The organism is Mycobacterium angelicum (genome assembly GCF_002086155.1).
GTDB classification, from domain to species: Bacteria; Actinomycetota; Actinomycetes; order Mycobacteriales; family Mycobacteriaceae; genus Mycobacterium; species Mycobacterium angelicum.
The window spans coordinates 229936-287606 of record NZ_MVHE01000001.1 but is presented as its reverse complement, the minus strand read 5'-3'; the positions used below and the strand labels follow the sequence as shown (position 1 = coordinate 287606).

46 protein-coding genes and 2 pseudogenes (1 of these 48 running past the window's edge) are annotated in these 57671 nt (G+C 67.0%); 28 read left to right on the top strand and 20 right to left on the bottom strand.

All coding sequences use genetic code 11. The annotated features are described in order from the left end of the window. From BST12_RS01275 to BST12_RS01255, 5 genes and pseudogenes are all read right to left on the bottom strand, one after another. On the bottom strand, positions 1–8223 hold the 5' portion of the coding sequence (locus BST12_RS01275) for a non-ribosomal peptide synthetase (RefSeq protein WP_139801429.1). The gene continues 510 nt to the left of window position 1, outside the view; 8223 of the gene's 8733 nt are visible here — the first part of the coding sequence; it begins with the start codon at positions 8221–8223; the stop codon falls past the left edge of the window. Between the two features lie 341 nt (positions 8224–8564). Further along, positions 8565–9053 carry a pyridoxamine 5'-phosphate oxidase family protein gene (locus tag BST12_RS01270; RefSeq protein WP_083111161.1) on the bottom strand — a complete coding sequence of 163 codons (489 nt, stop codon included), beginning with the start codon at positions 9051–9053 and terminating at the stop codon, positions 8565–8567. Positions 9054–9062: 9 nt separating this feature from the next. After that, entirely contained in the window at positions 9063–9722 is a 660-nt protein-coding gene (locus BST12_RS01265) for a Maf family protein (RefSeq protein WP_083111160.1), read from the bottom strand. Continuing rightward, a pseudogene (locus BST12_RS01260) lies at positions 9719–9940 on the bottom strand (acyl-CoA carboxylase subunit epsilon); the annotation flags it as partial. The gene BST12_RS01265 and the pseudogene BST12_RS01260, both read right to left, overlap by 4 nt. Before the next feature lie 26 nt (positions 9941–9966). Continuing rightward, a complete protein-coding gene (locus BST12_RS01255; RefSeq protein WP_083111158.1) occupies positions 9967–11607 on the bottom strand; it encodes an acyl-CoA carboxylase subunit beta in 1641 nt (546 codons plus the stop codon). Between the two features lie 279 nt (positions 11608–11886). On the opposite strand from BST12_RS01255, the gene BST12_RS01250 reads away from it, so the two are divergent. Both BST12_RS01250 and BST12_RS01245 read left to right on the top strand, forming a co-directional pair. Further along, complete coding sequence (locus tag BST12_RS01250; RefSeq protein ID WP_083111157.1) at positions 11887–12693, top strand: biotin--[acetyl-CoA-carboxylase] ligase; 807 nt, start codon at positions 11887–11889, stop codon at positions 12691–12693. Between the two features lie 10 nt (positions 12694–12703). Next, complete coding sequence (locus BST12_RS01245) at positions 12704–13222, top strand: PH domain-containing protein (protein WP_083111156.1); 519 nt, start codon at positions 12704–12706, stop codon at positions 13220–13222. Here BST12_RS01245 and BST12_RS01240 read toward each other — a convergent pair. Then, the gene (locus BST12_RS01240; protein ID WP_083111155.1) at positions 13177–13836 is read right to left on the bottom strand and encodes a GtrA family protein; all 660 of its coding nucleotides are present in this window, start codon (positions 13834–13836) and stop codon (positions 13177–13179) included. The two genes, BST12_RS01245 and BST12_RS01240, sit on opposite strands and share 46 nt — an antisense overlap. A gap of 99 nt (positions 13837–13935) precedes the next feature. Between BST12_RS01240 and BST12_RS01235 the strand changes: the two genes are divergently transcribed. The 6 genes from BST12_RS01235 to BST12_RS01210 all read left to right on the top strand — a co-directional run bounded on the left by BST12_RS01235 (position 13936) and on the right by BST12_RS01210 (position 20248). Further along, positions 13936–15132: a 5-(carboxyamino)imidazole ribonucleotide synthase gene (locus tag BST12_RS01235; RefSeq protein WP_083111154.1), complete on the top strand. Its 1197-nt coding sequence runs from the start codon at positions 13936–13938 to the stop codon at positions 15130–15132. Then, a complete protein-coding gene (gene purE / locus BST12_RS01230) occupies positions 15125–15640 on the top strand; it encodes a 5-(carboxyamino)imidazole ribonucleotide mutase (RefSeq protein WP_083111153.1) in 516 nt (171 codons plus the stop codon). Before BST12_RS01235 ends, purE begins: the two co-directional genes overlap by 8 nt. A gap of 23 nt (positions 15641–15663) precedes the next feature. Then, positions 15664–16833, top strand: coding sequence for an acyl-CoA dehydrogenase (locus tag BST12_RS01225; RefSeq protein ID WP_083111152.1), 1170 nt, complete (start codon positions 15664–15666; stop codon positions 16831–16833). 223 nt (positions 16834–17056) lie between these two features. Further along, the gene (locus tag BST12_RS01220) at positions 17057–18232 is read left to right on the top strand and encodes a PP2C family protein-serine/threonine phosphatase (protein ID WP_083111151.1); all 1176 of its coding nucleotides are present in this window, start codon (positions 17057–17059) and stop codon (positions 18230–18232) included. A 71-nt stretch (positions 18233–18303) separates the two neighbouring features. Beyond that, positions 18304–19827, top strand: a complete 1524-nt coding sequence (locus BST12_RS01215; RefSeq protein ID WP_083111234.1) for a sensor histidine kinase — start codon at positions 18304–18306, stop codon at positions 19825–19827. Further along, positions 19802–20248, top strand: a complete 447-nt coding sequence (locus BST12_RS01210) for a response regulator (RefSeq protein WP_083111150.1) — start codon at positions 19802–19804, stop codon at positions 20246–20248. The genes BST12_RS01215 and BST12_RS01210 overlap by 26 nt, the downstream gene beginning before the upstream one ends. On the opposite strand, the gene BST12_RS01205 is transcribed toward BST12_RS01210, so the two are convergent. The 3 genes from BST12_RS01205 to BST12_RS01195 all read right to left on the bottom strand — a co-directional run bounded on the left by BST12_RS01205 (position 20215) and on the right by BST12_RS01195 (position 24749). Then, a complete protein-coding gene (locus BST12_RS01205) occupies positions 20215–22392 on the bottom strand; it encodes a SulP family inorganic anion transporter (protein WP_083111149.1) in 2178 nt (725 codons plus the stop codon). The two genes, BST12_RS01210 and BST12_RS01205, sit on opposite strands and share 34 nt — an antisense overlap. Positions 22393–22624: 232 nt before the next feature. Then, positions 22625–23809 (bottom strand): CoA transferase, encoded by a 1185-nt coding sequence (locus BST12_RS01200; RefSeq protein WP_083111148.1) that lies wholly within the window; start codon positions 23807–23809, stop codon positions 22625–22627. Beyond that, positions 23778–24749: a class I SAM-dependent methyltransferase gene (locus tag BST12_RS01195; RefSeq protein ID WP_083111147.1), complete on the bottom strand. Its 972-nt coding sequence runs from the start codon at positions 24747–24749 to the stop codon at positions 23778–23780. The genes BST12_RS01200 and BST12_RS01195 overlap by 32 nt, the downstream gene beginning before the upstream one ends. Positions 24750–24880: 131 nt before the next feature. On the opposite strand from BST12_RS01195, the gene BST12_RS01190 reads away from it, so the two are divergent. Then, entirely contained in the window at positions 24881–25570 is a 690-nt protein-coding gene (locus BST12_RS01190) for a cation efflux transmembrane domain-containing protein (RefSeq protein ID WP_083111146.1), read from the top strand. 10 nt (positions 25571–25580) lie between these two features. On the opposite strand, the gene ctpC is transcribed toward BST12_RS01190, so the two are convergent. From ctpC to BST12_RS01170, 4 genes are all read right to left on the bottom strand, one after another. Continuing rightward, positions 25581–27755 carry a manganese-exporting P-type ATPase CtpC gene (ctpC, locus tag BST12_RS01185; protein ID WP_083111145.1) on the bottom strand — a complete coding sequence of 725 codons (2175 nt, stop codon included), beginning with the start codon at positions 27753–27755 and terminating at the stop codon, positions 25581–25583. Between the two features lie 9 nt (positions 27756–27764). Next, entirely contained in the window at positions 27765–28046 is a 282-nt protein-coding gene (locus tag BST12_RS01180; protein ID WP_083111144.1) for a DUF1490 family protein, read from the bottom strand. 120 nt (positions 28047–28166) lie between these two features. Next, a complete protein-coding gene (locus BST12_RS01175; protein ID WP_211281182.1) occupies positions 28167–28886 on the bottom strand; it encodes a TIGR03089 family protein in 720 nt (239 codons plus the stop codon). Next, positions 28874–30358 carry an LCP family protein gene (locus BST12_RS01170; protein ID WP_372510939.1) on the bottom strand — a complete coding sequence of 495 codons (1485 nt, stop codon included), beginning with the start codon at positions 30356–30358 and terminating at the stop codon, positions 28874–28876. The genes BST12_RS01175 and BST12_RS01170 overlap by 13 nt, the downstream gene beginning before the upstream one ends. Positions 30359–30422: 64 nt before the next feature. Between BST12_RS01170 and rfbD the strand changes: the two genes are divergently transcribed. From rfbD to manB, 3 genes are read left to right on the top strand one after another with little or no spacing between them, the layout of a single operon-like run. Beyond that, positions 30423–31328, top strand: a complete 906-nt coding sequence (rfbD, locus tag BST12_RS01165) for a dTDP-4-dehydrorhamnose reductase (protein WP_083111142.1) — start codon at positions 30423–30425, stop codon at positions 31326–31328. Then, the gene (locus BST12_RS01160; RefSeq protein ID WP_083111141.1) at positions 31321–32241 is read left to right on the top strand and encodes a glycosyltransferase family 2 protein; all 921 of its coding nucleotides are present in this window, start codon (positions 31321–31323) and stop codon (positions 32239–32241) included. Before rfbD ends, BST12_RS01160 begins: the two co-directional genes overlap by 8 nt. A 1-nt stretch (position 32242) precedes the next feature. After that, the gene (manB, locus tag BST12_RS01155) at positions 32243–33322 is read left to right on the top strand and encodes a mannose-1-phosphate guanylyltransferase (RefSeq protein WP_083111140.1); all 1080 of its coding nucleotides are present in this window, start codon (positions 32243–32245) and stop codon (positions 33320–33322) included. Positions 33323–33389: 67 nt separating this feature from the next. Here the strand turns inward: manB and BST12_RS01150 are convergent, their stop codons facing one another. Genes BST12_RS01150 through cofD form a run of 4 tightly spaced genes read right to left on the bottom strand, consistent with a single transcriptional unit; the run spans position 33390 to position 37832 of the window. Beyond that, positions 33390–33929: an NUDIX hydrolase gene (locus BST12_RS01150; RefSeq protein ID WP_083111232.1), complete on the bottom strand. Its 540-nt coding sequence runs from the start codon at positions 33927–33929 to the stop codon at positions 33390–33392. Beyond that, positions 33926–35497: an Eco57I restriction-modification methylase domain-containing protein gene (locus BST12_RS01145; protein ID WP_083111139.1), complete on the bottom strand. Its 1572-nt coding sequence runs from the start codon at positions 35495–35497 to the stop codon at positions 33926–33928. The genes BST12_RS01150 and BST12_RS01145 overlap by 4 nt, the downstream gene beginning before the upstream one ends. Next, entirely contained in the window at positions 35494–36834 is a 1341-nt protein-coding gene (locus tag BST12_RS01140) for a coenzyme F420-0:L-glutamate ligase (protein ID WP_083111138.1), read from the bottom strand. Before BST12_RS01140 ends, BST12_RS01145 begins: the two co-directional genes overlap by 4 nt. Further along, positions 36831–37832, bottom strand: coding sequence for a 2-phospho-L-lactate transferase (gene cofD, locus BST12_RS01135; protein WP_083111137.1), 1002 nt, complete (start codon positions 37830–37832; stop codon positions 36831–36833). Before cofD ends, BST12_RS01140 begins: the two co-directional genes overlap by 4 nt. Positions 37833–38183: 351 nt before the next feature. Here cofD and BST12_RS01125 point away from each other — a divergent pair, with 351 nt between their 5' ends. Beyond that, positions 38184–38546 (top strand): WhiB family transcriptional regulator, encoded by a 363-nt coding sequence (locus tag BST12_RS01125; protein ID WP_083111136.1) that lies wholly within the window; start codon positions 38184–38186, stop codon positions 38544–38546. 30 nt (positions 38547–38576) lie between these two features. On the opposite strand, the gene BST12_RS01120 is transcribed toward BST12_RS01125, so the two are convergent. After that, complete coding sequence (locus tag BST12_RS01120; RefSeq protein ID WP_083111231.1) at positions 38577–38999, bottom strand: metallopeptidase family protein; 423 nt, start codon at positions 38997–38999, stop codon at positions 38577–38579. 182 nt (positions 39000–39181) lie between these two features. Between BST12_RS01120 and BST12_RS01115 the strand changes: the two genes are divergently transcribed. The 4 genes from BST12_RS01115 to manA all read left to right on the top strand — a co-directional run bounded on the left by BST12_RS01115 (position 39182) and on the right by manA (position 43465). Continuing rightward, positions 39182–39682: a DUF3499 domain-containing protein gene (locus BST12_RS01115; RefSeq protein ID WP_211281181.1), complete on the top strand. Its 501-nt coding sequence runs from the start codon at positions 39182–39184 to the stop codon at positions 39680–39682. A gap of 65 nt (positions 39683–39747) precedes the next feature. Next, positions 39748–41145 carry a phosphomannomutase/phosphoglucomutase gene (locus BST12_RS01110; RefSeq protein ID WP_083111134.1) on the top strand — a complete coding sequence of 466 codons (1398 nt, stop codon included), beginning with the start codon at positions 39748–39750 and terminating at the stop codon, positions 41143–41145. Then, positions 41142–42230 carry a TobH protein gene (locus BST12_RS01105; RefSeq protein ID WP_083111133.1) on the top strand — a complete coding sequence of 363 codons (1089 nt, stop codon included), beginning with the start codon at positions 41142–41144 and terminating at the stop codon, positions 42228–42230. Before BST12_RS01110 ends, BST12_RS01105 begins: the two co-directional genes overlap by 4 nt. 8 nt (positions 42231–42238) lie before the next feature. After that, positions 42239–43465, top strand: a complete 1227-nt coding sequence (gene manA / locus BST12_RS01100; RefSeq protein WP_083111132.1) for a mannose-6-phosphate isomerase, class I — start codon at positions 42239–42241, stop codon at positions 43463–43465. Here the strand turns inward: manA and BST12_RS01095 are convergent. Beyond that, the gene (locus tag BST12_RS01095) at positions 43449–44852 is read right to left on the bottom strand and encodes an FAD-dependent oxidoreductase (RefSeq protein WP_083111131.1); all 1404 of its coding nucleotides are present in this window, start codon (positions 44850–44852) and stop codon (positions 43449–43451) included. The genes manA and BST12_RS01095 overlap by 17 nt on opposite strands. Then, positions 44836–46248, bottom strand: a complete 1413-nt coding sequence (locus tag BST12_RS01090) for an FAD-dependent oxidoreductase (RefSeq protein WP_083111130.1) — start codon at positions 46246–46248, stop codon at positions 44836–44838. The genes BST12_RS01095 and BST12_RS01090 overlap by 17 nt, the downstream gene beginning before the upstream one ends. 52 nt (positions 46249–46300) lie before the next feature. Here BST12_RS01090 and BST12_RS01085 point away from each other — a divergent pair, with 52 nt between their 5' ends. From BST12_RS01085 to BST12_RS01035, 11 genes and pseudogenes are all read left to right on the top strand, one after another. Then, positions 46301–47779 carry an APC family permease gene (locus tag BST12_RS01085; RefSeq protein WP_083111129.1) on the top strand — a complete coding sequence of 493 codons (1479 nt, stop codon included), beginning with the start codon at positions 46301–46303 and terminating at the stop codon, positions 47777–47779. A 105-nt stretch (positions 47780–47884) separates the two neighbouring features. Then, on the top strand, positions 47885–49135 hold the full coding sequence (locus BST12_RS01080; RefSeq protein WP_083111128.1) for an alkane 1-monooxygenase: 1251 nt from the start codon (positions 47885–47887) through the stop codon (positions 49133–49135). After that, positions 49132–49299, top strand: a pseudogene (locus tag BST12_RS01075) (rubredoxin); the annotation flags it as partial. The gene BST12_RS01080 and the pseudogene BST12_RS01075, both read left to right, overlap by 4 nt. A gap of 68 nt (positions 49300–49367) precedes the next feature. Further along, positions 49368–49550, top strand: coding sequence for a rubredoxin (locus BST12_RS01070; RefSeq protein ID WP_083111126.1), 183 nt, complete (start codon positions 49368–49370; stop codon positions 49548–49550). Then, positions 49547–50182 (top strand): TetR family transcriptional regulator AlkX, encoded by a 636-nt coding sequence (gene alkX / locus BST12_RS01065; RefSeq protein ID WP_083111125.1) that lies wholly within the window; start codon positions 49547–49549, stop codon positions 50180–50182. Before BST12_RS01070 ends, alkX begins: the two co-directional genes overlap by 4 nt. A 146-nt stretch (positions 50183–50328) precedes the next feature. Further along, positions 50329–51807: an adenosylhomocysteinase gene (ahcY, locus tag BST12_RS01060; RefSeq protein WP_083111230.1), complete on the top strand. Its 1479-nt coding sequence runs from the start codon at positions 50329–50331 to the stop codon at positions 51805–51807. A gap of 95 nt (positions 51808–51902) precedes the next feature. After that, positions 51903–52535, top strand: a complete 633-nt coding sequence (locus BST12_RS01055; protein ID WP_083111124.1) for a dTMP kinase — start codon at positions 51903–51905, stop codon at positions 52533–52535. An 80-nt stretch (positions 52536–52615) separates the two neighbouring features. Next, complete coding sequence (mtrA, locus tag BST12_RS01050) at positions 52616–53302, top strand: two-component system response regulator MtrA (RefSeq protein WP_055576516.1); 687 nt, start codon at positions 52616–52618, stop codon at positions 53300–53302. Between the two features lie 25 nt (positions 53303–53327). Next, complete coding sequence (mtrB, locus tag BST12_RS01045; protein WP_083111123.1) at positions 53328–54995, top strand: MtrAB system histidine kinase MtrB; 1668 nt, start codon at positions 53328–53330, stop codon at positions 54993–54995. Continuing rightward, positions 54992–56749, top strand: coding sequence for an MtrAB system accessory lipoprotein LpqB (lpqB, locus tag BST12_RS01040; RefSeq protein WP_083111229.1), 1758 nt, complete (start codon positions 54992–54994; stop codon positions 56747–56749). The genes mtrB and lpqB overlap by 4 nt, the downstream gene beginning before the upstream one ends. Before the next feature lie 62 nt (positions 56750–56811). Next, positions 56812–57636, top strand: a complete 825-nt coding sequence (locus tag BST12_RS01035) for a hypothetical protein (RefSeq protein ID WP_083111122.1) — start codon at positions 56812–56814, stop codon at positions 57634–57636. Positions 57637–57671: the final 35 nt, after the last annotated feature.

The following is a 57671-nucleotide window of genomic DNA, read 5'->3' as shown; positions in this document are numbered from 1 at the left end:
CGGAATGTCGCTGCTACCACTGACTTCCGACAAGACGGTGGCTAGGGCCGCATGGACAACCATGAATCCGGTTGCCCGATGCCCGCGTGCCGTCCGCGCGATCTGGGCGTGCAGCTCCGCGGACCAGTGCACGGCGACGGTGTCGCCGCGGTAGTCGGCGACAGCCGGGTAGGGCCGATCGGTGGGCAGCCGCAGCCGGTCGGGGAGACCGGCGAGCGTCCTTTCCCAATACCGCAGTTGCGTCCCGACCCTGCTCTGGGGATCGTCTGGATCACCCAAGTACTCGCGTTGCCATACCGCGTAGTCGGCGTACTGGACCGGCAGCGCGGCCCAGCTCGGCGCACCTCCGGCGCGTCGGCTGCGGTAGGCGGTGTTCAGATCGAAGGCCAGCGGCGCGAGCGACCAGCCGTCGGCCGCGATGTGGTGCATAGTGATGGCCAATATGTGTTCCTCGTCGTTCACACGAAACAGCTTGGTGCGCAACGGGATCTGGGTAGACAAGTCGAAGGTTACGCTGGCGGCCGCGGTGAGCGATTCGTGCAGTCGCTCGGCGGACCAGCCTGTGGCGTCAACGATCTGCCAGCCGATGTCCGCACCCGCAGCTCTCAGGACGACTTGTCGTAGGTCGCCGTCGGCGTCGGCGAATACGGTGCGTAGCGGCTCATGCCGGTTCAGCACGTCCGTCAGGGCATGGGCCAGGGCTTCGACATCCAGCTTGCCGCCCAACCGCAGGGCCAATGGCATATGGAACACCGGCATCTCCGGGGCCAGATGGTGCATGTCCCACATTCGTCGCTGTGCGTAAGAGGCAGGTATCTGCGCAGGGCGGGGGCGGGTGACGAGTTCGGTTGCTGCGTAAGTGGGTTGGGTCGTGATCCATTCGGCCAGTGCGGCTGGGGTGGGGGATTCGAAGATGACCCGGATGGGGACTTCGGCATTGAGTTCGGTGCGGATGCGCACGACGAGCCGGGTCGCCGACAGCGAGTGGCCACCGAGGTCGAAGAAGTTGTCATTGATGCCGATTCGCGCGGTGCCGAGTATCTCGCTGAAGAGCTCGGTCAGGGTGTGTTCATCGCGGGTGCGTGGGGCTTGATACGCGGTCGTACTGAAGTATTCAGGGGTTGGAAGGGCGTGCCGGTCGAGTTTGCCATTGACAGTCAATGGCACGGAATCGATGAGCATGATCTTGGCCGGAACCATGTAGTCAGGCAGTCGGGTCATGCTGTATTCGCGCAATTGATTGGCCAGGTCGGCGGTGCCGGGGTCGTTGACATAGTCGGTCAGCGGTCCGGCTGGGTCGGCCGGCAGGTAGACGTCGGTGAGCACGGAAGCCTCGGCGCGCATGTAGATGACATCGATGAGACCAGGGGTAGGTGAGTAGGTGACCGCGGTGGCGTATCCGAGTTGCCGGCCGAGTCGGCGGCAGCTGGCGGGCGAAACGGCGTTGGGAGGCGGTTGGGTGTTCAGCCGGCCCAGCGGGGTGTGGTCTGCGGCGCGCTGCAGTGCGTCGGCGATGGCCAGCTCGGCAACAATGCCGGCGTGCGGAATTGCGGTGACGCGTAACTCGTCGGGGCGCTGGGTGTCCAAATAGTCGCGCAGCGCGTCGAGATTGCCCCACTGCTGCCACGGCTGAGTGGGTACCTGCGCAACGGAGCGCGCCGCCGCTGGGGTTCTGCGCAGGACCACGTCGTATCGGTAGTTGCTGAGTTCGTTGACCGATTCCATCTCTTTGAGCTGGATATCGACGGGCCCGATGTCGGGGAGGTGACCGGTGAGTGTGGTGAAGAATTCGGGTGCCAACAGCAGTTCGTGTTCGGTGAGCAGGTCGCGACGCACTTGTTCGCGGATCGCCGCGGCGGGGTCGGCGTCGGTGGCGTTAGCGCACGCGACGGCGGTGGTGAACGCGGATAGCAGGGTCAGGTTGCGGATGTCGCCAATGAACAGCGCCCCGCCGGGAGCCAGCAGTTGCAACGCCGCGCGCAGAACGTCGAGCAGGTAGGCCGCGCTGGGGAAGTATTGGACGACGGAGTTTAGGACGACGACATCGAAGTGCCCGGTAGGGAGTCCGTCGGTGACGTCTGCGGCTTGGGCTTGCAGGCGGACCCGGTCGGCCCAGGGTTGGGCGGCCACGGCATGGCGAAGCGCGTCGATGGTGGGGGTCGAGAAGTCGGTGGCCCAGTACTGGTCGTAATGCGGGGCCAGTTGGCTCAGCAGCAGTCCGGATCCGACACCGACTTCCAGGAGGCGCCGGCCACCCAGGGATCTGATGCGCTGCACGGCGGCGTCGCGCCATTGCCGCATCTGGTCCAGCGGGATGGCCTTGCCGGTGCAACTGCTGTTCCAGCCGCTGAAGTCGTCGACTCCAGTGGGGCCGGCGTGCAATTGGCCGGAGTACAGCCGGTCATACACGCCCTGCCATTGTCGGACCAGACCCGATTCCTGTTCGGGTGTGCGGGTAAGCGTGGCTTGCCGGTCGCGCACCACGTAGGCCACCAACTGCGGGTCGGCCGCGCTGGTGTGGACAACCACCACCGCCTGGGTGACCTGTGGATGTCTGCGCAGGACCGCCTCGATCTCGGCGGGCTCGATCCGGTAGCCACGGATCTTGACTTGTTCGTCGGCGCGGCCGACGAACTGTAACTGTCCCGCGGTGGTCCAGCGCACCACATCCCCAGTGCGGTACATACGTTTTCCGGATAGTCCCGCCGCGCCGAACGGGCAGGCCACAAACCGCGCAGCGGTCAATCCGGCCCGGCCCAGATAGCCATAGCCCACCCCGGTGCCGGCCACGTACAGTTCGCCGGGCACCCCTACCGGCACCACCCGCAGCCCGGCATCCAACACGAACAACGCAGCGCCCGGCACAGGCGATCCGATCGGCGCCGCACCCGGGCCCGGCCGCAATGGCGTACTCGCCACATACATCGTCGTCTCCGACGGGCCGTATTGATTGATCATCACCCGGCCGCCCGCCCAGCGATCCATTACCTTGGCCGGACATGCCTCACCGCCAACGACAAGAGTCACCGAATCCAAACCCTGCGGGTCCAAAACCGCAGCGGCTGAGGGGGTTTGAATCATCACGTCGACGCGTTCAGCTATCAGCAAGCGGTGTAATTCAGCCGGCGCGCGGGTGATCTGCTCGGGCACCACGACCAGCCGCGCGCCGTGCAGCAGCGCGCCCCAGACCTCCCATACCGAAATATCGAAGCCATATGAGTGGCACTGGGTAGCCGTCTGTCCGCTCGATGGAGTGAATAACCCCGGAGCGGTGAGCAACTGGGTGATGTTGTGGTGGCTGATGGCCACGCCTTTGGGCGTCCCAGTCGTGCCTGAGGTGTAGATCAGGTAGGCGATGTCCTCGGCGCGCGGCGGCCGACCGTTTGGTGCCGCGCCGTCGCTCTCGGTACCCCGGGCCGAGATGTCGACAACCGGCACGTGGTAAGCAGCCAGCCGGGGAGCGAGTCCGGCGGTCGTCAGCGCGAGCACCGGGGCAGCATCGGCCACCATGAACGCAATGCGCGCATCGGGAAGTGCCGGGTCGATCGGCAGATACGCCGCACCCGTTTTAAGCACCGCCAGGATTGCGATCACCGCGTCGGCGCAGCGCCCGAACAAGAGCGCAACCACCTCGCCGCGGCCAATCCCGCGTCCGGCTAGCGTGTGCGCAAGCCGGTCGGTGGCGATCTCAAGCTCGCGATAGCTCAACGTGACGCCGTCACACGTCAACGCCGGCGCGTCCGGGGTGCGGGCCACCTGCGCGGTAAATAGCTCTGGGACAGTCGTTTTCGGTACCGCGATGAGATCGGTATTCGACCGAGTCAGCATCTGTTCGCGCTCGGCCTCGTTGAGTACGTCGATGAGATCGATCTGTCGGTGCGGGTTGTCGGTGATGTCGCGCAGCACCCGCAGGAAGTAATCGGCGAATCTCTTGACAGTGGCGCGGTCGAACAGGTCAGTGGCGTATTCGATGGTGCCCGGCAGTGGTTGTGGGTGTCTCGAGCCAGTAGGCGGATCCATCAGGTTGATGAACAGGTCGAACTTAGCGGTGCCGGTGGGGGCGGGCAGAAACTCGATATCCAGGCCGGGCAGCTCGACTTCGGGTAGCGGGTTGTTCTGCAGCGCGAAGGCCACTTGGAACAACGGGTGATAGGCCGTCGACCGTCGCGGGTTGATCAGCTCGACGAGTCGTTCGAAAGGTGCGTCCTGGTTTTCGTAGGCGGCCAACGCTTTTTCCCGCACGTGCTCGAGTAGCTCGGTGAAACCCCGATTGCCCGAGACGTTGAAGCGCAACACCCAGGAGTTGACGAAAAACCCGATCAGGTCGGCCAGTGCCTGATCGGTACGTCCGGCGATCGGGCCACCGATCGTCACGTCGTCCCCGGCGCCGAGTTTGCGTAGTAGCACCGCGAGCGCCGCCTGCAGCACCATTGACATGGTGGCCCCGCGGTCGTGGGCCAGCTGCTGAATCTGTTCCCGCAGCCTCGAATCGATTCTGAAGCTCACCACCCCGCCGCGGAATGACTGCCGGGCCGGACGCGGGCGGTCGCTGGCCAGCATGATTTGCTCGGGCGCTCCGGCTAGCTCGCCGCGCCAGTACGCGACCTGTGCCGACATCACGCTGTCCGGATCGTCATCGCCGCCCAAGATTTCGTGTTGCCACAGGGTGTAGTCGGCGTACTGGATGGCAAGCGGTGACCAATCCGGTGGCCGGTGCGCGCACCGCGCGGTGTAAGCGACCGACAAATCCCGCGCCAAGGGCACGAACGATGCCCCGTCCGCGGCAATGTGATGCACCACCAGGACCAACACGTGCTCGGTGTCGCAGATCTGCAACAAGTCAGCCCGGATCGGAATCTCGGTGTTCAGGTTGAAGTGGTATTGAGCCGCGCTGGCGACTGCGGCGGCCGCTTCCGATCCGTCCGAAACCTTCTGCACCGCCACGGGCACCCGCACGGCTTCAGCGGACAGAATCTGTTGCCAGGCAACGCCTTCTGCTTCAGCGAAGACAGTGCGCAGGCTTTCATGGCGAGCCACGACATCGCCGATGGCTGCCACCAGCGCCGCTGAATTCAGGCGCCCGATCAAGCGCGCCGCCAGCGCGACGTTGTAGGTCGCCGAGGGACCTTCGTATTTATAGATGAACCACAACCGTGATTGCGCGTACGACAGCGGAATCCGTGGTGGTCTGGGTCTCGGCGTGAGTGGGATTTGTGCCGGCTGGGCGGGCTGGGCGGTGATCCAGTCGGCCAAGGCCGCGGGAGTAGGGGTTTCGAAGATGACCCGGATGGGGACTTCAGCGTCGAGTTCGGTGCGAATGCGCATGATGAGCCGGGTTGCTGACAGGGAGTGGCCGCCGAGGTCGAAAAAGCTGTCGTTGATGCCGATCCGGGCGATGCCGAGGATTTCACTGAATAGCTGGGCCAGCTTGTGTTCGCACGGGTTGCGCGGGGCTTGGTAGGCGCTGCTGCTGAGGTATTGAGGGACGGGCAAGGCGCGCCGGTCGAGTTTGCCATTGACTGTCAGGGGTAGCGACTCGATTAGCATGATCGCCCGGGGCAGCATGTATTCGGGCAGCCTGGTGGCGGCGTGCTGGCGTAGCTGGGTGGTCAGTTCGGCGGTTACCGGATGGTTTATGTAGTCGGTGAGGACGCCCAGCGGGCCGGCGGGCAGGTAGACGTCGGTGAGGGCGCCGGCGCCGTCGCGCGTGTAGACGACGTCGATATGGCCGGGGGTGGCTGAGTAGGTGACGGCGGTGGTGTAGCCGAGTTCCCGGCCGAGGTGGTGGCACTGGTGGGGCGAGACCGCATCGGCGGGTACCGGTGGGCGCAGCTGGTTGGCCGGAGTGTCGCCGGGGGCGTGCTGCACCGCTTGAGCAGCGGCCACATCGCTCCAGATGCCGGCGTGCGGTATGCCCGTAATACGCAGCGCGCCCGGTTGGTTGGTACGTATGTGTCGGCCGACAGCGGCCAGGTCGTTCCATTGCCGCCAGGGGTACTCGGGCACCAGCGCGACGGAGTTCGTGGCGATCGGGGCTTTTCGCAGCACGACGTCGTAGCGGTAGTTGCTGAGTTCGTTGCTTGACTCCATATCCTTGAGCTGGATGTCGACCGCGGCGATGTCGGCGATGCGGCCGGGCAGCGCGGTGAAAAATTCGGGTGCCGCCAATAGTTCGGGTTGACTGAGGATGTCGCGGCGAACGCGCTCCCGCAGCGTGGCCGTGGGCGCGTCCTGGCTGTCGGTGCAGGCGATGGCCGTGGTCATGGCGGACAGCAAGGCCAGGTTGCGAACGTCTCCGATGAACAGTGCCCCGGCGGGGGCCAACAGTTTCATTGCCGTGGTCAACACGTCGAGCAGGTAAGCCCCGCTCGGGAAGTATTGGATGACCGAGTTGAGCACCACGACATCGAAATGTTGACGGGGGAGGCCGTCGGTGCTGTCGGCGGGTTGGGTCAGCAGACGGACGCGTGGGCCCCAAGGTTGGGTGGCCACCGCGTGCCGCAGTTTCTTTATGGTCGGCGCGGAAAAATCGGTGGCCCAATACTCGGCGCAGTGCGGGGCGACATGAGCGAGTAGCAGTCCCGAGCCCACGCCGATTTCCAGGAGGCGTTGGCCGGACAGCGCCATAATGCGTTGCACGGCGGTTTGGCGCCATTGGCGCATCTGGCCGAGCGGGATTGGCTCGCCGGTGTGGCTGCTGTTCCAACCGCCGAAGTCCTCACCGAATTCGGTTGGGGCACTGGACTGTAACGCTCCCGAGTACAGCTGGTCGTAGATGCCTTGCCATTGTTGGACTCGGTGGGCTTCGTCGTCGGTGTGGCGGGTGCGGTCTGGCTGGTGATCGGGAACCACGTAGGCGACCAATTGCGTGTCGGCGGCGCGGGTGTGGGCGACTACGACTGCTTGCGCAACTTCGGGATGGGTGGTGAGGACGGCTTCGATTTCCGCGGGTTCGATTCGGTAGCCGCGGATCTTGACCTGTTCGTCGGCGCGCCCGACGAACTGCAGCTGCCCGTCGGCGTCCCAGCGCACCACGTCTCCGGTGCGATACATGCGCCTGCCCGGCGCTCCGAACGGGCACGCGACGAAACCCGCTGCGGTCAGTCCCGCGCGGCGCAGGTATCCATAGCCGACGCCGGCGCCGGCCACATACAGTTCCCCGGCCACGCCGGTGGGCACCGGGCGCAATTCCGCGTCCAACACGAATAGCGCCGCGCCCGGTACCGGGGACCCGATGGGCGGTGTTCCCGAACCCGGCCGCAGCGGCGCGCTGGCCGCCACGCATAGCATCGTCTCCGACGGACCGTAGGCGTTGATCATCACCCGACCGGGGGCCCACCGGTCGACCACTTCGGCCGGACACGCTTCACCGCCGACGACCAGTGTCACCGACGCTAAACCCTCTGTTGCTAGAAGTGCTGCGGCAGAAGGTGTTTGACTCACCACATCGACTTGCTCGGCGACCAGTAGGCGGTGCAGATCGGTCGCAGAGCGGGTGATGTGCTCGGGCACCACCAGCAGCCGGCCACCGTGCAGCAGCGCGCCCCAGATTTCCCAGACGGAGAAATCAAAACCATACGAATGGCACTGGCTCCAGGTTTGGCCTGCGGTACGGGTGAACAGCGCCGGCGCTGCCATCAGCTGGGTGACGTTGTGGTGGCTGATGGCGACGCCTTTGGGTGTCCCGGTCGTGCCCGAGGTGTAGATGAAGTACGCGATGTCATCGGCGCGCGGCGGCGTCAGAGCGTGACTGCCGTCGGCAATGGTGGCCGCGTCGGCAACGTCAATCACCGCGACGGCGTGGCCGGCGAGCCGGCCGCCCAACCCGCCGATGGTCAGAGCTGCTGCTGGGGCAGCATCGTCGAGCATGAACCCGATGCGGGCATCCGGCAGAGCCGGGTCGATTGGCAGGTAGGCTGCCCCGGCTTTAAGGATGGCCACGATCGCGATCACCGCATCGGCGCAGCGCTTGGACAACAGCGCCACGACGTCGCCGCGACCGATCCCGCGGTCGGCCAGCGCGTGCGCATGCCGATCGGCCGCCGCATCAAGCTCGCGGTAGCTCAGCGTGATGCCGTCACACGTCAGCGCCGCCGCGTCCGGAGTGCGAGCTACCTGGGCGGCGAACAACTCCGGTAACGGCGGCGGGGCTGGTTCGCGCTCTCCGGGTGCTGTCTCTAGCCGAGGACGGGTCATCGACATTGCCGGTTCCGCCGTCGACACACCATCAACAGTCGATTTTCCTCATTGGTTGCGAGTTGTTCACGCGCCAAAGATATTCCGTGGCGGGCACTCGAGTAATGCTGCACGCCAAAGTTGCAATGTGCAATGGCTACGATCGGTGCTGGCGGCTCGTCCCCCGATTGGGGGATGCGAACTCGGCGCGATATCGGCTGTTCGGCGGATAGTTTCGCAGCGCGTGTCGCGGCATAGTCGCCATTGATGACACACCCGCTCTCGGCTGAAGCCGGGGGTCTATCGATGTCGCACGAAATGCTGTACAGCGAGCAAGAATTCAGCGTAGCTCGAAGTCTCCGGCCTGCCGATCGGAGTCGGTATCCGGGTCAGTGCTTGCGGATTACTCTTTCCGGATTGCCCGGTTTCCACACGGTGATGTCGAGATGGTCGCCGCGGAGTTCGACCGCCGATGCCCCGGTGAGCTCGGTGCCGAAGAGGGCGAATTCTTGTTCGCGCAAATCGAATCCGGTCTCCTCGAACAAGTTGTCGGCGAATCTTTGACGCAGCGCGACGTCGGTAACGCTGTGCGCGAGTCCCCACAGCTTGGCGTCGCCGTCGGTCACCTTTGGGTCCGCGGTCGCGGTGTGCAGACAAAAGCGCGGGTCGCGCTCGAGGTCGCCGAACTTGGTGGTGGACGGCATCCCGGGTAGCCACAACCGCTCCTCGAAGACCAGCGGCTCCATCGGGCTGATCCGCGGAAATCCGTCACTGCGCAGGGTGGCCAGCAGGCACAGGTTTCCGGTGGCGCGATGACGGCGCGCGAAAAGTGTGGCGATGTTGGGGGCTTCAGCGATGAACTCGGTCCAGGCGGCCATGGCCTCAGATTAAGTCGGTTGTCCGACGGGGTTGGCCGCCCACAGCGCGGCCAGCGACAGTCCCATCCGCTGCAGCAACGACCGGACCAGCGGCAGGCTCAGTCCGATCACATTGGACGGGTCGCCATCGATCTTGTCGATGAACCAGCCGCCCAAGCCGTCGAGGGTGAATCCGCCCGCGACGTGCAGCGGTTCGCCGTGGGCCAGGTATGCCTCCAGGTCGGCGGCCGATGGTGTGCCGAAATGCACTGTGGTGATTGCTGTTTGGACTTCGCGATTGACGATTCGGTTGTCCAGCAACCGGATAACGCAATGCCCGGTGTAGAGCTGACCGGCGCGGCCGGCCATCGCCCGCCATTGTTCGCGCGCCCCGTCGATCGTCTCGGGCTTACCGCATAGCCGGCCGTCGAGGTACAGCATCGAATCACAGCCGATGACAACGCAATCCGCGGCGACCAGACTGTCCGGGGCGGACAGTGTGGCCGTCACCTGAGCGGCCTTGGCCTGAGCCAGCACGCTCACCACTGCGTCGGGCCCCGCATCCGCGCCCGCACCGGCGCTGACGACGTCCTCGTCGACGCCGGAAACCACAACCAGCGGGTCGATGCCGGCCTGGCGAAGCGCTTTGAGCCGACCGGGGGAGGCGGATCCCAGCACCAGCCGGGTCATCGGCGCATGTGGGTCATTTCCTGCAGGGTGATGCGCTGCCAGCTGAAGACGGGGTAGCGCAATTTGTCGACCGGCAGTCCCCAGCGGGCGGGCTCGGGCGGAGGCGGCGGTGGCGGGCCGCCGACGCTGCCCAGCACCGCGACCAGCGCGGCCACCTCCTGGTCGGTGGGCCGGCCTTTGAGGATTTGGATGTGCGGCTCGTGCGAGTGCTGCGGCTCGTGCGGGTGCTGCGGCTCGCTCTCACTCATAAGGGGATGTTCCCATGCTTCTTCGGCGGCACCTGAGCGATCTTGCGTTCCAGCAAGCGCAGCGCGGTGCCGATGTAGCCCCGCGTGTAGGACGGCGGGATCACCGCGTCGACATACCCACGTTCGGCGGCGATATACGGGTTGACCAGAGTGTCCTCGTACTCCTGCTGAAGCTGTAAGCGAAGCGCGTCCACGTCTTCCCCGGCTTCGGCGGCTTCCTTCAGCTGCTGGCGGTATACGAAGCCGACCGCGCCGGAGGCGCCCATCACCGCGATCTGGGCGGTCGGCCAGGCCAGGTTGACGTCGCAGCCCATGTCCTTGGAGCCCATGACGCAGTACGCGCCGCCGTAGGCCTTGCGGGTGATCACGGTGATCTTGGGGACGGTGGCTTCGCCGTAGGCGTAGAGCAGCTTGGCCCCGCGCCGAATGATGCCGTTGTATTCCTGGCCGGTGCCGGGCAGGAACCCCGGAACGTCCACCAGCATGACGATCGGGATGTTGAAGCAGTCGCAGGTCCGCACGAACCGGGCCGCCTTCTCCGAGGCGTCGATGTCCAGGCAGCCGGCGAAGTGCGTCGGCTGGTTTGCCACGATGCCCACCGGCCGGCCCTCGATGCGGCCGAACCCGACCACCACGTTCTGCGCGTAACCCGCTTGGATTTCCAGGAATTCGTCCTCGTCGAGGATGCGGGTGATCACCTCGTGCATGTCGTAGGGCTGGTTCGGCGAGTCCGGGATCAGGGTGTCCAGCTCGAGGTCTTCGTCGGTGAGGTTCTCCTCGATGGGCCCGACGGGTTCGGTGGCCTGGTATCGCGGTGGATCGGTGGCGTTGTTCGGCGGCAGATAGCTCAGTAGGTCGCGCACGTAGTCGAAGGCGTCCTGCTCGCCGGAAGCGACGTAGTGCGCTGTCCCCGACTTGGCCATGTGGGTGTGGGCGCCGCCCAGTTCCTCCATGGTGACGTCCTCGCCGGTGACGGTCTTGATGACGTCGGGTCCGGTGATGAACATCTGGCTGGTCTGGTCGACCATGACCACGAAGTCGGTCAGCGCGGGGGAGTAGACGTGCCCACCGGCGGCGGCCCCCATGATCAGCGAGATCTGCGGGATGACGCCGGAGGCCAGGATGTTGTTGCGGAAGATCCGGCTGTAGAGGCCCAGCGAGACGACACCCTCCTGGATGCGCGCACCGGCGCCGTCGTTGATGCCGATCAGCGGGCGGCCGGTCTTGACGGCCAGGTCCTGGACCTTGACGATCTTCTCGCCGTACACCTCGCCGAGGCTGCCGCCGAACACCGTGGCGTCCTGGCTGAAGATGCAGACGTCGCGGCCGTCGATGGTGCCGTAGCCGGTGACCACGCCATCGCCGACCGGCCGGTTGTTCTCCAGCCCGAAGTTGGTGCTGCGGTGCTTGGCCAGCGCGTCCAGCTCGACGAACGAGTCCTCGTCCAGCAGCGCGTAGATGCGCTCGCGGGCGGTCAGCTTGCCCTTGGCGTGGACCTTGTCGACGGCCGCCTCACCGACTGGATGCAGCGATTCTTCCCGGCGCTTGTGCAGCTCGGCCAGCTTGCCCGCGGTGGTGTGGATATCGATGGTGTGCTCTGCGGCGGGCTCTGCCGTGTGGTCGGTAACGCTCGTCATATGCGCTGCTCCTCTCCCCCGCAATCGGGAGGTGCCCCCACATCGCTCTTTTGCTCTGCATCGTCGTCAGCGCGTGTCATGGGAGTCGATGTTATCGGCAGGCCCTACAGCTGTCCTTAACCAGCCCTTAAGTGTCCGCGCGGATGGACGCCAGTTCGCCGTCATCGATGAAGTGGTTGCCGGCGTGCGCAATCGCCACATGCCGACCCGACATCTCGTTAAGGCTCAAGGGCGAGCGTAAGGGGTACTGCTCGGCGAGGGTCGCTCTAAGCTGACCCGGTGACCGACCGCGATCAGCTCAGGCTGCCGCTCGATGAGGCCGCATTGCGCGCCGCCGCGATCGACGGCGGGTACTGGCGGCAGCTCGATGTCGTCGAGGAGACCGGCTCCACCAACGCCGACCTACTGGCACGCGCCGCCGCCGGCGGCGACATCGACGGGGCGGTGCTCATCGCCGAGCACCAGACGGCCGGGCGCGGCCGGCATGGCCGGGGCTGGGCGGCCTCACCGCGGGCGCAGATCACCATGTCGATCGGGGTGCGGGTGGATGACGTCCCGGTCGCCAGCTGGGGCTGGCTGTCGCTGGCCGCGGGCCTGGCGGTAGTCGACTCGGTGGCCATGCTCAGCACGGTTGAGGCGGGCTTGAAGTGGCCCAACGATGTGCTGGCCGGGGGCGGCAAGCTGGCGGGCATCCTGGCCGAGGTGGGGCAGCCGTTTGCGGTCGTCGGGCTGGGGCTCAACGTCACGCAGACGTCCGAGGAGGCCGGCGCACCCGGTGCTACATCGCTGCTCGACGAAGGCGTGCCGGCTCCCGACCGCGACCTGCTGATCCGCCGCTTGCTGCGCGAGCTGGCAGAGCGCATCACCCAGTGGCGCCGGGCCGACCCGCAGCTGGCCACCGACTACCGGGTCCGCAGCCTGACCCTGGGCTCGCGGGTGCGCGCCGAGTTACCCGGCGGCCAGGTGGTGATCGGGATCGCGCGGGACATCGACGAGCAGGGCCGCCTGTGTCTGGACACCGGGGAAGGCAGCAGCGTCAAAAGCGTCGTGATTTCCGCCGGTGACGTGGTGCATCTGCGGAGCTAAGGTCGCCAGCATGAGCTATCCCGACAATGCCCTGGCCGCCGGCGAGCAGGTCGTTATTCATCGCCATCCGCATTGGAAGCGTCTGATCCTGCCCGTTTTGGTGCTGATCCTGGTGACCGGGCTGGCCGCATTGGGGTCTGGGTTCGTCGACTCCACGCATTGGCAGCAGCTGGCCAAGAACATCATCTACGGGGTCATTTGGGGAATCTGGTTGGTGATCATCGGCTGGCTGACCCTGTGGCCGTTTCTGACTTGGCTGACCACCCACTTCGTCGTCACCAACCGGCGGGTGATGTATCGCCACGGCGTGCTGACCCGCAGCGGCATCGACATTCCGCTGGCGCGGATCAACAGCGTGGAGTTCCGGGACAAGATCTTCGAACGGATATTTCGCACCGGGACGCTGATTATCGAGTCGGCGTCACAGGATCCGCTGGAGTTCTACAACATTCCGCGCCTGCGTGAAGTGCACGCGCTGCTGTATCACGAAGTTTTCGACACGCTGGGCTCTGAAGAGTCGCCCAGCTGATTCCGGCCGGCCGCCCGATTGCGCCATGCCTGCAGCAATGTGACATTGCCGCCTTCCAGCTCGTCCTCGAAGACCTCGGCGATGCCGCCGGCCGTCAGCGCCGATTCCAGCGCCTTGTCGGGGTTGCGCGCGAACTGGTCGGGGAACACCCAACGCCGGAAAGCCCAGAAGCGGAACGCCATCTGCAGCAGGTTGCCGATGATGTACGCCGAAAGGAAGTCGGCGAGGTTCTCCACGGTCAGCGACACATTCGGCACCCGCAGCTGCAGGATGTAGCTGGAGAACCACAGCGGGGCCATGCTCAGCAGCACTCCCACGCCGCTGAACGCGAAGAACAGCAGCGCCTCGTGGTGGCGTTCGCGGCCGCCGCGGTCGCGGAAGCTCCACTCCCGGTTCAGCACGTAGGACGCGATGACTGCGACGATTCCCGCGATCACTTTCGCGGTCACCGGTTTGGGTTCGAGAATGGTGAGCTTCAGCGTGTAGAAAATCGCGGAGTCGATGATGAATGTGGTGCCGCCGACGATGGCAAATTTGATCAGTTCATGATGCCGCTCGGCAAAGGGCTGAACGACCCCGGGAAGACGCGCAATTGTGGCATCGGCAAAGGACACAACACGTCAGTGTACGTATCTCGGCGAAATGGACGCAAAATCGTACATAACGATTCAGTGCAATAGCCGGTAAACACGCCGGTCAGGCGCCATGACAACATGATGGCCGTGCCGAGTTCACGCACCCCTCTGGTCGCCATGGTCGGCGGCGGTCAACTTGCCAGGATGACCCATCAGGCCGCGATCGCGCTGGGCCAGAACCTGCGCGTGTTGGCTAATGCCGCCGACGAGCCGGCCGCGCTGGTAACCCCGAATGTGGTGATCGGCTCGCACACCGATCTGGACGACCTGCGCAGGGTTGCCGCCGGGGCCGCCGCGCTGACCTTCGACCACGAGCACGTTCCGGCCGAGCTGCTCGAGAAGCTGGTCGCCGAGGGCGTCAACGTGCTCCCGCCGCCGCAGGCGCTGATTCACGCCCAGGACAAGCTCGTCATGCGGCGCCGGCTGGAGGCCCTCGGTGCCCCGGTGCCGCGTTACGCCGCCATAGAGAGCCTCGACGAGCTGGACGATTTCGCAGCACGTATCGATGCGGCTTTGGTGGTCAAGGCCGCGCGCGGCGGTTACGACGGCCGCGGCGTGCGAATGGCAAGTGACTTGGCCCACGCTCGCGAGGTCGTCGGGGACTATCTGGCGGGCGGGGTGCCCGTGCTGGTCGAGGAGCGGGTGCCGCTGCGTCGCGAGCTTTCGGCGTTGGTGGCGCGCTCGCCGTTCGGCCAGGGTGCGGCGTGGCCGGTGGTGGAGACGGTGCAGCGCGACGGCATCTGCGTGCAGGTGATCGCACCGGCTCCGGAGCTTTCTGCGGACAAGGCGGCGGCTGCCCAGCGGTTGGCGTTGCGGTTGGCGGCCGAACTCGGCGTGGTCGGGGTGCTCGCGGTTGAGCTGTTCGAGACTCCGGACGGCGCGCTGCTGGTGAACGAACTCGCGATGCGACCGCACAACTCCGGGCACTGGACCATGGACGGGTCGCGGACCAGCCAGTTCGAGCAGCACTTACGCGCGGTGCTGGACTATCCGCTCGGCGACACCGACGCCATCGCGCCGGTAACGGTGATGGCCAACGTGCTGGGCGCCGCCGAGCAGCCGGCGATGTCCGTCGACGAGCGGCTGCACCACCTTTTCGCGCGGATGCCCGATGCCCGGGTGCACCTGTACGCCAAGGCCGAGCGCCCGGGCCGCAAGGTCGGACACATCAACTTCGTCGGCGACGACCTGACTAAGCTGCGGGAACGCGCCGAGTTGGCGGCGCACTGGTTGTCATGTGGGCAATGGTCGGACGGATGGGAAGTGCATGGGTAAACCCGCCAGGGTCGGGGTGATCATGGGCAGCGACAGTGACTGGTCGGTGATGGCCGACGCGGCCACGGCGCTGGCCGAGTTCGACATCCCGCATGAGGTCCGGGTCGTCTCGGCGCATCGCACCCCCGCCGTCATGTTCGATTACGCCCGCAACGCCGCCGAGCGCGGCATCGAGGTGATCATCGCCGGTGCCGGCGGTGCCGCGCACCTGCCCGGAATGGTCGCCTCGGCGACGCCGCTGCCGGTGATCGGGGTGCCCGTGCCGCTGGCGCGTCTCGACGGCCTGGATTCGCTGCTGTCGATCGTGCAGATGCCGGCCGGCGTCCCGGTGGCCACGGTGTCGATCGGCGGCGCCCGCAATGCCGGCCTGCTGGCGGTGCGGATGCTGGGATCGTCGGACCCGGAACTGCGGGCCCGGATGGTGGCGTTCCAAGATCAGCTGGCCGAGACAGTGGCGGCCAAGGATGCGGCGTTACAGCAGCTGCACGGTAAAGTTACCGGCGAGTAGCAAGGAAACTAGGAGGCCGAGAGATGGCTGGATGGGCCGGAAATCCGTCGTTCGATCTGTTCCAATTGCCCGAGGAGCACCAGGAGTTGCGGGCCGCGATCCGGGCGCTGGCGGAAAAGGAGATCGCCCCGCACGCCGCCGATGTCGACGAGAACTCCCGGTTCCCGCAAGAGGCGCTGGACGCGCTGAACGCGTCGGGCTTCAACGCGGTGCACGTGCCTGAGGAGTACGGCGGCCAGGGCGCGGACTCGGTTGCGGCCTGCATCGTCATCGAAGAGGTCGCCCGCGTCGATGCCTCGGCCTCGTTGATCCCCGCGGTGAACAAGCTCGGCACCATGGGCCTGATCCTGCGTGGCTCCGACGACCTGAAGAAGCAGGTGCTGCCGCAGGTCGCCGACGGCACCGCGATGGCTTCCTATGCGCTGAGCGAGCGTGAGGCGGGCTCGGACGCGGCGTCCATGCGTACCCGCGCGAAGGCCGAGGGCGACGAGTGGATTCTCAACGGCGCCAAATGCTGGATCACCAACGGCGGCAAGTCATCCTGGTACACCGTGATGGCCGTAACCGACCCCGACAAGGGCGCCAACGGCATCTCGGCGTTCATGGTGCACAAGGACGACGAGGGCTTCGTCGTCGGACCCAAGGAACGCAAGCTGGGCATCAAGGGGTCGCCCACTACCGAGTTGTATTTCGAGAACTGCCGGATCCCCGGCGACCGGATCATCGGGGAACCGGGCACCGGCTTCAAGACGGCGCTGGCCACGCTCGACCACACCCGTCCCACCATCGGTGCTCAGGCCGTCGGCATCGCCCAGGGCGCGCTGGACGCCGCGATCGCCTACACCAAGGACCGCAAGCAGTTCGCGCAGTCGATCAGCAGTTTCCAGGCGGTGCAGTTCATGATCGCCGACATGGCGATGAAGGTGGAGTCCGCCAGGTTGATGGTCTACTCCGCCGCCGCCCGCGCCGAGCGCGGGGAAGGAAACCTCGGCTTCATCTCCGCTGCGTCGAAGTGTTTGGCCTCCGACGTGGCCATGGAAGTCACCACCGACGCCGTCCAGCTGTTCGGCGGTGCCGGCTACACCGTCGACTTCCCGGTCGAGCGGATGATGCGCGACGCCAAGATCACCCAGATCTACGAGGGCACCAATCAGATCCAGCGCGTGGTGATGTCGCGGGCGTTGCTACGCTGACGTTTACTGGCTGTAAGCAGTTTCCTCAACTGTCCGAAAAGATCAGCCCCACCGCATACGATCCACATCAGGCTTTAGGACGAAGGCCACGCGGTCGGCAGCCAGTTCGGGGTGGAAACAGCAACGCGTGGGGTTAAAGCCTGCTGCCCAGGGGGTGTGAGGTGAGGCATATAGGCCTGGGTGCGCCCCCTTTTGCGGCCCCTTTTGGCAAGGGGACGTGACCATGCTCGGGCCGACGGCGACGTGGCAGTCGTTGTCGTTGCTGTTGGTCGAGGACGATCGGGCCGATGCGGTGCTGGTCGAGGACTTGGTCGCCGACGCCGCCGCCGACACGAAGGTGGTCTGGGCGCAGTCGATGGCGCACGCCGAGCGCGAGCTGGCCGCCGCCCGCCCCGACTGTGTGCTGCTTGATCTGCACCTGCCCGACGCCAACGGGTTCGACGCGCTGGACCGTATCGCCAGCTACGACCCCACCGTCCCGATAGTGGTGCTGACCGGACTGAACGACGAATACTTCGGTGCTTCGGCGGTCGCGGCCGGCGCCCAGGACTATCTGGTCAAGGGTCGCGTCGAGCCCGAGATGCTGCGGCGCGCGCTGCTGTATGCGATCGAACGCAAACGCGCCGAACTCATCGCCGCCGACCTGCACGCCAGCCAGATCCGCGCCCGGGAGAACGCGCTGCTGGAACGCGGACTGCTGCCGTCGCCGCTGCTGCTCGACAACCCAGGTGTCGACATCGTGGCCCGATACCGGCCCAGTCGCGAAGACGCGTTGCTGTGCGGGGATTTCTATGACGTCGTCCAGGCGGCCGATCAAGTCGTGCATGTGCTGATCGGCGACGTCGCCGGGCACGGGCCCAACGAGGCGGCCCTGGGCGCTGCCCTGCGAATCGCTTGGCGCGCACTGACATTGGCCGGTGTGCGGGGTAACGAGCTGATGCGGCAGCTGGAGCGGATCCTGCGCGCCGAACGCAGCGGTACCGGAATCTTCGCGACGGTGATCAGCCTGGCGATCCATGCCGACAGCCCACGAATGACGGCTGTGCGCGCCGGCCATCCGGGGATGCTGGTGCACGGCCCGGACAGCGTGGAGTGGCTCGAACCGCCGGCCGGTCCGGCGCTGGGCCTGCATGCCGACGACTGGCCGCACACCGAGTTGGAGTTGCCGGCCGGGCATGGGCTGCTGCTGCTCACCGACGGACTCTTCGAGGGATATTCGGGGCGGGCAAACGAGCGCCTGGGTGAGGACGGGCTGCTCGCGCTGGCCCGCACGCACGTGGCCTTGCCCGGCCCGGAATTCGTCGACGCCCTCATCGACGGAGCCCAACGGCTCGCGCAGGCGCGCGGCGGGCTCACCGATGACATCGCCGTGCTGCGTGTCGAGCGGACCGCGGGGTGAGCGCATTTTTCCGCACGCTGCGGGGGGTCGAGCTCACCGTACGGGGATGGCAAGCCCTGGTGCTGTCGGTGATGGGCGTGGTCGTGCTCGCCGGCGCGTTCGCGGGTGCGGTGTTGCTCAATCGCACCGATGAGCTGTCGCGCGGGCTGCGCGATGACCTCCAGCCCTCGCGGGTGTTGGCCAGTCGATTACAGTCCGCGCTGCGCGACCAGGAGACCGGGGTCAGGGGTTACCTGATCGCCGCCGATCCGCAGTTCCTCACCCCGTACTACGACGGGCAACGTGCCGAGCAGGCGGCGGCCGCCGAAATGCGGCAGCGACTGAGTCACCGGCCCGACCTGCTCGCCGATCTGGACGAGATCGAAACGGTCGCCGCCGCCTGGCGGACCAGCTTCGCCGAGCCCGTCATCGCAAGCGTGATCCCGGATTCACCCACGGTGGTGGGCGGCGAGCTGGTGGCACGCGGCAAAGCCCAATTCGACCATTTGCGTAGGCTTTTCGAGGAGCAGAACGCGCGGCTGGATGCGGCGCGAGACCGTGCCGCCCACGACCTGGAACGCATGGATGACTGGCGCGACCGGGTGCTGGGCTCGATGGTGCTGGTGTTCATCGTGACCGCGGCGCTGTTGGGTCTGTTGGTTCGGCGCGCGGTCACCAAGCCGCTGGCTGCGCTGGCCGGGGCCTGCCAGCGCATCACCGAAGGCAATTTCGGCGAACGAATCACGCCGCCCCGCAGGCCCAAGGACATCCGGGCCATGGCCGTCGACGTGGAGAACATGCGGCAGCGGATCGTGCAAGAGCTGGAAACCTCGCGCGAGGCCCGAGAACTGTTGGACGAGCAGGCAATCGAATTGCGGCGGTCCAACGCCGAACTCGAGCAGTTCGCGTATGTGGCATCTCACGATCTGCAGGAGCCGCTGCGCAAGGTCGCCTCCTTCTGCCAGCTGCTGGAGAAGCGGTACGGCGACCAACTCGACGAGCGGGGTCTGGAGTACATCGGTTTCGCGGTCGACGGAGCCAAGCGCATGCAGGTGCTGATCAACGACCTGCTCAGCTTCTCCAGGGTAGGGCGTCTGGGCGCCAAGTACACCGAGGTCAACCTCGACACAGCGCTGGATACCGCGGTGGCCAACCTCGATGCCGCCATCGAGGAATCGGGTGCGCAGGTGGTGCACGGTCAGCGGCTCCCGCAGGTGATGGGGGACCCGACCTTGCTGACGATGCTGTGGCAGAACCTGATTGGCAATGCCGTGAAGTTCCGGCACAAAGATCGCCCGCCCCGCATCGTCATCGACTGTCAGCGCGGCAACGCCGATCGCGACGGGCTCTGGTTGATCAGTGTGTCCGACAACGGCATCGGCATCGGACACGAGTTCGTCGACAAGGTCTTCATCATCTTCCAGCGCCTGCACGGGCGGGAGACCTACAGCGGCACCGGCCTGGGTCTGGCCTTGTGCAAGAAGATCGTTGAGAACCACGGCGGCCACATCTGGATCGACACGTCCTACACCGATGGGACCCGGTTCGAATTCACGCTTCCCACTGCTTTACCGGAGGAGGAGCCCAGACATGACAGCGCCCGGTCGCGCAATTGACATCCTGCTCGTCGAAGACGACCCGGGAGACGAGCTCATCACGCGAGAAGCGTTCGAGCACAACAAGCTCAACAACAGGCTGCATGTCGCGCGGGACGGGGAGGAGGGGCTGAATTACCTGTACAAGCGCGGTTCCTATGAGCACGCACCGCGTCCGGACCTGATCCTGCTCGACTTGAACCTGCCGAAATACGATGGCCGGCAGCTACTTCAGAAGATCAAGTCGGATCCCGACCTCAGCCGCATCCCGGTGGTGGTGTTGACTACCTCCTCGGCCGAGGAGGACATTCTGCGCAGCTACAAGCTGCACGCCAACGCCTACGTCACCAAACCGGTCGACCTGGACCAGTTCATGAATGCGGTGCGCCAGATCGACGAGTTCTTCCTTCAGGTCGTCCGGCTGCCAACCAGCCCGTCCTGATTCACCTCGTGCACGTGCACGGTCGCGAAATCGAAGAACATGCCGACCACCTGTACCGCACCGGACGCCACCGCGGGCGCCAGAATGTCATGCCGGGCAAGCCTTTCCACTTGGACGGCCACGTTCACGATCGCCAGCCGGTCCACTTCGTTGAAGCCGTTGGCGCTTTCCAGCGCCGGATGGTGATCCAGGTATGCGGTCAGGCTCTCGCCGGCGTGTTCGAGCCACCGGCTCATGGGACCCAGCCTTGCCGTGTTGTCCAGCAGCGCCTTCATCGCGCGGCACGACGAATGTCCGCACACCACAACGGAAGTGACGCCGAGCTGGTTGACCGCGAAGTCGAGTGCGGCGTCCACTGAGCGTTCGCCGGGATCGATCGGGACCAGGTTGCCCACGTTGCGGACGATGTAGAGGTCACCGGGCCGGCTGGCGGTGATGACGTCCGGCAGGATCCGGGAGTCGGCACAGGTGAGGAACACTGTGTCGGGGTTTGTCGGATCGATCAGCTCGGGCACATGATGATGCAGCGCACCGTTGCGGTGGTATTCCTTGACCCCGTGCAGGATTGAGCCGTCGGCCTCGTCGCCGTTGTTGTCGCGCCGGGACGGCCAGGGCGCCTCCCGCAGCGACCGGGACGTGAAGTGACGCTTCGGCGGGCTGCTGTGCGCGCTGACCAGATTGGCCGGTGACGTCTCGTTGATGGTCACCGTTGCGCCGGTGGCCTCGTGGCTGGTCTTCCAATCGGAGATCGCCTCGGAAACGGAGTGGTCGATGTAGTCCGCGTTCAGGTTCACCGTGACATCCGAGCCCTTCGGCAGCGTGGAAAGCACGTTGGTCAGCCGGGGCAGCAGCAAGAAGCTCAGGGTGCCGTCGATGTCGACCCGCCACTGCTTGGCCTCTGCGCCCACCGGCTTGGCCTCGATGGGTGCGCGCACCACCCGGATCAACAGGAACGCGATCGCGATGGCAAGACCTATCGCCACGCCCTCCAGCAGATTCAGGAACACCACGCACACGATGGTGACGGCGTAGATCACGAAATTGCCGGTGCGCCAGGCGAGTTTGATGTGGGCCAGCTTGATGAGCTGGACACCGATGACGATGAGCAGGCCGGCCAGGGCGGCCTTGGGGATGAGTTCGACCAGGTTGGTGAATAGCGACGCGAACAGCAACACCCAGACGCCGTGCAGGATCGCCGACATCCGGGTGCGTGCGCCGGCGGCCACGTTGGCCGAGCTGCGCACGATGACGCCGGTGATCGGCAGGCCGCCAAGGAAGCCGGACAACATGTTGGCGCTGCCCTGTCCGATCATCTCCCGGTTGAAGTTGGTGCGCGGACCGTTGTGCAGTTTGTCGACACCAACCGCGCACAGCAGCGACTCGACACTGGCGATCAGCGCGATGGTGAGAACCCCGATGACGATCGCGCTGATCTCCTGACTCCACGGCTGGCCTCCAGGAGTCTTGTCGGCGATGTGGGGCAGGGTGATGGCGTCGAAGAAGTTGCCGGACAGGTTGATGCGCTCCACGTCGAGTCCGACGAACTTGGCCAGCGCGGTGGCCGCCACGATGGCCACCAGGGCGCCGGGAATCATGCGCACCTTGGGCGGCAGCTTCGACCACAGCAACAGGATGACGATCACCGTTCCGCCGACGATCACTTCATGTAGTTCGTGATGCAGGATGCCGTTGGGCAACGCCACGATGTTCTGCCACGCCGAGCTGCGCGACGTACCGCCGACCAGCACGTGAATCTGCTGCAGCGCGATCGTGATGCCGATGCCGGCAAGCATGGCGTGCACCACGACCGGAGCGATAGCAAGTGCGGCACGAGCCATCCGGCTGACGCCGAACAGGATCTGCAGCGCGCCCGCCGCGATGGTCATCAGGCACAGCATCTGCCAGCCCAGCTGGTCGATCAGCCCGGCGACGACCACGGTTAGGCCAGCCGCAGGACCGCTGACCTGGACCGATGACCCACCGAGCGTCCCCGCGACGATGCCACCGACCACCGCGGCGATCAGTCCGGCGATCAGCGGTGCCCCCGAGGCGATCGCGATGCCCAGCGAAAGGGGCAGTGCGACAAGGAAGACCACGAGCGACGCGGGAAAGTCATGCCGCAGGTTCGTGACAGCGGTGCTCATCTTTGGACTCCTCGGAGCCGGGTCGGATGCTCTTCTGCGGAGATCGGCTTGCGTGTCAATCAAGTGTCCACCGAGCGTCGGAAGGGAGATAGGCCTCATTTTTGAGCCGCCAATGCATGTTGGCCGCAAAAGTCATATGAGGAAATCCTCCGTGCTGGATTCGGCCATCCGGCGAACCCAGCGGCAATTCATGGCCAATTCAAAGAATAACCATGCGGTTAAGGCGAGAAATTCAGGATTCGACCAGAAACGCGTCATTGTGCTGGCCGGCCGCCGGCGGGGGGTCGGTGACCGCAGCGCTGAAGCTGGAGTAACGCGCCGGGGTACGAATCACCGTGATCGCATCATCGCCGCTGCCCACCTCAAGCGCGAGGTCGTTCTCGGCGAACAGCGGGGTCGCCACCACCTGCTTCCAGGTGTAGGCCAGGCAGGCCATCAGACCGCCTTCGTGCAGCAGCTCAACCCATTCGGCCGCGGTCTTGGCCGCCAGGGCCGACTCCAGTTCTTCGGTCAACTCCGGGTAATTCAGCGCCCGGGCCCGCTGGTCGCTGAATCGCTCGTCTTTCAGCAGGTCGGGGCGGCCGATGATCTCACAGAGCTTCGCCCAGTGTTTGGGCACATAGGCGCTGATGACCAGGTAGCCGTCGGCGGCCCGGAACGCGTCTGACGGTTGAGTGGCGAAGCCAACGCTCTTGCGCCCCTTGGGTTTTGGCGGACCGACCGGCTTGGGCTGGTCGGCGCTCGGCCGGTTGAGGTGCATGGTCAGCTGGTTGGCCTGCAGGCTGACCGCGACGTCGTACATGGCGACCCGGACGATGTCGGCCACCCCGTGGCGCTCGCGGTTGAGCAGCGCGGCCAGCACCGCCTGGGCCAGCACGTGGCCGCTGGCGTTGTCGACCAGCTGGAACGGAATGATCTGCGGTTTGCCGTCCGGCGTGGGCATCCCGGTGGTCATGCCGGCCTCGGCAGCCACCATCAGGTCCACGCCCGGCCGGCTGCCGTGCGGGCCGTTGCCGCCGTAGGCCGACAGGCGGGCATAGATCAGCTTCGGGTTGCGGGCGCGCAGCTCGCCGGGGCCCAGGCCCATGCGCTCCATCACGCCGGGCCGAAATCCCTCCAGCACCACGTCGGCGGTGTCGGCCAGCCGCAGGATCTGCTGTTTGGCCGCATCGGTGGTCAGATCCACCGCGACCGATTTCTTGCCCCGGTTGTTGGGCAGGAAGTAGGTGGCCAGCGGCGGCCGTCCGGGCAGCACCGAGGTGATCTGGCGCGCCGCTTCGCCGCCGGGCGCTTCGATCTTGATGACTTCGGCGCCGAGGTCGGCCAGGATCTGTCCGGCCAGCGGCCCGGCCACATTCTGGGTGAAGTCGAGTACCCGAAACCCGTCAAGTGGCTTGGCGGCGTTGTCGTTCGGCATGTGGGTCGGCCTTTCCTGTACCTGCTGTGCAGAAGTAGTTCTCGGCGAAGAGGGCTTCCTCGGCGCTGGCGCCGACGGCGGCATGCGGGCGAAATCCGTTGTCCACCAACAGTTTATTTATCGGGGTGCGCTGCACCCGCCAGCCCCGGTCGGCCAGGTAGGTGGCCACGTCGTTGCGTGCACCGGGGAAACCCAGCTCTTGAATGCTGATGTCGAGTCCGTGGTCATACCAGCGTTGGTAGATGGCGTCGAAGAGCTCCCGGCTGGCCGGTGCGCTGAAAAAGACCTCGGCGATCAACTGGCTGCCGTCGGCACTGAGCTCGGTGATGCTGTCCAGCAGCCGGTCCTGCGCTTGCGGCGGCAGGTAGCCGAAAAGTCCCTCGGCGGCCCAGGCGGTGGGTCGGCCGGTGTCGAACCCGGCCTGGCGCAGCGCGGCGGGCCAGTCGTGACGCAGATCGACCGGCACGCCGCGGACGTCGGCCATGGGGGCAGCACCGAGACCGGCCAGCGTGGCGGTCTTGAATTCGACGACTTTAGGTACGTCGATCTCGAAGACCGTCGTCCCGGCCGCCCACGGCAGCCGGTATCCACGCGCATCCAGACCCGCGGCCAGCAGCACCACTTGGCGGATGCCGTCTTGCCGGGCCCCTTGTTGGCACTGGGCGAAGAACGCGTCGATGAAGCGGGTGCGGGCGGCCTGCTGATCGGTCATGCGCTGCATGCCCCAGGGCGCATCGGCGATGTCGACGTCGGCGGAATCCAGTTCACCGCTGGCCCACCGGATGAAGAAGTCGATGCCGACCGCGCGGACCAACGGCTCGGCGAACGGGTCGTCGATCAGGGCAGCTCGGTTGGCGCGGGCGCGTCCGGCGGCAACCATGGTGGCAGTGGCGCCCACGCTGGACGCGATGTCCCAGGTGTCGTTGTCGGTGCGCCCCATTGCGATCCCCTCGACGGTTACTGCTTAGACAGATTAACCACACCAGGTACCCGCTTCCTGACGGCTCTCCGCCGCACCGCCTGAGCTGGCGTAACGGGCACCCGGGCGGACTTGCCTTTAACATCGTCGGGATGGAATCCGGGATTGAGACGGCCACCGCGGCCACCGCGTGCTGTGACCATTCGGCGACCGAGGCTCCGGCTCCGCCGGCGCGGGACGCCGTTTGGCACCGCAATGCGCGCTGGGCGCATCGGCTGGCCTGGCTCAGTCTGGCCGTCATGCTCTCCGAGGGAGTGATCGGCATCTGGCAGGGCCTGGCGGTCGGCTCGGTGGCGTTGACCGGCTGGGCGCTCGGCGGCGGGGCCGAGGCACTGGCCAGCGCCATGGTGGTGTGGCGGTTCAGTGGCGAACGCACGCTGTCCGAGCATGCCGAGCAGCGCGCCCAGCGCGGCGTCGCGGTGTCGTTCTGGCTCACCGCGCCCTACATCGCCGCCGAATCGATCCGTTACCTGGTCAACGAGCATCACGCCGAAACCTCGGTGATCGGCATCGCCCTGACCGCCGGCGCGCTGGTGCTGATGCCGATCCTGGGCCGGGTCAAGCACGGGCTCGCCATGCGGCTGGGTTCGGCGGCGACCAAAGGCGAAGGCACGCAGAACTATCTGTGTGCCGCCCAGGCCGGTGCGGTGCTGGTCGGCCTGGCGGTCACCGCGTGCTGGTCCGGCGGCTGGTGGGTTGACCCGGCAATCGGGCTGGGCATCGCCGGCTTCGCGATCTGGCAGGGCGTGCGGGCCTGGCGTGGCCTCGACTGCGGCTGCTGAACGCTGAACCTCAATCCAGGCGATAGCGGATCAGCCGGGAACTGTTGGCCACCACCGCCACCGACGAGGCGTTGTGCAGGATCGCGGCCAGCACCGGAGACAGCGCGCCACCGGCGCCGATCAACAAGCCGGCGGCGTTGACCGCAATCGACATGCCGTAGTTCTCCCGAATGACGTCCACCGCGCGCGACCCCAGGTCCCGCACGTCGAGCAGACGATGCAGGTCGTCGTTGGCCAGCGCCACATCGGCGGTTTCGACCGCGACGTCGGTTCCGGCCAGGCCCATGGCGATGCCGATGTCGGCCGCGGCCAGTGCGGGCGCGTCGTTGATGCCGTCGCCGACCATCCCGACGACATACCCGTCGTCCTGTAGCTCGCGCACCACTTCGAGCTTGTCCTCGGGCATGACCTCGGCGCGCCATTCGTCGATGCCCAGTTCCTCGGCGACGACCTTGGCGATGTCGGGATGGTCGCCGGTGAGCATGACGATGCGGCGAACCCCGCTGGCACGCAGCTGGGTGAGCACCTCGGCGGCCTCGGGCCGCACCTCGTCGCGCAGGCTGATCAGGCCCACCAGCGTGCCGTCCACGGCCAGCAGCAGCGGAGTCTCGGCCTCGGCCCGCAACCGGTCGACCCACTCCTGGGCCTTCTTGGTGACCTTGACCTTCTCCGAGCGCAGCAGCGACGGGCTGCCCAGCAGCAGGGTGCGCCCGTCGGCCCAGGTGCGCATGCCCAGTCCGACGAGGACTTCGCATTCCTCGTGCGGCGGGATGCTGATGTGGCGCTCCTCGGTCGAGCGGATCACCGCTTCGGCCAGCGGGTGCCGGGAGTGGATCTCCGAGCTGGCGGCGTAGGCCAGCACCTGCTCCGGCTCCCAATCCTTGTGCATGGCAACGATATTGGTGACTATCGGGCGCCCGACGGTCAGCGTTCCGGTCTTGTCGAACACGATCGCGTCGACCCGGCCCGCCTGTTCGAGGTGGGATCCGCCCTTGATCAGGATGCCGCGCCGCGCGCCGTTGCCGATCGCGGCGCTGATCGCGGTCGGTGTGGACAGGCCCACCGCGCACGGGCAGGCGATCAGGAGCATGGTCATCGCCCGCCGAACGTCGCCGGTGAGCAACAGCGTGATGCCCGAGACGATGAACGACGTGGGCACGAAGCGGCGGGAGAAGTTCTCGCCGACGGTTTGGATCGGTGCCCGATCGTGTTGCGCCTCTTCGACTCTGGTGATGATGCGTCCGATCGTGGTCTGGTTGCCGACGGCCTTGGCGCGCACCACCAGCCGCCCGCGCTCGACCACCGAGCCGGCGTGGACGTGGGCTCCGACGGCGACGCTGACCGGCAGGTTCTCCCCGGTGATCGCGGACTGGTTGACCACCGCCTCGCCCTCGACCACCTCACCGTCGACCGGGAGGGCGACGTGGTCGTGGATCACCACCTCGTCGCCGATCTGCACGGTGTCGATCGGGACCTGTACTTCGGTGCCATCGGCCAGGCGGATCCAGGCCGTGTCCTGGCTGCCGCGCAGCAACTCCGAGATGGCCCGCCGCGTCCGGCGCAGCGTCAGATCCTGCAGGTACTCCCCGATGTTGAGCAGCCACAGCACGGTCAGCGCGACCACGTTCTCGCGCAGGATGAGGCTGGCCACGGTCGCCGCCGAGACCAGCGCGTCGGTGCCGAGCTTGCCGGATCCCACCGAGCGCAGGGCGCCGCGCAGGAACGGGTAGCCGGTGAAGATGGTGACGCCGGTGGCCACCAGCCGGCCGCTCGGACCCAGCAGCGGCGGCCGGGCGAACACATAGCGGCGCACCCCGAGTAGGGCCAGCGCCGCGCCGCCGATGACCATGCGCAGCACGTCGGTGTTGCGGATCTCCGACGAATGCGGCGCGCGCGCCGGGATCAGTTCGGCCGCAACATGTGCGGCCGAACTGATGGCCTGCAATACCTCCGAGCGGTCGCAGCGCTTGGGTGAATACCAGACGACAACGGAGCCGGTGCGCGGGTAGGCGTGCACGGCGCGCACGCCGTTCTGCTTGGCGACGGCTTCCTCCACCGCCACCGCGCGCCGGGAGTTGGCGCGTACCCAGTCCACCAGAACCCGCATGCGCCCGGCCGCATCGGAAACCACCAGCAGAGTGGGGTCATCGGCCGGCGCGACCTCTTTGACAATCGCGAGGGTCATGAGCAGCGATCAGTGGTCGTGGTCGTGGACTTCGCTGACGGCAGGGGTGGGCGCCTCCTCGCCGATGCGCTCGCGGGCTTCGGCCACCACGTCGGCGATCTTGAGCCGGGCGGACTCGGCGGCTTCCTCGGCCTTGCGGGTGCCGCGCAGGCTCAGCTCTGCGGCCGATACGGCGGTCTCGCGCAACGGTGCCTTCTTTGCGGCCTTGCGCAACACCTCGTACGCAGTGACCCCGGCCAATCCGGTGATCACCGTTGTTGCCGCCTTCGCCAAGAGCACCTGCACCGCCATTGCCCAAACCTTCCTCTGTGGTTGATTGCTTTCCGTCGACGCTAACATCGAAATATCGCGATATCAACATGTATTGCCGGTTCGGTGGCACAGGCCCATTGGGGGCGCGCTGGAAGTGCACTAGAAGGTGCGGGTGACCTTTTCCGTATCGGTCTTGCGTTGCAGGCTGTTTGGGTCGGGGTTGGCCACGTAGACCAGTGAGGCGCCGACGGCCAGCACCGCCAATAGGCCGTCCACCAACTCCTCGGGCGTGGCCCAGGACGCACTGGAAAGGACGCGGTCCTGCGGCGTCAAACCCTTTGCCGTGGCGGCTGATTCGCAGTCGGCCAGGATCTGTTCGGCAGACCGGCCAGCCAGCGCCGGGCCGGGATTCCGTTCGGGGATCATCTGGTCGCCGTGCACCCGCACCGCCGTCGCATAGTCGGTGACCCCGATGGGGAGGTCGGGCACCGCCTTGCCGAACGGGTCCAGCGACAGCACCGCGACTTCACCGCCGAGGCCCACCGCGGCGTCGGCCTCCGCCAACCTCTCGGCCGTGCACAAGGCGATATCGGCGGCACCGTCCAGCACCGCCTCGGCACCGATCCACCACACGCCGAACAGCACCGCGGCCGTCTGCCAATGCGCCGGCAACAAGATCGCGACCCGGCTGGCCGGCCCGGCGCCTAGCTCGTCGCGCAGCAGGTTTGCGGTCTTGGCGGCCCAGTTGGCCAGGGTCACGGCCGACAGTTCGATGCGCTCGCCGGTCGCATCGTCGTAGTAGGTGATGCGCGGGCCGACCGGATCCGTGCGCAGCATCGGATCCAGGATCGCCCCGGCGAGCGTGTTCAGTTGATGCACTCGGGTTTGTCGGCGCCGGCGGTCAGGATCGGCGACGGCGGGGGAGCGGTGTCAGAGCCGTTGTTGGAGCCGGCGTTGGACGCGCGGGCCGGGGCCACTTGGCCGTTCATGCCGGCGCCGTCGAGTCCGGAGCCCGGACCGGTGTAGTCGTTGGCCAGCACCACCCGCACCGACCCTGCCGGCAGCGACGCATCGGCCACCACCGGCAACCCGCCGAGCTGCTTGGCGACCTCCTGTGCGCCCAGGTCGTCGGTCTTGGCGACGCGCACCTGGCTCTTCTTGACGTGGGCGGCGTCGTTATTGCCCACGTCGCCAGAAGCAAACCCCTTGGCGGACAGCACGTTCGACACCGCGGCCGCCAGTCCGTTGATGTCGGTGTCGTTGGCCACGTTCACCGTGGTCTTGGCGGGCGTGTAGGCCAGCTCGTCGGTTTTGCCCTCGGACTGCTCATGCAGCAGGCCGGCCACCCAGTCCTGAACCTGATGCGGATCCACCCGCACCACACTTTGCATGCCGTCGTCGCTCCAGCCGGAGCCGTCGAGCACCGGAATGGTGGCGAACGCCACATTGCCGCCGGACAGCTGCTGCAACTGCTTGACGAAGTCCAACAGGTCCCATCCTGCGGAGATCACCACCGAGCGCTGCACGGCCTGTTCCAGGCGCTTGAGGGTGGCCGGGCTGGACAGCGTCTTTCCGGAGATGACCCGGTGGGCCAGCGACGCCATCACCACCTGCTGGCGCACCACCCGGTCCAGGTCGCCGCGTGGCAGGTCGTGCCGCTGGCGCACGAAGCTGAGCGCCTGCGGGCCGTTGAGCTTCTGGCGTCCCGCGGGGAAGTCCGCGCCCGAAAGTGGTTCGTATACAGCGTCTTTGAGGCACACGTCGACGCCGCCGAGCGCGTCGGCGATCAGCGCGAAGCCGAGAAGGCCGATCTCGGCGTAGTGGTCGACGGTGACGCCGGTGAGGTCGGCGACCGTCTTGATCAGGGCGGTGCGTCCGGCCTCGGTGCCGGCAGCCGCGGCTTCGGCGGCCGAGGCGCCCGCCTGCACCAGGCTGGTTCGCTTGATCTCTCTGGTTTGACCGTAGACGCCGTTGATCTTGGTCTTGCCCAGGCCGGGGGCGGCGACGTAGGAGTCGCGTGGAATGGAGATCGCCGTCGCGGATCTCCCGTTGTTGGGGATGCGGATCAGGATGATCGTGTCGGTGTTGGTCGCTTCTTCATCGCCGGCCCGCAGTGTCGCCAGTTCCTCGGCGGTCAACGGATTGCCGTGCGCGTCGGTCCGGCTGTCCAGGCCCACCAGCAGAATGTCGATCGCGCCGTCGTCGGCGCCGTGGCCCAGCGAAGGCGAGGACATGTGGAAGATGCCGTCCTCGAAGGAGCGCACGTTGGTCCATGCGAGTCCGGTGCCGATGACGATCACGACGGCCAGCGCGGTTGCGACCACACGAGTCACACGTTGAACAGGCATCACTGTAGGTTACTTGTGTCACAGCCGCTTTCCGGGTAGCGGAACTCGGCGTGCCAGACTCGAACGCATGTCGGGCAGGCTTGTGATCACCGGTGCCGGCGGCCAGTTGGGTCGCCATTTGTCGGCGCTGGCCGCCCGTAGCGGGCGCGACGTGCTGGCCAGGACCTCCTCGGAGTGGGACATCACCGACCCGGACGCCGCCGCGGCGAACATCCGAACCGGCGATGTGGTGGTCAATTGCGCGGCCTACACCAACGTCGACGGCGCCGAAAGCGACGAATCGCGAGCCTACGCGGTCAACGCCACCGGGCCGGAGCACCTGGCCAGGGCCTGTGCCGGCGTCGGCGCCCGGTTACTGCATGTCTCCACCGATTATGTGTTCAACGGCGACTTCGGTGCGGCGCCGCCGCGGCCCTATGAACCCACCGATGCCACCGCACCGCAGGGCGTGTACGCGCGCAGCAAACTGGCAGGTGAGCAGGCGGTATTGGCAGCGCTGCCGCAGGCCGTCGTGGTGCGCACCGCCTGGGTGTACACCGGCGGTGCCGGCAACGATTTCGTCGCCGTCATGCAGCGGCTGGCCGGCAAAGACGACCCGATCGATGTGGTGAACGACCAAACCGGCTCGCCCACCTACGTCGGCGACCTGGCGGCCGGGCTGCTGCAGCTGACCGACACCGATATCCAGGGCCGCGTGCTGCACGCCGCCAACGAGGGCGCCGTCTCCCGGTTCGACCAGGCCCGCGCGGTTTTCGAAGAAAGCGGCGCCGACCCGCAGCGGGTGCGGCCCGTGTCCAGCACCCGATTTCCCCGGCCCGCGCCGCGGCCGAGCTATTCGGCGCTATCCGGTAAGTCGTGGGCCGCTGCCGGCTTGACGCCGCTAAGGCCCTGGCGCCCTGCACTTGTCGCGGCGCTCGCGGCGGCTTCGTCGCGAGACGGGTCTGATGGACCGGTACCCTCTACGCGTGGCTGACGTCCTGCCGGTCGTAGCGGTGACCTACTCGCCGGGCCCGCACCTAGAGCGGTTCCTGGCCTCGTTGTCGCTGGCCACCGAGCGGCCGGTGAGCGTTCTACTGGCCGATAACGGCTCCACCGACGGAACACCGGAGGCCGCCGTCGAGCGCTACCCCAACGTGCGGTTGCTGCCGACCGGAGCCAACCTCGGCTACGGCACGGCGGTGAATCGCACGGTGGCCCAGCTTTCCGACCGGCTTTCCGGGGCCGACCCGGATAGCGGGGCCTGGCTCGATGACTGGGTGATCGTGGCCAACCCGGACGTGCAGTGGGGTCCGGGCAGTATCGACGCCCTGCTGGACGCGGCCGCGCGCTGGCCGCACGCGGGCGCGCTGGGACCGCTGATTCGCGATCCAGACGGTTCGGTGTACCCGTCGGCGCGGCATCTGCCCAGCCTGGTCCGCGGCAGCATGCACGCGGTGCTCGGCCCGCTGTGGCCGAACAATCCATGGACGGCGGCTTATCGGCAGGAGCGCCTGGAACCCAGCGAACGGCCCGTGGGCTGGCTGTCGGGTTCCTGTCTGCTGGTGCGCCGCTCGGCGTTCAACCAGATCGGTGGCTTCGACGAGCGGTACTTCATGTATATGGAGGACGTCGACCTCGGCGACAGGCTGGGCAAGGCCGGCTGGCTGTCGGTGTATGTGCCTTCGGCCGAGGTACTGCACCACAAGGGACATTCGACGGGCCGCGACCCGGCAAGTCATTTGGCCGCACATCACCGGAGTACCTATATCTTCCTGGCGGACCGCCACGCTGGTTGGTGGCGCGCCCCGCTGCGCTGGGTGCTGCGGGTTTCGCTGGCGGTGCGCTCCCGGCTGATGGTGCGCAGCTCGCGCCGGAGACTGCTGAAACTGGGAGAAGGGCGGCACTGAGGTGGTACCCAGCCAAGTCGATGCGGTGGTTCTGGTCGGCGGCAAGGGCACCCGGCTGCGGCCGCTGACCCTGTCGGCGCCCAAGCCGATGCTGCCGACGGCCGGCCTGCCGTTTCTCACCCACCTACTGTCGCGCATTGCGGCGGCGGGCATCGAGCACGTCGTGCTGGGCACGTCGTATCGGGCCGAGGTGTTCGAAGCGGAGTTCGGCGACGGCTCCAAGCTGGGTCTGCAGATCGAGTATGTGACGGAGGAAACTCCGCTGGGGACCGGCGGCGGGATCGCCAACGTGGCCGAAAAGCTGCGTCACGACACCGTGATGGTGTTCAACGGCGACGTGCTCTCCGGTGCCGACCTGGGCCAGTTGCTGGAGTTCCACGAGTCGCACCACTCCGATGTCACGCTGCACCTGGTGCGGGTCGGCGACCCGCGGGCATTCGGCTGTGTGCCCACCGACGACGCCGGCCGCGTCACGGCGTTTCTGGAAAAGACACAGGATCCGCCGACCGACCAGATCAACGCCGGTTGCTATGTCTTTCGCCGCGAGATCATCGACCGCATCCCGCGCGGCCGTGAGGTATCGGTCGAACGCGAGGTATTCCCCAGTCTGCTCTCGGCCCACGACGTGAAGGTGTGCGGCTATGTCGACTCCACGTATTGGCGCGACATGGGCACCCCGGAAGACTTCGTTCGCGGATCGTCGGATCTGGTGCGCGGCATCGCGCCGTCACCGGCACTGCACGGTCACCGCGGCGAGCAGCTGGTGCACGACGGCGCGGCGGTGTCTCCCGGCGCGGTGCTCATCGGCGGCACGGTCGTCGGGCGCGGTGCCGAGATCGGCCCCGGCGTCCGGCTCGACGGCGCAGTCATCTTCGACGGCGTCAAGATCGAGGCCGGCAGTGTGATCGAGCGCTCGATCATCGGCTTCGGCGTCCGTATCGGTCCGCGGGCGCTGATCCGCGACGGCGTGATCGGCGACGGCGCCGACATCGGAGCACGCTGCGAATTGCTGCGTGGCGCCCGGGTGTGGCCGGGCGTCTCCATTCCCGACGGCGGAATCCGGTATTCGTCCGACGTGTGAGCCCTCGCGAGCGGCTCGCTCGAGCGTGAAACTGGCTTCACGCTCGATGCCCAACGTGAAGCTGGCTTCACGCTCGTCGCAGCGCGCGGGCGACTAAGTACTCCAGCGCATAGTCGGTGCCGGGTGGCAGGGCGTCGGCGGGCCACCACCGAAGGTCGTCGGACTCGTCGCTGATCGCGATCTGCGCGCCGGCCGGCGCGTGTGCGACGAACTGCATGTCCAGATGCCGCGTCGGCACGCCCAGCGAGCAGGTGACCGGATGGACGTGAAGTGCCGCCAGCTCGGGGTCGATACGCAATCCGGTGATCCCGGATTCCTCGGTGGCTTCGCGCAGTGCGGCGGCGACGATGTCGTCGTCACCCTCGTCGCAATGCCCACCGAGCTGTACCCATCGGCCGACGCGCGGGTGCAGCGTGAGCAGCACCCGTGAGCCGCTGTCGTCGAGAACCAGCGCCGAGGCGGTGATGTGGCCGGCTTCGCATTCGCGCCGGCAGGCGTCGGCCCGGGCCAGCACGAAGGCCAGCGCGGCATGCCGCAATGAGTCCTGCGCCGGGTCCGCGGGCTGCCAGTCGGTCAACGTGGCGATCACCGAGTCGCGCGGGCTCACCGGGATCCCCGCTTGGTCCGGCGATCGCGCAGCGCCGTCCACGCCGCCCGGCAACCCGCCACCACATCCGCAGACCAGCCGAGTCGGTCGATCAGCACTCGCCGGTCGACCAGATCGAGGGCCTTTTCGATCTCGTTGGCTTTCAAGAGCAGATCGACGTCGACGGCCAATTCGGCGTCGGCGGCCGCCGGTGCGGGGATGGGCAGCTGCTCGGCCTCGCGGGGCTCAAGCTCCAACACGCCGCCGCCGTAGCTGCGGCCCATGATCTCGGCGAAGGCGAACGTCGCGCTGTTGTGGAATACCGCCGCCAGCGCGGCCGCATTGATCCCCGGCTGGATCCGGACCCGATGGACGGTGTCGGTGCTGGTGGCCGCCGCGGCGTTGACCGTCAGCCGCGGTGCCCGGTGAATCTGGCGCAGCATGAACAGATCCGGAATCCACAGCGACGGCGTGGTCCACCACGGCCTGCGGATCGAGCATTTGTAGCCCAGATGTACGCCGGCTTGTTCGCCGGTGTCGATGTGCGCGACGAGGGCGGCGTCGGCCGGCGCGGGTGGCGCGTTGAGCAGCCAGGTTCGATGCTGGGCGGCGACATCGCCGGCCCGGCAATCCATGTCGTACACCAGGCCGGACAGTTGGGCGCTGCGCGAGACCAGCGGGACACAGTGTTGTTGCAGTCCGAGTTCGCTGGCTTGCGCGTCGGTGAAGGTGAAGAAGCTGTTGCGGCCGGTGACGATGCCGACATCCACCTCGGCCACCCGGCCCAGCCGGGTGAGGGCTTCGGATTGTTTGAGTGTTCGCAGCAGCCGGATGTGTGCGGGGTCAAGGAAGTACTTGGTCCACTTCTCGTTCTCGTGCAGCAGCGCGCGGGCGGGCTCTACGTCGAGGTCCGCCGCGTCGAGGGCGCCGGCGTCGGGTAGCGCGACGGTGCGGATCTGCGCGGGCCCGGCACCCACCACACCGCAGAACAACACGACCTCCTGCAGGATGCCGTCGAACAGCAGTCGCTGGAAGCTCAGCAGGGTGATCTCGGCGAACCGGCTCAGCAGAAACTCGCGCAATTGTGCGGCGTAGCTGACCTGAAGCAACTCGGCGGGAAGCACCAGACCCAGCCGTCCGCCGTCGCGCACCAGGGCGGTGCTCGCCACGACGAAGGGGACCCATGCGTTGGTCAACTTGGTGGGCCGCAGCCCGTGGCGCCGCATGAGTTCCAAAGCGGGAGCGCGGTGTTCGGCCGCCCAGTTCCCGAAGCGAATGTAGGGCGGGTTGCCCGCGACACCGTCCCAGCGCTGCGGGCCGCCGAGCCAGGTGAACAGGTCGGCGTTGTCGACGGGTGCGAACTGTCGTGCCTTGGCCGCTTCGGTTGCGACGAGTTCGACGCCGTGCGCCTGGTCGGTGCGGGCGGCCAGCTCGCGCAGGATCGCGCCGTCGCCGCAGGAGGGTTCCAGGATCCGCGGACCGGCCTGCCGGACCCAGCCGGCCAGGAAGCGGGCCACCGCGGCCGGCGTGTAGTAACCGCCGCGGATTTTGTCGGCCGATGCCGCTGCCTTGCCCGCGAAGGTCGTCATTTGCGCAGCAGCAGCTCGGTGGCCGGTACCGGGTCGCGCAACCCGGTCGGCTCGGACGGGTAGCCGATCGCAATGGCGCCCAACGGTTCCCAATCGGCGGGCAGGTCCAGCTCTTCGCGGACCAGGTCGGCGGCAAAGATCGTCGATCCGATCCAGCAACTGCCCAGCCCGCGCACCGCCAGCGCGACCAGCAGCGCCTGCACGGCCGCTCCGACCGCGACCGTGAACATGGTGCGCTCGGCGTCGGTGCGCGCCGCATCGGGATAGGAGTGCGCGCCGTCGGGCACCAGGAAGGGGATGACGACTTCGGGCGCGTCATAAAGGATTTGGCCGCGGGCAACGCGTCGCTCGACGGAGTCGGCGGGCCTGCCGTCGCCGGCCAGATCGGCGCGCCACTTGTCTTTCATCCGGTCGAGCAACCGCGCGCGCAGGGCGTGCGTCTGTAGCCACACGAACCGCACCGGTCGGGTGTGGTGGGGGGCCGGTGCGGTGAGTGCGTCGGCGACGGCGGATTCGACGAGATCGGCGGGGACCGGTTCGTCGCTGAATCGGCGCACTGAGCGGCGCAACAGCTGGGCCTGCCGGCGGCCGAGGTCGATGGCCTCGGCCGTGCCGAGCCAGAACAGGTCTTCGGCCCCGGGACGCAGCAGCTGCCGTGCCGTCGAGCCGTCATCGGTCAGCTTCAGCCCACGTACCACGGCGACCGGCATCGCGGTCAGCTTGCCTTTGACCAGATCGGCCGCGGCCGCGATCTCGTCGGCGACCGCGACCTCGGTCACCACCAACTCGTTGCCGTGGCGATCGACGGCGCCCGAATAGTTGTGCAGCACAGTCAAACCCGACGAGCCCACGGCGGCGTCGATCTGCCCGTTGCGCCAGGCGCGGCCCATGGTGTCGGTGATGAGCACCGCGACGGTGACACCGAGCCGCTCGCGCAAACCGGCGCGCAGCGCCGCGGCACTGGCGTCGGGGTCGACTGGCAGCAGGGCCAGTTCGGAGCGCCCGACGTTGGATCCGTCCACCCCGGCGGCCGCCTGAACCAGCCCCAGCCGGCTCTCGGTGATCAGCGTGCGGCCCTTGCGTGCCAGCACCCGCACCGCCTCGTCTTCGACCAGCTTGCGGCGCAACTGGTCTCGTGCTTCTTCGTCTTCGGGAGCGGGCACCAGCCGGCCCTCGCACTTGGACACCACCTTGCTGGTGACCACCACGACATCGCCGTCGCGCAGCCACGGCGCGGCCTCGGCGATGGCAACGCTGAGCTCGTCGCCGGGACGGAATTCGGGAAGCCCGGCCACCGGCAGGATCTCGATCGGCGCGGCAGAACCGTGCTCGGTCACGGTGTCACGCCCGCAAGCTCCAGCCCGGCGCGAACCATCTGCGCGGTTGCCTTCGGGTCGCTCATGATCAGCGGGATCGCTGCCACCGTCACGCCGTCGATTTCGGCTTCGGAAGCCGACACGTCGCCCTCGTGCACCAACCAGTAGTCCAGTATCCCGGTGGTGCTTCGGCCGCCGTAGTGCCGGCCCACCGCCGCCGCGGTGGAACCCACTCCGATGACCGCCAGGCACGCATCGGCCATGCCGCGCAATGGTTTTCCACCGATGATCGGCGAGTAGCCGACGACCGGGGCGGTGGCCGCCCGCAGCGCGGCGCGGATACCGGGGACGGCCAGGATGGCGCCGACGCTGACCACCGGGTTCGACGGTGCCAGCATGATCACGTCGGCGTCGGCGATGGCTGACACCACTTCGGTTGTCGCACTGGCCTTTTCGGCGCCGACGAAGGCAAAGCTGTGGGTGGGTAGCTGCGCGCGATAGCGTACCCACCACTCCTGGAAGTGGATCGCGCGGGGGGCGTCTTCGACGGGATCGGTGACCACCACGTGGGTCTCGCAACGGTCGTCGCTGGCGGGCAGCAACCGCGCGCCCGGTTGCCAGCGGTCGCACAGGGCCGTGGTGATCTGCGACAGCGGGTAGCCGGCCCGCAGCATCTGAGTACGCACCAGGTGGGTGGCCAGATCGCGATCGCCGAGGCCGAACCAATCGGGCTGCATGCCGTAGCGCGCGAGTTCCTCTTTGGCGTGCCAGGTTTCGTCACGATGTCCCCAGCCGCGCACCGGGTCGACACCGCCGCCGAGGGTGTACATGCAGGTGTCCAGATCGGGGCAGACCCGCACGCCGTGGATCCAGGCGTCATCACCGATGTTGACGACAGCGGTTAGTTCGTGGCCCGAGTCCTCATCGGGTATGGCAAACTGGCCGAGGCCGAGCAGCTGCTGGACTCCGAGCAGGAAGCGCGCGCCGCCGACTCCACCGACCAGAACGGTGACCTTCACATCGCAGGACAGTACCTGCCCGCGATGCTGCACCTGCCTGCCGTGGGGGGACCCGGGCGAACGCCAGTGTGAGGAGGGGCATAAGACACGCCGTGGGCCTTCGACAACGGAAACGCCGAAATTTAGTCACGAGATGATATGGAAATGCCGCGGAGTGCTTGACCCGATAGATGAACCCGTGTCTAATCACATCAGTGTCATTTCCCGGTTGGCCGGCCGGTTCCGGTGTCGCAGACCGAGATTCGATCACTTGTTCGAACTTGGTAACTGTACATCAAAACAGTGGGAAACCATTTCACTCTCTATAAGTGAGGAGGCGGAGGCATGTCCTATGAGCACCTTCGGGGCGTAATGGGAAGCGCACCGCACACCACTTCCGGTCCTGTGCCAGTGTCGCCAATCGTCATTGGCCGACCGCACCTGAGTTTGGTTCCTGAGGCGCCGCCGACCTACGAGGCGTTCGAGGTGTTCGAGCCCGAGCCGGAACCGATACCTGCCGACCAGTGGCAGGACCGCGCCCTTTGCGCGCAAACGGATCCCGAAGCGTTCTTCCCGGAGAAGGGCGGCTCCACCCGCGAGGCCAAGAAGATCTGCCTGGGGTGCGAGGTCCGCCACGAATGCCTCGAGTACGCCCTGGCTCATGACGAGCGCTTCGGCATCTGGGGCGGCCTCTCCGAGCGCGAACGCCGCCGTCTCAAACGCGGCATCATCTAACGGGATTCCAGCGCGCCGCGCGCTACCGCCTCAGTCGTCGTCGATCGTCGGGTCGATGACCGTGGGGTCGACATCCAGATAGATGGCCACCTGCGCCACCAGGATTTCATGCAGCAATTCGCCGAGTTCGATGGTGTCCTTCGCCCGTCGCTCGATTGGCTTGCGGAACAAGACAATTCGCGCCCGCGTGGCATTGCCGCGGACGTCGACACCGGCGGGGATCAGCCGGGCCAGCGCTATCGGCCCGTCGGCGATCACCTCTGGTGGCCACTGCACGCTTTCGGGGTCCTTGGCCGCGATGCGGGGAATCTCGTCGACGGCGATATCGAGCTGGGACACCCGGTCCTGCCACCGCCGCTCGATCGGCTCGTAGGCCTCCAGCACTGCCATGTCGAAGCGCTCGGCGCGGCTGCGCCAGCCGGGCACGGTCGGCGGCAACAGCGGCCCGCGCAGATCGCGGCCCCGTCGCCGGGCTCGGTGTCCGAGCCGCCCAGCGGGCTCACCCGCGGATCGACCGCCGCGCGGCGAGCTTCGGGAATCGCTCACCGCCCGATGGTAACGGTTGCACATCGCGGCGAGAACGGATGCGCGTGTCCGGCGCTTGCGCAGCGTTTCCGCACGATAGCCTTTCGATCGTGAACGTACCCCGTCGCTGCTGCCGGCCCGGGTGTCCGCACTATGCAGTGGCAACGTTGACGTTCGTTTACTCGGACTCGACGGCGGTGGTAGGTCCACTCGCAACCGCGCGGGAACCGCACTCCTGGGATCTGTGCGTCGGCCATGCCGGCCGCATCACCGCGCCACGCGGGTGGGAACTCGTGCGCCACGCCGAGCCACTACCCATGCAGCATCCCGACGAGGACGACTTGGTCGCCCTGGCCGACGCGGTGCGTGAGGGCGCCCCGGGCAGCGTGGACCTGTCCTACTCGGCCGCCGGCGCCGGCCCCTACGGTGGTGGGACCGGCATGCCGCTCAACGGTTTTCCGCCGCGAGCGGGTGGCCCGCCCGGCGAGCCCCGCCTGAACCCGGCGGGAGCTCATGCGGCCGCGCACAGCGGCAGCGTGCTTGCGCCGTCCGAGCATCGCTCCGGACGCCGACGCGGACACCTGCGGGTGTTGCCCGATCCTGCCGACTAGCACTCGACGGCGACCGGCGGGCCGTTAGGCTGGCGCCAAGAGTTCACGTCGGCAGGAGTCCCCGCATGTCTTGGCCCGCAGCGGCTATTCACGGAGTCATCAAGGCGTACGACGTCCGCGGGCTGGTCGGCGAGCAGATCTCCGAGTCACTGGTCACCGATGTCGGTGCCGCGTTCGCCCGGCTGATGCGCGCCGAGGGCGCACACCAGGTGGTCATCGGGTACGACATGCGCGACAGTTCGCCGTCGTTGGCGGCCGCCTTCGCGGCCGGGGTGACGGGCCAGGGGCTTGACGTGGTGCGGATCGGTTTGGCGTCCACCGACCAGCTTTACTTCGCCTCGGGGCTATTGGACTGCCCCGGCGCGATGTTCACCGCGAGCCACAACCCGGCGGCATACAACGGCATCAAGTTGTGCCGGGCCGGGGCAAAACCGGTCGGTAAGGACACCGGGCTGACCGTCATCAGCGACGACCTGATCGCCGGCGTGCCGTCCCGCGAAGGTCCGGCCGGAACCGTCACCGACAAAGACGTGCTTGCCGACTACGGGGTGTTCCTGCGGTCACTGGTGAACACGTCGAACCTGCGCCCGTTGCGGGTCGCGGTCGACGCCGGCAACGGCATGGCCGGCCACACCGCACCGGCGGTGCTGAGTGCGATCGACTCGATCAGGTTGCTGCCCTTGTACTTTGAGCTCGACGGGTCGTTTCCCAATCACGAGGCCAATCCGCTGGACCCGGCGAACCTGGTGGACCTGCAGGCCTACGTTCGCGAAACCGGTGCCGATATCGGCCTGGCCTTCGACGGGGACGCCGACCGGTGCTTCGTCGTCGACGAACGCGGCGAACCCGTTTCGCCGTCGACGGTGACCAGCCTGGTCGCCGCGCGCGAGCTGCACCGGGAGATCGGTGCCACGGTGATCCACAACGTGATCACCTCCCGTGCGGTGCCCGAGCTGGTCGTCGAACGCGGCGGCACGCCGCTGCGCTCGCGCGTCGGGCACTCCTACATCAAGGCGATGATGGCCGACACCGGCGCGATCTTCGGCGGCGAGCACTCGGCGCACTACTACTTTCGCGACTTCTGGGGTGCGGACTCCGGAATGCTGGCCGCGCTGTACGTACTGGCCACCCTCGGCGAACAGGACCGGCCGCTGTCGGAGCTGACCGCGGACTACCAACGCTACGAATCCTCCGGCGAGATCAACTTCACCGTCGCCGACGCGCCCGCCTGTGTGGACGCGGTGCTGAAGTCGTTCGGCGGCCGCATCCAATCCATCGATCACCTGGACGGGGTGACGGTCGACCTGGGTGACGACAGCTGGTTCAACCTGCGCAGTTCCAACACCGAGCCGTTGCTGCGGCTCAACGTCGAGGCGCGCAGCGTCGAGGACGTCGACGCGGTGGTCGCCCATGTCAGCACCGAGATCGCCGCCCAGGCGGCGGCCGGCGAGGCCGGACCGTGAACGCCACCCGGGTCGTCGACCTCGAGGACGCCGATGGCCTGATCGCCGCCGACCGGGACGCGCTGCTGCGCGCCGCGTCGACGGCCGGCGCGCAGGTGCGTGCCGTGGCCGCCGCCGCCGAGGAGGGCGAACTCGACTCGCTGCGCAGCGATGCCCGCCCGCGCACGGTGATTTGGGTGGCCGGCCGGGGAACCGCCGAGACCGCCGGTGCCATCCTCGCCTCGACGCTGGGCGCCGCCGCCGCCGAACCGATCGTGCTGGCCCGCGAGGCGCCGCCGTGGATCGGGCCGCTCGATGTGCTGATCGTCGCCGGCGACGATCCGGGTGATCCCGCGCTGGTCAACGCGGCCGCGACCGGCGTGCGCCGGGGCGCGCGGGTGGTCGTGGTGGCACCGTATGAAGGTCCGCTGCGGGATTCGACGGCCGGACGCGTAGCGGTGCTGGCGCCACGGCTCTGGGTCCCTGACGAGTTCGGGTTGTGTCGCTACCTGGCCGCGGGCCTGGCCACGCTGCAGGTGGTGGACCCCGCCCTGCGCATCGACCTGGCCACACTTGCCGACGAGCTGGACGCCGAGGTGTTGCGCAACAGCGCCGCCCGCGACGTGTTCACCAACCCGGCCAAGACGCTGGCGGCGCGCATGTCCGATTGCCGGGTGGCGCTGGCCGGCGACAGTGCTGCCACACTGGCGCTGGCCCGGCATGGCAGCTCCACGCTGCTGCGGGTGGGCGACCAGGTGGTCGCGGCCACTGGCCTGGCGGACGCAGTGGTGGCCGTGCGCACCTGGGCATCCGATGGCTTCCGGGGCGCGGACGCGCTGTTTCACGACGAAGAGATCGACGGGCCGCTGCCCGAGCGGCTGCGGGTGCTGGCGCTGACCCTGGCCCGCGAGCGCACTGTGGTGTCCGCACGGGTCGCCGGGCTCGACAACGTCTTCCTGGTTGCGGCCGAGGATGTGCCGGAGACGGTCGACGGCCCGGCTCCGGCTACCGCACCGGGGGGTGCCGGGCACGCCGAGCAGCAACTGGCAGTATTGGCGGTTCGGCTGGAGATGGCCGCGGTTTACTTGCGACTGGTGCGGGGATAAAAAATACCGTGGAAGTGTTACGCGGAGCGCTACGGACATACGCGTGGGGATCGCGCACCGCCATTGCCGAATTCACCGGACGCCCGGTTCCAGCCGCCCATCCCGAGGCCGAACTCTGGTTCGGCGCACACCCGGGGGATCCGGCTTGGCTGCAAACCGAGGGCGCCGAAACGTCGTTGCTGGAGGCACTGGTCGCCGATCCCGAGGGCCAACTCGGGTCCGCCTCGCGGGCCCGGTTCGGTGACGTGCTCCCGTTCTTGGTCAAGGTGCTGGCCGCCGACGAACCACTCTCACTGCAGGCCCACCCGAGCACCGAGCAGGCGGTCGAGGGCTATCTGCGGGAAGAGCGCCTGGGCATTCCCGTGACCTCGCCGGTGCGCAACTATCGCGACACCTCACACAAACCGGAGTTGTTAGTCGCGCTGGAGCCGTTCGAGGCGCTGGCCGGCTTCCGGCCCGCGGCGCGCACCAGAGAACTGTTGCAGGCACTGGCCGTCTCCGACCTCGACCCGTTCATCGATCTGCTGAGCGACCAGTCCGACGCCGACGGTCTGCGTGCGCTGTTCACCACCTGGATCACCGCACCCCAGCCCGACATCGACGTGCTGGTGCCCGCCGTGCTCGAGGGGGCCATCCACTACGTCAGCTCGGGTGCGACGGAATTTGCGGCCGAAGCCAAGACGGTCCTGGAACTCGGCGAACGTTATCCCGGTGACGCCGGCGTGCTGGCCGCGATGTTGCTCAACCGGATCACCCTGGAACCCGGAGAAGCGATCTTTCTGACGGCCGGCAACCTGCATGCCTATCTGCGGGGTTTCGGTGTGGAGGTGATGGCCAACTCCGACAACGTGTTACGCGGCGGCCTGACCCCTAAACACGTCGACGTGCCCGAGTTGTTGCGGGTGCTCGACTTCAACCCCACCGCCGAGGCGCAGCTGCGGCCGCCGGTCCGCCGCGAGGGCCTTTGCCTGATCTACGACACCCCCACCGACGAGTTCGCGGTGGCACTGCTGGTGCTGGACGGCGAATACCTGGGCCACGAGGTCGACGCGTCGTCGCACCATGACGGCCCGCAGATCTTGCTGTGCGCCGAGGGTACGACGACCGTGCACGGGAAATTCGACTCGCTCACGCTGGACCGCGGGATGGCCGCGTGGGTGGGGGCCGACGACGGCCCGATCCGCCTCGTCGCGCGCGAGCCCGCCAAGCTGTTCCGGGCTACCGTCGGGCTTTAGCGGCCTGGGCTTTAGCTTTATCGGCTCGTCGGTCACGTTGTTCTTTGAGCCACAATCGCAGGTTGTGTGCCATCGTGCGGCCGACAATGCGCGCGGGCGGCACCATGTACAGGCTGTCGAGCAGGCTGAACCGGCGCAAAAACCATTCGGCGAGAACGGGATCGGTTTCCGCGGCACCCAGGAATTGATCGAACAGACTGCCCGCGGCTCGCCACCAGCGCGGCGTGGGATCGGCGTCGGCATGGTGAAAAGTGATGTCGCCGATGGCGTTCATCATCCACACCGGATACGTCGTCTTGGCGGTGGCCCGATGGAATTGACGGGCAAGCTCGCCGTCTTCCGCCCCGGCTTGCAGTGCGCGGCGCAGATGACCGCCCTGCAGCGAGGTCATCGTCATCCCTTGCCCGAACGTGGGATTGAAGCTGGCCACGGCATCGCCGAAGGGCAGGATTCCAGACGGGAAGCGCTCCAGCTTGTGGTAGCGGCGCCATCTGCTGGCTGGGAAGCCATGATACGACGGGTCGCCGATGGGTTCGGCTTCGGTTAAAGCCTTGGTGAAATGATCCGGCAAGAGCTTGTCGGCAAGCTCGAGCATCTCCGGAAACGTTTGCGGGGGTTTGGCATTGGCCACCCCGAAGGTGGTCAAGACCCAGGTGTCGTCTTCGTAACACAGCATGCCCAGCCCCAGTGACTGGTCATGCGAGGCGCCGTTGACCACGACCTTCTCCGCGATCAGGCCCTCGGGGATGCGCAACTGATGGGATGCGTACTTGACGCCGATGCCGACGGTGGCTTCGAAGGCAGGTTGATATCCCCACTGCTTCAACCACACCGGCAGTCGAGTACCGCGCCCGGCCGCGTCGATGACCAGATCGGCAGCGAAGAATTCCGGTTCGTCACCAGCCCGGTCAACCAGCACACCGGTCACCCGCTGGCCGGCGGGGTCGAACCGCGGCTCGTCGACGGAGCGGCGCGCGATCTCGACGTTTTCGATGTCGAGAACACGTTGCCGCAGTTGCCATTCCAAGTGCGGCCGGCTGGGCACGAACGCGGTGAACTCGTCGCGCAGGGTGTGCCCGGTACCCAGGACATGGCCCGCGGCGCCCAGGTAAATGCAGTCCGGGCGGTTCTCCAGCATCGGCACGCCGGCGGCAACCATGTCGTCGAGCAGACCCGGGAACAGGCTCTCGAGTTCGTTTGCCCCGCGAGCCATCAGCAGGTGCACGTGCCGGTCCTGGGGGACCGCCGCACGGTTGGCAGGCGTGCTCGGCAGGTCGTCGCGCTCGAAAACGGTTATCCGGGCGAAGAAATCCGAAAGGACCCGCGCCGCGCACAGGCCCGCGATGCTGCCCCCGATGACGACCGCGTGGTCACCTTTGCCTGCCAACCTGTGGCTCCCCTCCGTTCTGGGCAGAGTACCCAGGCGATGGGCGAAACCACACCCGGATGTAGTTGACGACGGCGCGACCGATCAGTATTGGCGAGGGCACCATGTACAGGCTGTCCAGCAGCGAAAACCGGCGCAGGAACCATTCGGCCAGCACCGGCTCGGTTTCGGCGGCCTCAAGGAACAGGTCGAACAATGCGCCGAAGGGCCGCCACCAAAAGGGTGTGGGACTGGCCGTCGCATTGTGGAAGCTGACGTCGCCGATGCCGTCGCTCATCCACACCGGATAGGTGGTGCGGGCGGTAGCCCGGTTGAGCTTGCGGGCCAGTTTGCGGTCGGGATATTCCAGCGCCCGGCGCAGCCGACCGGCCTGCAGCGAGGCCATCGTCATGCCCTGCCCGTAGGTGGGGTTGAAGCTGGCCACCGCGTCGCCGATGGCAACGATCCCGGCGGGGAAGCGGCGCAGCTTGTCGTAGCGCCGCCACCTGCTCACCGGGTAGGCGTGGCGCGCCGGGTCGCCGACGGGCTCGGCCTGCGCCAGCGCTTCGCCGAAGCGCTCCGGTAGCAGTTGAGTGGCCAGTGCCCGCATCTCGTCGAAGGTCGGCGGCGGTTTGGCATTGGCAACCCCGAATGTGGTCAGCACCCAGGTGTCCTCTTCGTTGGCCAGGATGCCGATCCCATAGGACTGGTCATGCGATGCGCCGGCGATCACGATCCGCTCGTCGAGCGACCCCTCGGCTATCCGGAACTTCTGAGTGGCGTACGTGATGCCCACGTCAACGGTTTGTTCGGCGGGCCGCTTGTATCCCCACTGCGTCAGCCACACCGGCAACCGGGTGCCGCGCCCGGTGGCGTCGACCACCAGATCGGCGGCGACGAACTCCGGGTCGCCGGCCGCCACCGGGTCCAGCAGCACACCCGTCACCCGCTGCTGTGCACGCTCGAACGTCGGCTCGGTGACGCAGCGCCGCACGATCTCGACGTTGCCGATGTCGAGGACCCGCCGCCGCAGCTGCCATTCCAGGTGTGGCCGGCTCGGCACGTAGGCACTGAATTCCCTGCGCAGGGTGGGCCCGGTGCCCAGGACATGGCCCGCGGCGCCCAAATAGACGCGGTGCGGCTCGGTGTGCAGCGTCGGCACACCCGCGGCCACCAGGTCGGAGAGCAGGCCCGGAAACAGACTCTCGAACTCGTCGGCCCCGCGCGTCATCAACATGTGCAGGTGCCGGTCTTGCGGAACGGCATTGCGACTGGCAGCCGTCTGCGGCAGCTCGTCGCGCTCGAATACCGTGACGCGGGCGTAGCAATCGGCCAGCACCCGCGCCGCGCACAGCCCCGCGATGCTGGCGCCGATGACGACCGCGTGGTCCCTGCTCGTTTCGCCTCGGCCGCGCATCCTGGGGAGGCTACTCGGTACTGTGCGGTCACAACGAGAGGGAGGACGGGTGATGGCCGGTCGATGGCGCATGAAGTCCGTTGAGCAATCGATCGCCGACACCGACGAGCCGACCACCCGGCTGCGCAAAGATCTCACCTGGCGGGACCTGGTGGTCTTCGGCGTCTCGGTGGTGATCGGGGCGGGCATCTTCACCGTCACCGCCTCGACGACGGGTGACATCACCGGCCCGGCGATCTGGGTCTCGTTTCTCATCGCCGCGGGAACCTGCGCGCTGGCCGCGCTGTGTTACGCCGAATTCGCCTCGACCCTGCCGGTGGCCGGCAGCGCGTACACGTTCTCCTACGCCACCTTCGGTGAGTTCCTGGCCTGGGTGATCGGCTGGAACCTGGTGCTGGAGCTGGCGATCGGCGCGGCCGTCGTCGCCAAGGGCTGGTCGAGCTACCTGGGCACGGTGTTCGGATTCGCCGGTGGCACAGTGCATTTCGGATCGTTCAGCATCGACTGGGGTGCGCTGCTCATCGTCGCGATCGTCGCGACCCTGTGCGCACTCGGCACCAAACTGTCGTCGCGGTTCTCCGCGGTGGTCACCGCGATCAAGGTGTCGGTGGTAATCCTGGTGGTGATCGTCGGCGCCTTCTACATCAAGGCCGCCAACTACACGCCGTTCGTTCCGAAGCCGGAGGCCGAACACCAGGGCCGGGGGCTCGACCAGTCCGTCCTGTCACTGCTCACCGGTGCCGGCGGCAGCCACTACGGCTGGTACGGCGTGTTGGCGGGCGCATCGATCGTGTTCTTCGCGTTCATCGGGTTCGACATCGTGGCCACCATGGCCGAGGAGACCAAGAACCCGCAGCGCGACGTCCCGAAGGGAATCCTGGCGTCGCTGGGCGTGGTCACCCTGCTCTACGTCGCGGTGTCGATCGTGTTGTCCGGCATGGTTTCCTACACCCAGCTGCGCACCATGCCGGGCAGTGGCCAGGCGAATCTGGCGACGGCGTTTCGGGCCAACGGATTGCATTGGGCCAGCGGCATCATCTCGGTCGGGGCGCTGGCGGGGCTGACCACCGTGGTGATGGTCCTGATCCTGGGGCAGTGCCGCGTGTTGTTCGCGATGGCGCGCGACGGCCTGTTGCCGCAGCAACTGGCCAAGACCGGTACCCGCGGCACGCCGGTGCGGATCACCGTGCTGGTCGCGGTCGTGGTGGCCGCGACGGCTTCGGTGTTCCCGATAACCAAGCTCGAAGAGATGGTCAATGTCGGCACCCTGTTCGCGTTCGTGCTGGTGTCTGCGGGCGTCATCGTGCTGCGCCGGATGCGGCCGGACCTCGAGCGCGGCTTCCGGGCGCCCTGGGTGCCGGTCCTTCCGATCGCCTCGGTGGCGGCGTGTGTGTGGCTGATGCTCAATCTGACCGCGCTGACCTGGATCCGGTTCGGGGTTTGGTTGGTGCTGGGCACCGCGATCTACCTCGGTTACGGGCGCCGGCACTCGGTACAAGGACAACGAGAGCGAGCAGACAAAGCCAGCTAATTTGGACAGTTTGTTTACAAAACCGCATCCTGTGTCTAGACATGAGACGGAATCGTCGGTATTGTCCAACCCCAACGTGGTGTGACTCACAAGGAGGTTTGGCATATGACCACACAGATCGGGTCCGAAGTACCTGAACTCTCCGCCCTCGAATGGCGGGACAAGAAGCGCTACCTGTGGCTGATGGGGCTGATCGCCCCGACGGCCCTGTTCGTGATGCTGCCGATCATCTGGGGTCTCAACCAGCTCGGCTGGCACACCGCAGCGCAGCTGCCACTGTGGATCGGGCCCTTCCTGGTGTACATCCTGTTGCCGGTGCTGGACCTGCGTTTCGGGCCGGACGGCCAGAACCCGCCCGATGAGGTGATGGAGCGGCTGGAAAACGACAAGTACTACCGCTACTGCACCTACATCTACATCCCGTTCCAGTACGCCAGCGTCATCCTGGGCGCCTACCTGTTCACCGCGTCGAACCTCGGTTGGCTTGGTTATGAGGGCGGACTGGGCTGGCTGGGCAAGATCGGCGTGGCGCTCTCGGTCGGTGTGCTCGGCGGCGTCGGGATCAACACCGCCCACGAGATGGGCCACAAGAAGGATTCGCTGGAGCGCTGGCTGTCCAAGATCACCCTGGCGCAGACCTGCTACGGCCACTTCTACATCGAGCACAACCGCGGCCACCACGTGCGCGTCTCCACGCCCGAAGACCCGGCCTCGGCCCGCTTCGGCGAGACCTTCTGGGAGTTCCTGCCCCGCAGCGTCATCGGCAGCGCACGCTCGTCGATCCACCTGGAGGCGCAGCGGATCCGTCGCCTGGGCAAGAGTCCGTGGAACCCCACGACCTGGCCGTCCAACGACGTGGTCAACGCATGGGCGATGTCGGTGGTGCTGTGGGGCGTGCTGATCGCGGTCTTCGGCCCGAGCCTGATCCCGTTCGTGATCGTCCAGGCCGTCTTCGGCTTCTGCCTGCTGGAAGCCGTCAACTACCTCGAGCACTACGGCCTACTGCGGCAGAAGAACGCTAACGGCCGCTATGAGCGCTGCGCGCCGGTACACAGCTGGAACTCCGACCACATCGTCACCAACCTGTTCCTGTACCACCTGCAGCGGCACAGCGATCACCACGCCAATCCCACCCGTCGCTACCAGACGCTGCGCAGCATGGAAGGTTCGCCCAACCTGCCCAGTGGCTACGCGTCGATGATCTCGCTGACCTACTTCCCGCCGCTGTGGCGCAAGGTGATGGACCACCGGGTGCTCGCGCACTACGACGGCGACATCACCAAGGTCAACATCCAGCCGCGGCTGCGGGAGAAGCTGCTCGCCAAGTACGGCGCCCCCGAAAGCGAAGCCGCATGAGTGCTTTGAACCGGTACAAGTGCCCCGTGTGCGACTACGTCTACGACGAGACCAAAGGTGATGCCAGGGAAGGTTTTCCAGCCGGAACGGGCTGGGATCAGATTCCCGATGACTGGACCTGTCCGGACTGCGCTGTCCGCGAGAAAGTCGATTTCGAAGAGATGCCGTCTGGCGACGATGCTGCCGCGCAAGCGGCAGCGGAGGAGCTGGACGAATTGAAAGGAGCTGTGAAATGAACGACTACAAGCTGTACCAGTGCGTCCAATGCGGTTGGGAGTACGACGAGGCGCTGGGCTGGCCGGAAGACGGCATCGCGCCCGGCACCCGCTGGGAGGACATCCCCGAGGACTGGAGCTGCCCGGACTGCGGCGCGGCGAAGTCGGACTTCGTGATGGTGGAGGTGGCCCGCTCATGAGCCCTCAAAGCGTTATCCTCGCGCCTGTGAAGCGGATTCCTTACGCCGAGGCATCCCGGGCCCTGCTGCGTGATTCGGTACTGGACGCGATGCGGGATCTGCTGCTGACCCGCGACTGGTCGGCGATCACGCTGTCCGACGTCGCTCGCGCCGCGGGTATCAGCCGCCAGACCATCTACAACGAGTTCGGTTCCCGGCAGGGGCTCGCTCAGGGCTACGCCTTGCGCCTGGCCGACCGCCTGGTCGACGCCGTGCATGCCGCGCTGGACGCCAACGTCGGCAACATCTACGAGTCGTTCCTTCAGGGATTTCGGACGTTCTTCACAGAAACAGCCGCCGACCCGCTGGTGATCTCGCTGCTGAGCGGCGTCGCCAAGCCCGATCTGCTGCAACTGATCACCACCGACAGTGCACCCATCATTACCCGCGCCTCGGCCCGGTTGGCGACCGCGTTCACTCAAACGTGGGTTGCTACCAGCGACGACGACGCCAACGTGTTGTCGCGGGCGATCGTTCGGCTGTGCCTGAGTTACGTCTCGATGCCACCGGAAGCCGACCATGACGTGGCGGCAGACCTGGCCCGGTTGATGACGCCGTTCGCTGAACGCCACGGCGTGAATATCGTCCCTTAGTGGTGCTTTGAAGATGGCCTGACCTGCGGGGCTTATCGGAAGGCGACTAAAGTGGCGCTCGAGCGTATCGAGGCGAAGTAGCCCGCTCGGACCTTTTGAGCCCCAGTGAGCCCCTTTTAGTCAGGGTAGTAAGGATGAAACACGCAATGACGACAACCGAAATCTCGCTAACCCCAGACGTTGTTAACGGCATCGACTTCAAGATCGCCGACCTGTCACTAGCGGATTTCGGCCGCAAAGAACTCCGGATCGCCGAGCACGAAATGCCCGGCCTGATGTCGCTACGGCGTGAATACGCCGAAGTGCAGCCCCTCAAGGGGGCCCGGATCTCGGGTTCGCTGCACATGACCGTGCAGACCGCGGTGCTGATCGAAACCCTCACCGCGCTGGGCGCCGAGGTGCGCTGGGCATCCTGCAACATCTTCTCCACCCAGGACCACGCCGCGGCGGCCGTCGTCGTCGGTCCGCACGGCACCCCTGAGGAGCCCAAGGGCGTTCCGGTCTTCGCGTGGAAGGGCGAGACGCTCGAGGAGTACTGGTGGGCCGCCGAGCAGATGCTCACCTGGCCGGACGAAGACAAGCCGGCGAACATGATCCTCGACGACGGCGGTGACGCCACCATGCTGGTGCTGCGCGGCATGCAGTACGAGAAGGCCGGCGTGGTGCCGCCCGCCGAGGAAGACGACTCCGCGGAGTGGAAGGTCTTCCTCAACCTGCTGCGCAACCGCTTCGAGACCGACAAGGGCAAGTGGACCAAGATCGCCGAGTCGGTCAAGGGCGTCACCGAAGAGACCACCACCGGCGTGCTGCGGCTCTACCAGTTCGCCGCCGCGGGCGACCTGGCCTTCCCGGCGATCAACGTCAACGACTCGGTGACCAAGTCCAAGTTCGACAACAAGTACGGCACCCGGCACTCGCTCATCGACGGCATCAACCGCGGCACCGACGCGCTGATCGGCGGCAAGAAGGTGCTGATCTGTGGCTACGGCGACGTCGGCAAGGGCTGTGCGGAGGCGATGAAGGGCCAGGGCGCCCGCGTCCAGGTCACCGAGATCGACCCGATCAACGCGCTGCAGGCGATGATGGAGGGTTTCGACGTCGTTACCGTCGAGGACGCCATCGGTGACGCGGACATCGTCGTGACCTCGACGGGCAACAAAGACATCATCATGCTCGAGCACATCAAGGCGATGAAGGACCACTCGATCCTGGGCAACATCGGCCACTTCGACAACGAGATCGACATGGCCGGTCTGGAGCGCTCCGGTGCGACGAAGACCAACATCAAGCCGCAGGTCGACCTGTGGACCTTCGGCGAGACCGGCCGTTCGGTCATCGTGCTCTCCGAGGGCCGGCTGCTCAACCTGGGCAACGCCACCGGCCACCCGTCGTTCGTGATGAGCAACAGCTTCGCGAACCAGACGATCGCCCAGATCGAGCTGTGGACCAAGAACGACGAGTACGACAACGAGGTGTACCGGCTGCCCAAGCACCTCGACGAGAAGGTGGCCCGCATTCACGTCGAGGCGCTCGGCGGGAAGCTGACCAAGCTGACCAAGGACCAGGCCGAGTACCTGGGCGTCGACGTCGAAGGCCCCTACAAGCCGGACCACTACCGCTACTAGCCAACAACCGGCGAGGGTGCATGTTTGTACGGCGGCACGCCGTAAAGCGCGTACAACTGTGCACGCTCGCGCGGGGGCGTCGGTAGGCTCGCGCGGTGCTGATCGCAATCGAAGGCGTCGACGGCTCGGGTAAGCGGACGCTGACCGACGGTCTGCGCCGCGCCTTCGAGTTGGCCGGCAAGTCGGTGGCCACGCTGGCGTTCCCGCGCTACGGGCAATCGGTAACCGCCGACGTCGCCGCCGAAGCCCTGCACGGTGAGCATGGCGACCTCGCCTCTTCGGTGTATGCGATGGCGATGCTGTTCGCGCTCGACCGTGCCGGCGCGATAGATCAGATCGCGCAGCTGTGCCGGGACTACGACGTGGTGATCCTGGATCGCTACGTCGCCTCCAACGCGGCATACAGCGCGGCGCGTCTGCACCAAGACGCCGGCGGCGAAGCGGTTGCGTGGGTGCAACAGCTCGAATATCAGCGGCTGGGCCTGCCTGCCCCGGACTGGCAGGTCTTGTTGAACGTGTCCGCCGAACTCGCCGGGCAGCGCGCCCGCAGCCGCGCCGAAAGCGACCCCGGCCGGGCCCGCGACAGCTACGAACGCGACGACGGACTGCAGCAGCGCACGGGTGCGGTGTATGCCGGATTGGCCGCCGCGCAGTGGGGCGGACGGTGGCTGGTGGTGGGCGCGGAGGTCGATCCGGCCCGTTTGACGGCCACTTTTGCGGCCGGATAGCACATTTTCGGGCCTATTTGTCCTAATCAAGTAAGAAACGCCCGTGTGGTACCCCAGTTTTGTCCCGAACTGGTGACACCATGGACAGCATGAGGCAAAGGATTTTGGTCGTCGACGACGACGCTTCGCTGGCTGAGATGCTCACCATCGTGTTGCGTGGGGAGGGCTTCGACACCGCGGTCATCGGCGACGGTACTCAAGCCCTGACCGCGGTGCGCGAGTTGCGCCCCGATTTGGTGCTGTTGGACTTGATGCTGCCCGGCATGAACGGCATCGACGTGTGTCGGGTGCTGCGCGCCGATTCCGGCGTTCCGATCGTGATGCTGACGGCCAAAACCGACACCGTGGACGTGGTGCTGGGCCTGGAGTCCGGCGCCGACGACTACATCATGAAGCCGTTCAAGCCCAAGGAGCTGGTCGCGCGGGTACGGGCACGGCTGCGGCGCAACGACGACGAGCCGGCCGAGATGCTGTCCATCGCCGATGTGGACATCGACGTGCCCGCGCACAAGGTCACCCGCAACGGCGAGCAGATCTCGTTGACACCGCTGGAGTTCGACCTGCTGGTCGCGTTGGCGCGCAAACCGCGCCAGGTGTTTACTCGTGATGTGCTGCTCGAACAGGTGTGGGGATACCGGCACCCGGCGGACACCCGCCTGGTGAACGTGCACGTCCAGCGTCTGCGGGCCAAGGTCGAGAAAGACCCGGAGAACCCGACCGTGGTGTTGACCGTTCGAGGAGTGGGATACAAGGCCGGACCTCCGTGATCCGCGGTTTTGACGTGGAGCGTCATTGATTTGGGGTTCGCGACGACGGACTAGGAGTCGTTGGGGGCGCTCTGGCCCCATGACGCGGGGCATGGGTGCGTTGACCAGAGTCGTCAGTGTCGCTTGGCGTCGCTCGCTGCAGCTGCGCGTGGTGGCATTGACCCTGGGCATGTCGTTGGCCGTAATCTTGGCGCTCGGCTTCGTGCTTACCAGCCAGGTCACCAACCGCGTGCTCGACGTCAAGGTCAAGGCCGCGACCGATCAGATCGAGCGGGCGCGTAACACCGTTAGCGGAATCGTCAACGGCGAAGAGACTCGCTCGCTGGACAGCAGCCTGCAGCTGGCACGCAACACACTGACCTCCAAAACCGACCCCGCCTCCGGCGCTGGCCTGGCCGGTGCGTTCGATGCCGTGCTGATGGTCCCGGGCGACGGGCCGCGCGCCGCCTCCAGCGCGGGACCAGTCGATCAGGTGCCCAACGCATTGCGCGGCTTCGTCAAGGCCGGGCAGGCGGCTTACCAATACGCGACCGTGCACACCGACGGCTTCTCCGGGCCGGCCCTCATCGTCGGCACGCCGACGTCGTCGCGGGTGGCCAACCTGGAGCTGTACCTGATATTTCCGCTGGTCAACGAGCAGGCCACGATCACGCTGGTGCGCGGCACCATGGCCACCGGCGGCTTGGTGCTGCTGGTCCTGCTCGCCGGCATCGCATTGCTGGTATCGCGGCAGGTGGTGGTGCCGGTACGGTCGGCGTCGCGCATCGCCGAACGGTTCGCCGAGGGGCACCTGTCCGAACGCATGCCGGTGCGTGGTGAAGACGACATGGCCAGACTCGCGGTGTCGTTCAACGACATGGCCGAAAGCCTGTCGCGACAGATCACCCAGCTCGAAGAGTTCGGCAACCTGCAGCGCCGGTTCACCTCCGACGTCAGCCACGAACTGCGCACCCCGCTGACCACCGTCAGGATGGCCGCCGACCTGATCTACGACCACAGCGACGACCTCGACCCGACGCTGCGGCGTTCCACCGAGTTGATGGTCAGCGAGCTGGACCGGTTCGAGACGCTGCTCAACGACCTGCTGGAGATCTCCCGGCACGACGCCGGCGTGGCCGAGTTGTCGGTCGAGGCGGTCGACCTGCGCACCACCGTCAACAACGCGCTGGGCAATGTCGGCCACCTGGCCGAGGAGACGGGCATCGAGTTGCTGGTCGACATGCCGTCCGAAGAGGTGATCGCCGAGGTCGACGCGCGCCGGGTGGAACGGATCCTGCGCAACCTGATCGCCAACGCCATCGACCACGCCGAGCACAAACCGGTGCGGATCCGGATGGGCGCAGACGAAGACACCGTCGCCGTCACCGTCCGCGATTACGGCGTCGGGCTGCGGCCCGGCGAGGAGAAGTTGGTATTCAGCCGGTTCTGGCGCTCGGATCCGTCCCGGGTGCGCCGCTCCGGCGGCACCGGGCTGGGTCTGGCGATCAGCATCGAGGATGCCCGGCTGCACCAGGGCCGGCTGGAAGCGTGGGGCGAGCCCGGTGAAGGTGCCTGCTTCCGGCTCACGCTGCCGTTGGTGCGCGGCCACAAGGTCACCACCAGCCCACTGCCCATGAAACCGATCCCGCAGCAGCCCAACGTATCCGAGCAGCGTCCGCGCCCGCGTGAGCACGCCGAGTGGAGCGGCGGATGAGGCGCTTGCTTGCCCTGTTGTTCGTGGCGCTGGTACTCGGGGGCTGCGCCAGCGTGCCCAGCTCGTCGGCGCCGCAAGCCATCGGCACCGTGGACCGTCCGGCGCCGTCGAATCTGCCCAAGCCCACCCCGGGCATGGACCCCGATGTGCTGTTGCGCGAATTCCTCAAGGCCACCGCCGATCCGGCCAACCGGCACCTGGCCGCGCGCCAATTCCTCACCCAGTCGGCGTCCAACGCGTGGGACGACGCCGGTAGCGCGCTGCTGATCGACCACGTGGTGTTCGTGGAAACCCGTGGCGCCGACCGGGTTTCGGCGACCATGCGGGCAGACATCCTGGGCTCGCTGTCCGACATAGGGGTCTTCGAGACCGCCGAGGGACAACTGCCGGACCCGGGCCCGATCGAGCTGGTCAAGACATCCGGCGGGTGGCGCATCGACCGGCTGCCCAACGGAGTCTTCTTGGACTGGCAGCAGTTTCAGGCGACCTACAAACGCAACACGCTGTACTTCGCCGACCCGACCGGCAAGACCGTCGTCCCCGATCCGCGCTACGTCGCGGTGTCCGACCACGATCAGCTGGCCACCGAGCTGGTCTCCAAACTGCTGGCCGGTCCGCGGCCGGAGATGGCGCACACGGTGCGCAATCTGCTGGCCCCGCCGCTGCGGTTGCGCGGTCCGGTGACCCGGGCCGACGGCAGCAAGAGCGGAATCGGCAAGGGCTACGGCGGCGCGCGCATCGATCTGGAAAAGCTCGCCACCACCGATCCGCACAGCCGGCAATTGCTTGCCGCACAGATCATTTGGACGCTGGCCCGCGCCGATATCAGAGGGCCTTACGTGATCAACGCCGACGGCGCCCCACTGGAGGACCGCTTCGCGGAAGGATGGACCACCTCCGATGTCGCGGCAACCGACCCCGGCGTCGCCGACGGTGCCGGCGCCGGGCTGCACGCGTTGGTGGGCGGGTCACTGGTGGCGCTGGACGGGCAGCGGATCTCCACGGTCCCCGGCGCCTTCGGCCGGATGGGCGACCAGACCGGCGCCGCGCTGTCGCGCAGCGGGCGTCAGGTGGCGTCGGTGGTGACGCTGCGGCGCGGTGCACCGGATATGGCCGCGTCCTTGTGGATCGGTGATCTCGGCGGTGAGGCGGTCCAGTCCGCCGACGGCCACAATCTGTCGCGGCCCAGCTGGTCGCTGGACGACGCGGTCTGGGTGGTGGTCGACACCAACAACGTGCTGCGCGCGATCCAGGAGACCGCGTCCGGCCAGCCGGCGCGGATACCGGTGGATTCCACCGCGGTGTCCAGTCGCTTCCCGGGGCCGATCACCGATCTGCAGCTGTCCCGCGACGGGACACGCGCGGCCATGGTGATCGCGGGACAGGTGATCCTGGCCGGCGTCGAGCAGACCCAGGCCGGCCAGTTCGCCCTGACCTACCCGCGGCGGCTGGGGTTCGGGCTGGGCACCTCGGTGGTGTCGCTGTACTGGCGAACCGGCGACGACATCGTGGTGACCCGCAACGATGCCACGCATCCCGTGTCGTATGTGAACCTCGACGGCGTGAACTCCGATGCACCGTCGCGTGGTCTGCAGATTCCACTGTTCGCAATCGCTGCCAACCCGTCGACGGTGTACGTCTCGGCCCCGCAAGGGGTGCTGATGTACTCTGCGTCGGCCGCCGAAAACCAGCAGGGCTGGTCGGAGGTGGCCGGACTGATGATCGGTGGGGCGGCGCCGGTACTGCCGGGGTGACGATGCGGCTAACCTCGCACTAACCTCGCACTAACCTCGCAGCACTGAGGAGGCGCGTGGCGATGTTTCCCAAAGTTCCCCGGTTGCGATGGGATGACGCGTTCCGCGCGCTCGACATACTCGGGTCGCTGTGGTCCTCGACCGGATTGCCGTCGGTGAGTGCCAGTGCGGCCCAAGCGGTTTCGGTGCCTTACCGGACGTTGTTCACCACCCTGCAGCAACTGCTGGTCGGCAAGGAAGTCACGGTACGCATCGGCGAGCACGATGTGGTGCTGACCGTCACCGAGCTGGACTCGACGCTGGACCCGCAAGGATTGCCGGTGGGCCAACTGGGCGAGGTCCGGGTGGCCGCTCGCGACATCCGATGGGACGAACATCGCCTGCAGAGCGCCGTCGCCGTGCTGCGCAACGTACACATCCGTCCCGGTGTCCCGCCGGTGGTGGTGGCCGCTCCGACCGAGCTGACGTCGGCGCTGCCGGCGGACGTCTTCGACGGTGTGCTGCGGCAGGCGGCGCCGCAGCTGTGCAGCGAACTGCGTGCCGACGGCACGGCCCGGCTGCGCTGGGTGCGCCGGCCGGACTGGGCCGGCCTTGACGTGGACGCCGATGTCGTCGGGACGACGTTATGGCTGCGGCCGCGCGCGGTCATCACCGGGCAACGCAGGTGGCGCCTGCCGGTGCGGACCCCGGCCTATCAGGTGCCGTTGCCGGACCTGCCGCAGGGGCTGCTGATCACCGGTGTCACCCTCGGTTCCGATGCGCTGCGCTTGTCGGCGCTGCTGCCGGAATGGCGAATGGATTTGCCGCTGCGGCATCTCGAAGATCTGATCACCCGGCTGAGCCAGGGCGCGCTGAGCTTCAGCTGGCCATCGTTGCTGGGCGGCTGAGGCTAGCCCGGTTTCTGCGGCGAACCACCGCGCTA

Excerpts from the sequence above, each read along its gene's own strand:
- BST12_RS01270 (WP_083111161.1), bottom strand. The coding sequence starts at position 9,053 with ATGGCCGCCTGGACCGAGTTCATCGCTGAAGCCCCCAACATCGCCACA.
- BST12_RS01265 (WP_083111160.1), bottom strand. The coding sequence starts at position 9,722 with ATGACCCGGCTGGTGCTGGGATCCGCCTCCCCCGGTCGGCTCAAAGCG.
- BST12_RS01255 (WP_083111158.1), bottom strand. The coding sequence starts at position 11,607 with ATGACGAGCGTTACCGACCACACGGCAGAGCCCGCCGCAGAGCACACC.
- BST12_RS01245 (WP_083111156.1), top strand. The coding sequence starts at position 12,704 with ATGAGCTATCCCGACAATGCCCTGGCCGCCGGCGAGCAGGTCGTTATT.
- BST12_RS01235 (WP_083111154.1), top strand. The coding sequence starts at position 13,936 with ATGATGGCCGTGCCGAGTTCACGCACCCCTCTGGTCGCCATGGTCGGC.
- purE (WP_083111153.1), top strand. The coding sequence starts at position 15,125 with ATGGGTAAACCCGCCAGGGTCGGGGTGATCATGGGCAGCGACAGTGAC.
- BST12_RS01225 (WP_083111152.1), top strand. The coding sequence starts at position 15,664 with ATGGCTGGATGGGCCGGAAATCCGTCGTTCGATCTGTTCCAATTGCCC.
- BST12_RS01220 (WP_083111151.1), top strand. The coding sequence starts at position 17,057 with ATGCTCGGGCCGACGGCGACGTGGCAGTCGTTGTCGTTGCTGTTGGTC.
- BST12_RS01215 (WP_083111234.1), top strand. The coding sequence starts at position 18,304 with ATGGGCGTGGTCGTGCTCGCCGGCGCGTTCGCGGGTGCGGTGTTGCTC.
- BST12_RS01210 (WP_083111150.1), top strand. The coding sequence starts at position 19,802 with ATGACAGCGCCCGGTCGCGCAATTGACATCCTGCTCGTCGAAGACGAC.
- BST12_RS01205 (WP_083111149.1), bottom strand. The coding sequence starts at position 22,392 with ATGAGCACCGCTGTCACGAACCTGCGGCATGACTTTCCCGCGTCGCTC.
- BST12_RS01200 (WP_083111148.1), bottom strand. The coding sequence starts at position 23,809 with ATGCCGAACGACAACGCCGCCAAGCCACTTGACGGGTTTCGGGTACTC.
- BST12_RS01195 (WP_083111147.1), bottom strand. The coding sequence starts at position 24,749 with ATGGGGCGCACCGACAACGACACCTGGGACATCGCGTCCAGCGTGGGC.
- BST12_RS01190 (WP_083111146.1), top strand. The coding sequence starts at position 24,881 with ATGGAATCCGGGATTGAGACGGCCACCGCGGCCACCGCGTGCTGTGAC.
- ctpC (WP_083111145.1), bottom strand. The coding sequence starts at position 27,755 with ATGACCCTCGCGATTGTCAAAGAGGTCGCGCCGGCCGATGACCCCACT.
- BST12_RS01180 (WP_083111144.1), bottom strand. The coding sequence starts at position 28,046 with ATGGCGGTGCAGGTGCTCTTGGCGAAGGCGGCAACAACGGTGATCACC.
- rfbD (WP_083111142.1), top strand. The coding sequence starts at position 30,423 with ATGTCGGGCAGGCTTGTGATCACCGGTGCCGGCGGCCAGTTGGGTCGC.
- BST12_RS01145 (WP_083111139.1), bottom strand. The coding sequence starts at position 35,497 with ATGACGACCTTCGCGGGCAAGGCAGCGGCATCGGCCGACAAAATCCGC.
- BST12_RS01125 (WP_083111136.1), top strand. The coding sequence starts at position 38,184 with ATGGGAAGCGCACCGCACACCACTTCCGGTCCTGTGCCAGTGTCGCCA.
- BST12_RS01110 (WP_083111134.1), top strand. The coding sequence starts at position 39,748 with ATGTCTTGGCCCGCAGCGGCTATTCACGGAGTCATCAAGGCGTACGAC.
- BST12_RS01090 (WP_083111130.1), bottom strand. The coding sequence starts at position 46,248 with ATGCGCGGCCGAGGCGAAACGAGCAGGGACCACGCGGTCGTCATCGGC.
- BST12_RS01085 (WP_083111129.1), top strand. The coding sequence starts at position 46,301 with ATGGCCGGTCGATGGCGCATGAAGTCCGTTGAGCAATCGATCGCCGAC.
- BST12_RS01080 (WP_083111128.1), top strand. The coding sequence starts at position 47,885 with ATGACCACACAGATCGGGTCCGAAGTACCTGAACTCTCCGCCCTCGAA.
- BST12_RS01070 (WP_083111126.1), top strand. The coding sequence starts at position 49,368 with ATGAACGACTACAAGCTGTACCAGTGCGTCCAATGCGGTTGGGAGTAC.
- alkX (WP_083111125.1), top strand. The coding sequence starts at position 49,547 with ATGAGCCCTCAAAGCGTTATCCTCGCGCCTGTGAAGCGGATTCCTTAC.
- ahcY (WP_083111230.1), top strand. The coding sequence starts at position 50,329 with ATGACGACAACCGAAATCTCGCTAACCCCAGACGTTGTTAACGGCATC.
- mtrA (WP_055576516.1), top strand. The coding sequence starts at position 52,616 with ATGGACAGCATGAGGCAAAGGATTTTGGTCGTCGACGACGACGCTTCG.
- lpqB (WP_083111229.1), top strand. The coding sequence starts at position 54,992 with ATGAGGCGCTTGCTTGCCCTGTTGTTCGTGGCGCTGGTACTCGGGGGC.
- BST12_RS01035 (WP_083111122.1), top strand. The coding sequence starts at position 56,812 with ATGTTTCCCAAAGTTCCCCGGTTGCGATGGGATGACGCGTTCCGCGCG.